44 protein-coding genes, 2 tRNA genes and 1 pseudogene (1 of these 47 running past the window's edge) are annotated in these 57671 nt (G+C 69.9%); 40 read left to right on the forward strand and 7 right to left on the reverse strand.

Annotated elements, in window-relative coordinates; translation table 11 throughout:
- Positions 1-233: pseudogene (locus ABT063_RS41720) on the reverse strand (hypothetical protein); the annotation flags it as partial.
- 7 nt (positions 234-240) lie between these two features.
- Between ABT063_RS41720 and ABT063_RS41725 the strand changes: the two are divergent.
- The 16 genes from ABT063_RS41725 (at position 241) to ABT063_RS41800 (ending at position 18524) form a co-directional block, all read left to right on the forward strand.
- Positions 241-1869: a hypothetical protein gene (locus ABT063_RS41725; protein ID WP_351066171.1), complete on the forward strand. Its 1629-nt coding sequence runs from the start codon at positions 241-243 to the stop codon at positions 1867-1869.
- Between the two features lie 10 nt (positions 1870-1879).
- Positions 1880-2524 (forward strand): hypothetical protein, encoded by a 645-nt coding sequence (locus ABT063_RS41730; RefSeq protein ID WP_351066172.1) that lies wholly within the window; start codon positions 1880-1882, stop codon positions 2522-2524.
- Positions 2525-2614: 90 nt separating this feature from the next.
- Positions 2615-2902 (forward strand): toxin-antitoxin system YwqK family antitoxin, encoded by a 288-nt coding sequence (locus ABT063_RS41735; RefSeq protein ID WP_351066173.1) that lies wholly within the window; start codon positions 2615-2617, stop codon positions 2900-2902.
- A 263-nt stretch (positions 2903-3165) separates the two neighbouring features.
- A complete protein-coding gene (locus tag ABT063_RS41740) occupies positions 3166-3498 on the forward strand; it encodes a hypothetical protein (protein ID WP_351066174.1) in 333 nt (110 codons plus the stop codon).
- Positions 3499-3582: 84 nt separating this feature from the next.
- Entirely contained in the window at positions 3583-3897 is a 315-nt protein-coding gene (locus ABT063_RS41745) for a pore-forming ESAT-6 family protein (RefSeq protein WP_095753053.1), read from the forward strand.
- A gap of 43 nt (positions 3898-3940) precedes the next feature.
- The gene (locus ABT063_RS41750) at positions 3941-4330 is read left to right on the forward strand and encodes a DUF6507 family protein (protein WP_351066175.1); all 390 of its coding nucleotides are present in this window, start codon (positions 3941-3943) and stop codon (positions 4328-4330) included.
- Entirely contained in the window at positions 4327-7062 is a 2736-nt protein-coding gene (locus tag ABT063_RS41755; protein WP_351066176.1) for an ADP-ribosyltransferase, read from the forward strand. Before ABT063_RS41750 ends, ABT063_RS41755 begins: the two co-directional genes overlap by 4 nt.
- A gap of 42 nt (positions 7063-7104) precedes the next feature.
- Positions 7105-7506 (forward strand): hypothetical protein, encoded by a 402-nt coding sequence (locus tag ABT063_RS41760; protein WP_351066177.1) that lies wholly within the window; start codon positions 7105-7107, stop codon positions 7504-7506.
- On the forward strand, positions 7499-7900 hold the full coding sequence (locus ABT063_RS41765; protein ID WP_351066178.1) for a hypothetical protein: 402 nt from the start codon (positions 7499-7501) through the stop codon (positions 7898-7900). The genes ABT063_RS41760 and ABT063_RS41765 overlap by 8 nt, the downstream gene beginning before the upstream one ends.
- Before the next feature lie 56 nt (positions 7901-7956).
- Positions 7957-9150 carry a DUF6508 domain-containing protein gene (locus ABT063_RS41770; RefSeq protein WP_351066179.1) on the forward strand — a complete coding sequence of 398 codons (1194 nt, stop codon included), beginning with the start codon at positions 7957-7959 and terminating at the stop codon, positions 9148-9150.
- 85 nt (positions 9151-9235) lie between these two features.
- Positions 9236-9703, forward strand: a complete 468-nt coding sequence (locus tag ABT063_RS41775; RefSeq protein WP_502990995.1) for an HD domain-containing protein — start codon at positions 9236-9238, stop codon at positions 9701-9703.
- A gap of 52 nt (positions 9704-9755) precedes the next feature.
- On the forward strand, positions 9756-10043 hold the full coding sequence (locus ABT063_RS41780; protein ID WP_351066180.1) for a hypothetical protein: 288 nt from the start codon (positions 9756-9758) through the stop codon (positions 10041-10043).
- A 94-nt stretch (positions 10044-10137) separates the two neighbouring features.
- The gene (gene eccD, locus ABT063_RS41785) at positions 10138-11475 is read left to right on the forward strand and encodes a type VII secretion integral membrane protein EccD (RefSeq protein WP_351066181.1); all 1338 of its coding nucleotides are present in this window, start codon (positions 10138-10140) and stop codon (positions 11473-11475) included.
- Positions 11476-11533: 58 nt separating this feature from the next.
- Positions 11534-13024, forward strand: coding sequence for a nucleotide-binding protein (locus ABT063_RS41790; RefSeq protein ID WP_502990996.1), 1491 nt, complete (start codon positions 11534-11536; stop codon positions 13022-13024).
- Between the two features lie 89 nt (positions 13025-13113).
- A complete protein-coding gene (gene eccCa, locus ABT063_RS41795) occupies positions 13114-17097 on the forward strand; it encodes a type VII secretion protein EccCa (protein WP_351066182.1) in 3984 nt (1327 codons plus the stop codon).
- Complete coding sequence (locus ABT063_RS41800; RefSeq protein ID WP_351066183.1) at positions 17094-18524, forward strand: DUF6177 family protein; 1431 nt, start codon at positions 17094-17096, stop codon at positions 18522-18524. Before eccCa ends, ABT063_RS41800 begins: the two co-directional genes overlap by 4 nt.
- Before the next feature lie 347 nt (positions 18525-18871).
- On the opposite strand, the gene ABT063_RS41805 is transcribed toward ABT063_RS41800, so the two are convergent.
- Positions 18872-20017, reverse strand: coding sequence for an acyltransferase family protein (locus ABT063_RS41805; RefSeq protein ID WP_502990997.1), 1146 nt, complete (start codon positions 20015-20017; stop codon positions 18872-18874).
- 626 nt (positions 20018-20643) lie between these two features.
- On the opposite strand from ABT063_RS41805, the gene ABT063_RS41810 reads away from it, so the two are divergent.
- The gene (locus tag ABT063_RS41810) at positions 20644-20838 is read left to right on the forward strand and encodes a hypothetical protein (RefSeq protein ID WP_030044846.1); all 195 of its coding nucleotides are present in this window, start codon (positions 20644-20646) and stop codon (positions 20836-20838) included.
- A gap of 133 nt (positions 20839-20971) precedes the next feature.
- On the opposite strand, the gene ABT063_RS41815 is transcribed toward ABT063_RS41810, so the two are convergent.
- A tRNA-Gly gene (locus tag ABT063_RS41815) sits at positions 20972-21045 on the reverse strand.
- 165 nt (positions 21046-21210) lie between these two features.
- Between ABT063_RS41815 and ABT063_RS41820 the strand changes: the two genes are divergently transcribed.
- From ABT063_RS41820 to clpX, 5 genes are all read left to right on the forward strand, one after another.
- Positions 21211-21287: transfer RNA gene (locus ABT063_RS41820), tRNA-Pro, on the forward strand.
- 233 nt (positions 21288-21520) lie between these two features.
- The gene (gene tig / locus ABT063_RS41825; RefSeq protein ID WP_351066185.1) at positions 21521-22939 is read left to right on the forward strand and encodes a trigger factor; all 1419 of its coding nucleotides are present in this window, start codon (positions 21521-21523) and stop codon (positions 22937-22939) included.
- A 339-nt stretch (positions 22940-23278) separates the two neighbouring features.
- Positions 23279-23884: an ATP-dependent Clp protease proteolytic subunit gene (locus tag ABT063_RS41830; RefSeq protein ID WP_351066212.1), complete on the forward strand. Its 606-nt coding sequence runs from the start codon at positions 23279-23281 to the stop codon at positions 23882-23884.
- Between the two features lie 50 nt (positions 23885-23934).
- Positions 23935-24615 (forward strand): ATP-dependent Clp protease proteolytic subunit, encoded by a 681-nt coding sequence (locus tag ABT063_RS41835; protein WP_095753066.1) that lies wholly within the window; start codon positions 23935-23937, stop codon positions 24613-24615.
- A gap of 182 nt (positions 24616-24797) precedes the next feature.
- Positions 24798-26084, forward strand: coding sequence for an ATP-dependent Clp protease ATP-binding subunit ClpX (gene clpX, locus ABT063_RS41840; RefSeq protein WP_351066186.1), 1287 nt, complete (start codon positions 24798-24800; stop codon positions 26082-26084).
- Positions 26085-26154: 70 nt separating this feature from the next.
- Here clpX and ABT063_RS41845 read toward each other — a convergent pair whose 3' ends face one another.
- The gene (locus ABT063_RS41845) at positions 26155-27123 is read right to left on the reverse strand and encodes a hypothetical protein (RefSeq protein ID WP_351066187.1); all 969 of its coding nucleotides are present in this window, start codon (positions 27121-27123) and stop codon (positions 26155-26157) included.
- A gap of 136 nt (positions 27124-27259) precedes the next feature.
- On the opposite strand from ABT063_RS41845, the gene ABT063_RS41850 reads away from it, so the two are divergent.
- From ABT063_RS41850 to ABT063_RS41905, 12 genes are all read left to right on the forward strand, one after another.
- Positions 27260-29884 (forward strand): valine--tRNA ligase, encoded by a 2625-nt coding sequence (locus tag ABT063_RS41850; RefSeq protein ID WP_351066188.1) that lies wholly within the window; start codon positions 27260-27262, stop codon positions 29882-29884.
- A gap of 401 nt (positions 29885-30285) precedes the next feature.
- Positions 30286-31806, forward strand: a complete 1521-nt coding sequence (gene folC, locus ABT063_RS41855) for a bifunctional tetrahydrofolate synthase/dihydrofolate synthase (protein ID WP_351066189.1) — start codon at positions 30286-30288, stop codon at positions 31804-31806.
- Between the two features lie 9 nt (positions 31807-31815).
- Positions 31816-32172 carry a DUF4233 domain-containing protein gene (locus tag ABT063_RS41860; RefSeq protein ID WP_351066190.1) on the forward strand — a complete coding sequence of 119 codons (357 nt, stop codon included), beginning with the start codon at positions 31816-31818 and terminating at the stop codon, positions 32170-32172.
- An 89-nt stretch (positions 32173-32261) separates the two neighbouring features.
- Positions 32262-32675 carry a nucleoside-diphosphate kinase gene (gene ndk / locus ABT063_RS41865; RefSeq protein WP_351066191.1) on the forward strand — a complete coding sequence of 138 codons (414 nt, stop codon included), beginning with the start codon at positions 32262-32264 and terminating at the stop codon, positions 32673-32675.
- 354 nt (positions 32676-33029) lie between these two features.
- On the forward strand, positions 33030-34049 hold the full coding sequence (locus tag ABT063_RS41870; RefSeq protein ID WP_004931372.1) for a rod shape-determining protein: 1020 nt from the start codon (positions 33030-33032) through the stop codon (positions 34047-34049).
- Between the two features lie 131 nt (positions 34050-34180).
- A complete protein-coding gene (gene mreC / locus ABT063_RS41875) occupies positions 34181-35140 on the forward strand; it encodes a rod shape-determining protein MreC (protein ID WP_351066192.1) in 960 nt (319 codons plus the stop codon).
- 12 nt (positions 35141-35152) lie between these two features.
- Positions 35153-35833 (forward strand): rod shape-determining protein MreD, encoded by a 681-nt coding sequence (mreD, locus tag ABT063_RS41880; protein ID WP_351066193.1) that lies wholly within the window; start codon positions 35153-35155, stop codon positions 35831-35833.
- Positions 35834-35924: 91 nt separating this feature from the next.
- A complete protein-coding gene (gene mrdA, locus ABT063_RS41885) occupies positions 35925-38174 on the forward strand; it encodes a penicillin-binding protein 2 (protein WP_351066194.1) in 2250 nt (749 codons plus the stop codon).
- Positions 38171-39370 (forward strand): rod shape-determining protein RodA, encoded by a 1200-nt coding sequence (gene rodA / locus ABT063_RS41890; RefSeq protein WP_351066195.1) that lies wholly within the window; start codon positions 38171-38173, stop codon positions 39368-39370. Before mrdA ends, rodA begins: the two co-directional genes overlap by 4 nt.
- A gap of 100 nt (positions 39371-39470) precedes the next feature.
- Positions 39471-40976: a CYTH and CHAD domain-containing protein gene (locus tag ABT063_RS41895; protein ID WP_351066196.1), complete on the forward strand. Its 1506-nt coding sequence runs from the start codon at positions 39471-39473 to the stop codon at positions 40974-40976.
- Positions 40977-41052: 76 nt separating this feature from the next.
- Positions 41053-43014 (forward strand): TIGR03960 family B12-binding radical SAM protein, encoded by a 1962-nt coding sequence (locus tag ABT063_RS41900; RefSeq protein ID WP_351066197.1) that lies wholly within the window; start codon positions 41053-41055, stop codon positions 43012-43014.
- Positions 43015-43215: 201 nt separating this feature from the next.
- Complete coding sequence (locus tag ABT063_RS41905; RefSeq protein ID WP_351066198.1) at positions 43216-45276, forward strand: restriction endonuclease; 2061 nt, start codon at positions 43216-43218, stop codon at positions 45274-45276.
- A 183-nt stretch (positions 45277-45459) separates the two neighbouring features.
- On the opposite strand, the gene ABT063_RS41910 is transcribed toward ABT063_RS41905, so the two are convergent.
- The 3 genes from ABT063_RS41910 to ABT063_RS41920 form a co-directional block, all read right to left on the reverse strand.
- On the reverse strand, positions 45460-46125 hold the full coding sequence (locus ABT063_RS41910; RefSeq protein WP_351066199.1) for a hypothetical protein: 666 nt from the start codon (positions 46123-46125) through the stop codon (positions 45460-45462).
- Positions 46126-46275: 150 nt separating this feature from the next.
- Positions 46276-47673, reverse strand: a complete 1398-nt coding sequence (locus ABT063_RS41915; RefSeq protein WP_351066200.1) for a M20 family metallopeptidase — start codon at positions 47671-47673, stop codon at positions 46276-46278.
- Positions 47670-48758, reverse strand: a complete 1089-nt coding sequence (locus tag ABT063_RS41920) for an Lrp/AsnC family transcriptional regulator (protein WP_351066201.1) — start codon at positions 48756-48758, stop codon at positions 47670-47672. Before ABT063_RS41920 ends, ABT063_RS41915 begins: the two co-directional genes overlap by 4 nt.
- Positions 48759-48872: 114 nt before the next feature.
- Here ABT063_RS41920 and ABT063_RS41925 point away from each other — a divergent pair, with 114 nt between their 5' ends.
- The 6 genes from ABT063_RS41925 to ABT063_RS41950 all read left to right on the forward strand — a co-directional run.
- A complete protein-coding gene (locus tag ABT063_RS41925; RefSeq protein ID WP_351066202.1) occupies positions 48873-50474 on the forward strand; it encodes an AbgT family transporter in 1602 nt (533 codons plus the stop codon).
- Between the two features lie 57 nt (positions 50475-50531).
- Complete coding sequence (locus ABT063_RS41930; RefSeq protein WP_351066203.1) at positions 50532-51686, forward strand: M20 family metallopeptidase; 1155 nt, start codon at positions 50532-50534, stop codon at positions 51684-51686.
- A gap of 74 nt (positions 51687-51760) precedes the next feature.
- Positions 51761-52294: a GNAT family N-acetyltransferase gene (locus ABT063_RS41935; RefSeq protein ID WP_351066204.1), complete on the forward strand. Its 534-nt coding sequence runs from the start codon at positions 51761-51763 to the stop codon at positions 52292-52294.
- Between the two features lie 15 nt (positions 52295-52309).
- Positions 52310-53458: a hypothetical protein gene (locus ABT063_RS41940; protein WP_351066205.1), complete on the forward strand. Its 1149-nt coding sequence runs from the start codon at positions 52310-52312 to the stop codon at positions 53456-53458.
- A gap of 48 nt (positions 53459-53506) precedes the next feature.
- The gene (locus ABT063_RS41945) at positions 53507-54286 is read left to right on the forward strand and encodes a TIGR03936 family radical SAM-associated protein (RefSeq protein ID WP_351066206.1); all 780 of its coding nucleotides are present in this window, start codon (positions 53507-53509) and stop codon (positions 54284-54286) included.
- 247 nt (positions 54287-54533) lie between these two features.
- On the forward strand, positions 54534-57671 hold the 5' portion of the coding sequence (locus tag ABT063_RS41950; RefSeq protein WP_351066207.1) for an Rne/Rng family ribonuclease. Its footprint extends 1089 nt past the window's final position; 3138 of the gene's 4227 nt are visible here — the first part of the coding sequence; the start codon lies at positions 54534-54536; the stop codon falls past the right edge of the window.

The raw sequence follows: 57671 nt of genomic DNA on the forward strand, positions 1-57671 counted from the left end.
GACAAGATGCCCTCCTGGCTGCGCGACTCGCGCACCGCGATGAAGGAGACGGGCAAGGCGCTGGTGGCGTGGGACGAGTGGGGCAAGAACCCCGCGCGTGCGGCCGGTGCGGTCACCTTCAATGTGGTGACGACTGTGTTCACCGGTGGTGCGGGTGCCGGTGTGGCGGGTGCCGGTAAGGCGGGTGCGGTGGCGAAGGCGCTGTCCGTGGCGGGCAAGGCGGGTCGGGTCATCGACCCGATGACGTACATCGCCAAGGGCGCGGGCGCGGGGCTGTCGAAGATCGGGGACATCGCCGCCAGCCTGAAGGGTGTCGGCAACATCGATATCCCGGCTCTTCCCGAGAACGCGATCACGCTGCCTGAGGGGGCGGTCAAGCTCCCCGACGGGACGGTGAACCTGCCCGAGGGCGCGGCGATCCCGGAGGGAGCGACCCGGCTGCCGGACGGCAATATCAAGCTGCCCGACGACGCCCCGGCACTGCCGGAAGGCACTACCAGGCTGCCCACGGACGAGGGAGCCCCGGCCCGCTACTACGACCCGGACGGCAACATCCTCGACGAGCGCGGCAACGTCCTCCAGAAGGCCGAGGACGGCCCCGGCGACATCGTCGACCAGCCCGACGCGGGCACCCCGGCCACCGGCGCGGACGTGCCGCGCGTGGACTCCCCGGTCCGTGAACCGGCTCTGGTGGGCGCGGGCGCTCATACCGCCGACCAGGCCGGCCAGCACATCCGCCTCGGCGACAGCGTGGACAACAACCTCGGCGACGTCGGCCGGGTGGGCGCGGACGTCCCCACCACCCCGGCGGTCCACGCAGGCGGCGACGTACCCACCGTCCACGCGGGGGGAGGCGACCTGCCCGGCGGAGTTTCGGGAAGCCATCTCCCCAGTGGCACCGCCGACCACCTGCCTGGCGGCCGAGCCGACGACCTGGCGAGGGGACCGTCCGCCAGTCACGAACCGCCGTCCAGTCACACGGGCGGAGGTTCGGACGGCCCTGGCGGCAATGGCCACGATCACGGGGGTACGGGCGGGCACGGTGAGAGCCCGGCGGCCGGAGGCCACCACGAGGCACAGAGCCCCGGCAACGAGGGAGTCGGCAGCTCGTCCGATGCTGGTCACGCTCCGCCCGGAACCGGGCACACGGACCTGCCTGGCGGTGGGCACTCGGGTGCTCGTCCCATCGACGAGATTTCACCGGATCGGTACGGCACGGGTGACCACGCTTCTCGCCCCCCGTCCGAACCCATGCGCCCTGAGCAGGAGGCGGCGCTGACGGAGGCGCTGACCCGGGAGAAGATGAGTGCTGCGGACCAGGCCAAGGTTCTGCGTACTCTGGGAAAGGAGCCTTATGGCGCAGAGGTGGCCGATCTGCTTTCTCGGGGGCATTTGAGTGGCACGAAGAACTACCAAGAGATCCTCAACATGTGCAAGCAGGCCGGCAAGGGCGACCAGAAGGGCATGGTTCCGGCTGCCTACATGGCGCTGACTCATGCGACGGAGTTGCAGAACAAGGGCTTCACACACCTCGCATTCGAATTGAAGGATGAGGCGACTGGTCTCGATCTGGATGTCACTACGCTCCACCCCGATGGCACGCCGCACTACGGCTACCAGTTGAAGGACGTCGACAACATCCAGGGCATCAGGGGCGCATCAAAGAGTGCTGCCAAACAGCTCCTGCCCGATGTGGCGGGCGCGAAGAAGGTCGCGATTCTCGACGTACATCAGCCGATGGCAGAACTCAATGCCAAAATGTTCAGGGAAGTAGAATTCCAGGCTCGCAGGACAGGGGCCACGTTCCACCTTCGCTTCCACGATGGTTCTGTCACCGTACCGGCCAACGGCCACCCTTTGTTCCCGTGAGGTAGTAGTCATGTCGACCTTGAAGCGTGCCCCGCGTCCGTGCGGCTCCTGGTTCTGGGACCTTGAGGAACTCGCCCCGCCGGGACTGGAGTCCGCACTGACGACGGCGTCGCGTATGGCCGACGTCGTGCGGAAGCACGACCTCTTGCTTCCGCAGCAGTTGGAATATCGTTGGTATGTCTCCGGTTCGGGGGGCATCAACATCATGACGCAGCTGGCGCTCACGGTTCCCCTGGGCGACGCCAGTCTGCCTGATCGGGTTCGTGCCAGTCAGCCTGTCGGCTTCCCGGATGCGGAGGTTGATGACCTGTATGTGATTGGCCCGGGGCAGTGGCTCGATGCTGATGGTGAATCGCACCGTGAGCCACGTCTTGTCGAGTTGTCTGTCTCACCTGCTCCAGTGGGCCTCTCCGCGGAGCTCGCGGTGTACCACGACGTTTGGGCGTGGTTCGATTTCTCGGGTCATCCGCACCCCGATGTGCACCGGCGTAATGCTCCTCGCCTTGCGGCGGTGCTTCAGGATCTCAACGAGCTTCTTGGTGTGGGTGGCGAGCCTGGCGAGCCCACAATCTTCGGTGCCGCGACGGAGCAGGGCCTCGCCACTCCCGAGCCGTACGACGACGGCTTGGGACCCGATGTGACAGGCAGCCTCTGACTGGGGTGGATGCCTGAATTATGCCTACCGGCTCCTGTATCGGGGTGCCCGTTCACTGGTGAAGTCGAGGAGTACCTCGCGAGCCATCGCGTGAGTCTGGCGACGTACACCGGATTCCGGGATGGCCCGTTCCGTGAGTGGTACAAGCGCGGGGAGTTGTTCACGAGTGAGGCCCAGGAGCGGCTCGGTGGCGATCTCGTGAGCCTGGAAACGTACGTGGACGGGCTGCCCCACGGTCCGTCCTGGGAGCGGTATCGCGATGGCACGTTCCGGTCCGAGGGGACGGCGTACCAGTCGCGCGCTGTCGGTGTCTGGCGCAGATGGCATCCGAACGGCGTCCTGGCCGGTGAGAAGGCGATCAGCGAAGACGGACGATGATGCTGTCGGACCGGGAGCGGGACGAGACCGATCAGCTGCGAACGGGACGAGGGCGGTGCGGGGATCGGCCCCAACACCTGGAGTTACAGGGAGTATTTGACCGACCACTCGCCGCGAGTAACGGCCTCCGGTCCGACTTGTGGCGCTTCTGTGAGCGCCGGGGACCTCGATTGCACAGGCAACTGCCGAGTTGATAGAGATGGCTGGGAATAGACGAGGCGGGCCGGGATCGGTCGCCGTAGGAGCCCAACGGGGGAGGCATCGTGAAGTTCGACATGGGTGCGCAGACGCTGTCCACGCTGCAGCGTGATTCGCGGGGGGCGAGTGATGACCTCGGCACGCTGATCCGGCAGTTGGTGCAGGCGGCGCAGCCGCTGGAGGGCAAGTTCAACGGTTCGGGCCGCGTGATGTTCGACCAGTTCAAGGCGCAGGCCGACAGGATCACCTCGGATCTGAACGGGTCGCTGGCGGCGATCCTGGGCGGTCAGTCGGGGATGGACTCCGCGTTCAGCTCGGGTGACCAGGAGCAGGGCGACAACGCGCGACAGCAGATGGGTGCCGCCAACTTCGACGCGGCGCGCTTCGGCGGGCGTTGAGTTGAGTCGTGCCGGCCGGGGTGTTGAGGCCCTGGTTTTGTCGGTTTCTTTCTGTTTGCTTGGTTTCTCGGGGAGTGGTGTGTGATGGCGGGTGCGGGTTCGGATCGTCGGTCGTACGACACGGGTGCGTCGGCGGATGCGCAGTCCAACATCCAGGTGGTGATCGGTCGTCTGGAAGAGGTGATCGGTAACCGTGACCGTCAGGTCAAGGCGGCGATGGCCGACTTCACGGCGGATGGCGTGGCGGATGAGTACCACGGCAAGGAACAGCGGTGGAACAACGCCTCGCAGGAAGTGAAGAACATCATCGGGCTGCTGAAGTCGACGCTGGAGAAGAACGACGGTACGGCGCAGTCGACGATCCAGCGGGCGAAGGCCGCGGTCGACAACATCGGCTGACTGTCGGTTTGTTCGGTTCGGAAGTTAGGTAACGGGGGTTTCGGTGCCCGGCTGGGATTTGAATCCGCAGGGTATTTCGCATGTTCTGAAGACGACGGGTGAGACGGCGTCGAACATGGAGAAGTACGCGAAGGCGTTCGGGAAGCACTTGACGTCGGCGGCGACGAGCGCGGGCACGGTTTCCGCCGAGGGTGGTGGCGGCGAGGGTGGCGAGAAGGCCGCGGGTGGTCTGGTGGCCCTTGCCTTGTCGCAGTATGCGGAGCGGGCGTCGAAGGATCTGCAGTTCGTGGCGGCTCGGGCGGGTAAGTCGTTGCAGGGTGCGGCGGATGCCACGACGGCCTATCTCAATGGCGATCAGGAGATGGCGGCGGAGGCGCAGCGCAATACGCTGAGCGCGCCGAAGCTTGATATGCCGGGGAAGGGCAAGGCGTGATCAAGCCGGAGCAGATTCCGCAGTTCACGGGTAACCTGCCGCAGCTGGAGGTTGATTACGCGGATCTGAAGAAGGACGCCGGTCATGTCCGTAAGACCGGCGAGGATGTGCATTCGCAGTTCCAGGGGTTGTCGGCGTATTACACGGCTCCGGAGGCGGAGCAGTTGTTCGCGACGACGAAGCCGGTGAAGGAGCGGGCGGACGATTTCGCCACGGACCTGGAGACGGTGTCGTCGGCCCTGGAGTCGTACGCGACGGAGATCCGGCCGCTGGACGCCAAGCTGAAGGAACTCAAGGCCAAGGCCGTGGCGTTCGTCGACTCCGTCAAGGACGACGACGAGTGGGAGTACGACGGCGACAAGGTCGACGAGCACAACCAGCTGCGAGACGAGATCACCGCGACGGTGGCGGCGTTCTGGGCTGCGGAGCGGACCTGCCACAACAAGATCACCGCCTTGTGGGGCGGGACGCAGATGGTGGCGGGGGATGGTTCGGAGCGTAAGGACCAGTACGGGTTCAGCGCCGAGGACATGAAGAACGCGAAGCTTCCCTGGGGTGACCCGGTGGAGGAGAAGCACAAGTGGTACGAGGTCGGCCACTGGGTGAAGTCCTTTGTCTGGGACGGCCTGATCGTGGACGGCATCTGGGGCACCATCAAGGGGCTGGGCACGCTGGTCGGGTTCGGCGGCTGGGAGGCGATGGGGCAGGCCTGGAAGGGCCTGGCCCAGCTCGCCACCGGTCTGGCGATTTCCTCCATCCCCGGGGTGGGGGCGATGTTCTGGGCGATGCCCGCCGACAAGATGCCCTCCTGGCTGCGCGACTCGCGCACCGCGATGAAGGAGACGGGCAAGGCGCTGGTGGCGTGGGACGAGTGGGGCAAGAACCCCGCCCGTGCGGCCGGTGCGGTCACCTTCAATGTGGTGACGACTGTGTTCACCGGTGGTGCGGGTGCCGGTGTGGCGGGTGCCGGTAAGGCGGGCGCGGTGGCGAAGGCGCTGTCCGTGGCGGGCAAGGCGGGTCGGGTCATCGACCCGATGACCTACATCGCCAAGGGCGCGGGCGCCGGTCTGTCGAAGATCGGCGACATCGCCACGAGCCTGAAGGGTGTCGGCAACATCGACATCCCCACCCTCCCCGACGGTGCCGTCAGCCTGCCCGACGGTCGCCTGATGGACCCGAACGGCAACCTCGTCGCGCCCAACGGCACCATTGAAACGACGCCGGTTCCCCACGATGCCGGCCCGACGGTCCCGCACGGAGCCGGGACCACGCCGACGCTGCCGGCCCACTGGACGACGCAGGGCGCCCCGACCCCGTCGTATGCGGCCGCCCAGGCGGGCACCGACGGGGCCGCGCACACGGTTGACAACGCCGCTGGTGCCGGGCACTACAACACGCCCACCACCGCTGCGCCGACCACGGCCGCGGGGCATGCGCCGGGGGGCGGCTTCGATACGACGCCCACGTCGTCGGCGTACGACCACGCGCCGTCGCCGTCCGGGTACGGCCAGGCGCCGAGCGCCTCCGGGTACGGCCACGCGCCGAGCCCGTCCGGCTATGGCCCCGCGCCGTCCGCGTACGATCACGCCCCGTCGCCGTCGTCGTACGACCAGACTCCGGCCGCTGCCCCGCATGACGCTCCGGCGCCGACGCCGCACACCGGTGGTCCGAATGTTCCCGGTGGCGCCGTCCACCCTGGGGGCGCGACCCCGTGGTACCACCAGACTCCGGCGGCCAACGCTGCGTACGACCAGGTCCCGACCACAGCGCCGCACCCCGGCGGTCACGACGTTCCCGGCACCGGCGGCCACACCCCGGATGCCCCGCACGGACCGGGCCACGGCGCTCCCGGCGTCGGTCACGCCGACGACGCCTCGCACGGGGCCGGACACGGTGACGACGGTGTCGGTCATCACGCGGACGATGCCGGGCATGCCGGTGATCACGCGGGCGTTGGGGACGCCACTGTGGATGCCGCCGTGCACCACGGCACCGATGCCCCGGTCGCTCCGGGCCATCAGGGTGCGGACGTGCCGGGCAGTGGGGCCGGGGAGCCGTTCGACTACAAGCCGCACATGTCGGCGGACGACTTCGACAACCTGGCCACCGACGCGGAGAAGCACGCGGTGGCCGAGGCCGAACTGGCGCGCGGCACGAATCCCGGGCCCAGCGTCAGCAACGAGGCGGGCCTGGCCTATGGCAACGCGTACTGGGACGAGTTCATGAGGGGGCTCGACCCCGAGACGAGGAGTGGGGTCGTCACCTACACCGGTTCTGCCTACGACCCGATCAACAACCACCTCCGCTTCGACACGGACGCGCCCCAGCACATCCTCGACACCATCAAGAACATGGACGAGATCATGGACGCCCGTCCCGTGCCTGAGGACGTCATGGTCGTGCGCGGCACCGGGGTCGACCACATCAAGATCGACGGCCAGCCACTGAGGTCACCGGAGGAGATGCAGGGCGGTGTGTTCGACGACAAGGCGTTCACCTCCACGGCACTCGGCAAGACGCCGCCGCCCCCGTTCGACAAGAAGCCTGTGTGGATGCACCTGCGGGTGCCGAAGGACACCCCCGCCCTCTGGCTGGAGTCCATCACCCAGGTCAAGGGAGAACGCGAGCTGCTCCTCGCCAAGGGCTCCGAGTACAAGGTGACGCGCGTCTTCCAGGACACGATGGGCAAGTGGCACGTATACGGGGAGATTCTGCCGAGGCCGAAGCCGTAGCCTTCGTTGCAGATCATCCCGAGCCAGAGGAATGTGGATGCCATGAGCGATGAACGACCGATCAACCCGCGCTTCAATGATGACGTGCACTTCAACCTCGTGTCGGGTCCGCCGCGATACCGAAATTACACCGACAAGCCGGTGGGTTACTTCACAGTGGTCGACAAGCAAGATGGCGCGGTCCTCGGTTACGTATGGGCCAGCGACGAGGGCGAGGCCGCCGCGTGGGAACCGCGGCAGGCTGGCGGCCCCCGTGCAGCGAACGAAGGCGGCTTCTGGAGCCGTCGCCTGCGCGATGCCAAGCAGCGGGGCCTTCTGCCGTCCCAGGCCCTCGCCGAGTTGTACGGCAACCCGGAGACTGCCGGCAAGGGTCGCCCCCTCCCGGGCTCCCTCGCCGACGGCCCGAACGCCGCCGCGGTCGAGGCCCTCGCCAAAGGTGACTAGCGGACGGCCGGTCAACCCACGCTTTGACGAGGACATGTGGTTCCTGGAGCGACCGGGTGGTCCGCCGCGCTACCGGGACTGGACCGACAAGCCGGTGCAGTACTTCACGGTGGTCGACAAGGATGGCGGTGGGGTCCTCGGGTACGTGTGGGCTGGTGACGAGGACGATGCCGCCGCGTGGGTACCCCGGGAGGCCGTCGGCCCCCGGGCTTTGATGGAGGGGCTCGGCTGGTTCAACCGGCTGGAGGACGCCAAGGGGCGGGGGTTTCCACCGTCCCAGGCACTCAGGGAGCTCCTGGCCAACCCGGAGAGCAAGTACGGCCGGGCTCTGCCAGGCTCCCTCACCGACGCCCCGAACGCCGCAGCCGTCGAGGCCCTCGCCAAGGCCGATTAGCGAGCGCTGATCAACCGAGCACCCGTGGAGGAACTGGCCCCCGAGGCCTGAGCAGCATGTCCAGTCCCGTGCACTACATCACCGTCACCGCCCCCGACGGCGAAGTCATCGGATACGCCTGGGGCGATGCCACCGACGTAGAGTGGATCAACCGGAAGGCGAGCAGCAGCAGCGCCTACGACGCGGGGATGGAGTGGTACGGCAGGGTCCGTGAGGCCCACGAACGCGGCCTGACGCCCCTCGGCGTCCTCAACCTCCTCAGCCACGAACCGGGCGTCGGCCCCGTCACCGAGGCCCCCGATGCCGCAGCGATCGAGGAACTCGCCAGCACCGTCACCCCGGCCGACGACCGGCGCCTGCTCGCCCAGCTCGACCGCGACAACGCGCAGGCATGGCAGGAACTCGCCGACGCCTTCGACGCGCTCACGGACGAGGACCGGGACGTGAAGTGGGGCGGGGGGCAGAAGCTGCCGAGCGGTGCCATTCACGTGCCGTTCCCCATCTACAGCCAACCGCTGAATCGGGCTGTCAGCGCCCTGATCGGCGTCGGCGCCGTAACCCCCGAGCACCGGTGGGTGGACGGTCCGCTGCTCCAAGTGCCGCCGGACGGACGGCTGCGGCCCGCCGACGCCGTACGCGCCGCGACCACAGTCGTGCGCGGGGAGAAATTCTCCGACGGGACGATCGACAAGGCCCTGAAGAGCGGCCTCCTGGATGCCATAGCCAACTCGCTCCGCGCCTGGTACGCCGATCCTGACGTCGACGAGCCCTCGCCCGACGCCGATCCTCCCGCCGAGCAGCCCTCCACCGACCCCACCTTCCAGCCGAAGGCCCTCCGGGACACCCCCGACCCCACCTCCTCCATGTGCAAGTTCTGTGGAGGTTCCCCCGCCGCCGACGTCACCTTCCGAGCCCACCGAGGACTGATCATCTTCTTCGGGTTCAAGAGGATGGACGGCCCCATGTGCATGACCTGCGGACTGGCCGTGCACCGCGCCCTGACCACCCACACGCTCTGCGTGGGCTGGTGGAGCCCGTTCTCCCTCTTCGTCTTCGCGCCGTTGACGCTGGTACGGAACCTCCTCGCCGTGCGGAAGGTGAAGCAGCTCGCCGCCCCCGGGCCGGGCATGCTCGGCCCGCGCTACGACCCCGGCGTACCCATCCACCGGCGGCCCCGCGCCTACGTCGCGCTCATCCCGGTGCTGTGGGTGCTTTTCATGATCGTGACGGGGTTGTCGGGAGGCGTGTGATGAAGAGGAGGGGCTGTCGCAACCCGGCTGTACGGGTGGCGCGTCCATGACTTATGTTGCGGAAGCGAAGTCAGGGGGATTCCGCATGCCGCAGGACATGCCACAGGAGATGAGTCCGGCCGAGGTCGAGGCCGTCGCGCGTGCCGCGCACGCCGGGCAGACGGACAAGGCCGGACGGCCGTACGCCGAGCATCTGTCGGCCGTCGCCGAAGGCGTGCGCGCCCGGGGCGGGGGAGACGAACTCATCGCCGCCGCGTGGCTGCACGACGCCATCGAGGACGGGGTGCTGAGCGAGGAGTGGCTGGAAACGGCCGCCCTCCCGCAGCGCACCAAGGACGTCGTACGGGCCATGACCAAGCGGCCGGACGAGGAGCAGCAGGCGTACGCGCGCCGGATCCTGGCCACCCCCGGCGCCCGGCTGGTCAAGGCGGCCGACCTCGCGCACAACGCCGACCCCGGCCGTCTCGCCGTACTCGACGAGCACACCGCCCGCCGGCTGAAGCAGAAGTACGCCGCCATGCGGCAGCATCTCGGCCTCGCCCCGGGCGACTGACCCCGACGGACCGACTGATCCCAACTGACCCCACATGCACAGGACGACTTGAATGGCACGGGACTACGACAGCCAGCTGCTGGAGTCGGTGGCGGTGCGCCGGCGCCGGATGCGCGACGCGCTGCTGTTCGGCGCGCAGCGCGGTCGGCGGACGGCGGACGAGCGGTTCGGCAAGATGTTCGCGGGCATCGCGATCGCGGCCGTACTGTGCGCCGGATGCATCGGGTGGTCCTTCCTCCAGTCCACCTTGGACAAGCAGAAGGCCGAGGAGAAGAAGCAGCAACAGCAGCAGGAGCAGCTGTACAACCCGACGGCGAGTCCCTCCGCGGAGAAGCAGTGAATACGGTGTGCATGGTCGGCGTGATCACGTCAGCGCACACCCGTGGCCGAAATGACGCGATGATAGGTTCCGGTGAGTGGTGAGCACCCCAACGATGTCTCGGACCCAGCTGAGCCGGGTCACCCTGATCGGCGAGCGGCGACGCGCCGACCTCGTGCTGCCGTCGGACACTCCGATCGGCCAACTGCTCCCCGACATACTGCGGTTGCTGGACGACCGGGCCGCCACCCGGCCGACCACCCGCCAGCTGATCACCTCCGACGGTTCGGCGCTGCCGCATGACGCCACGCTGTCGTCGTCGGAGGTCCCCGACGGCGCCGTGCTGCGTCTCGTCCGCGCCCACGCCGCTCCGCCGGCGCCGGTCGTGCACGACGTCACCGACCAGGTCGCCGACGACCTCGACCTGCGGACCTGGCGCTGGCGTCCGGCCGCACGCCGGGTCAGCGCCGGTGTGGCCACCGTCGTGTTCGCCGTGGCCGCGGCCGTGCTGGCCCGGCAGGAGTTCTCGCTGGAGTCCGTCACCACCGGACTCGCCGCCGTCACCGTCCTGTTCATGATCGCCGGTGCGCTCATGGCGAAGATCGGCGAGGGCAACCAGGGCCTGGCCACCGCGCTGCTGCTCGCCTCCGGCGTGCTCGGCCTGCTCACCGCCTGGACCGCCGCCGACGCCTACGACTGGGGCGGCACGGCCCGGTTGGCCTCAATCGCCGCCGCGCTGGTGCTCACACTCGTGCTGCTCGCCTACTGTTCGCCGCTCGGCCGCGGCGGACTCATCGGGGCCGGGGCTATCGTCGGCGTCGCTCTCGTGTGGGAGGTCGTCGCCGCCGTACAGGACCGGGCGGACCGGATCGGCGCCGTGATGGCCGTGGTCTCCGTCATCCTGCTCGGGCTGCTGCCCCGGTTCGCGCTGATGGCCTCGGGACTCACCGCGCTCGACGACAAGCGTTCCACCGGCACGTCGGTGAGCCGGCATCAGGTCGCCAACGCCCTCGCCGCCACCCACCGCGGACTCGCCCTCGCCACCGTGGTCACCGCCGCGTCGGCCGCCGCCGGCGGCTGGCTGCTGACCACCGCGAAGGAACCGACCGCCTGGACGGTGACCCTCGCCTCGCTCACCGCCGTCGTACTGCTGTCCCGGGCGCGGGCCTTCCCGCTGGTCGCCGAGGTCGTGGCGCTGTTCGGGGCGGCGGCACTGCTCGTCGTACGCCTCGCGGTGCTGTGGCTGGACCACACCGGGGGCGCCGGAGCTCTCGTCCTGCTGGGCGCCGCGGCACTGCTGCCGCTGCTGGTTCTCGGGATCGAGCCGCCGGAGCACGTCCGGGTGCGGCTGCGGCGGTTCGCCGATCTGATCGAGTCCCTCGGAGTGATCGGGCTCTTCCCGCTCGCCATCGGGGTGTTCGGCATCTACGGGCAGCTGCTCAACAAGTTCTGAGGCTTCGAAGACCAGACGCCGACGTGCTGTCGCTCCCACGGGACGACGAGACGGGGGCGTGGCAGGAGAGAAGGGCGACATGCCGAGCGGGGACAACTGGCAGAACGACGTGCTGCGCGACCTGAGGGGCGGCACGCCCCAGCAGCGTGCCGCACAACAGGGCGGCCAGCCACCACAGGCGCCTCAGCAGCGGGAACAGCGGGCGCCCCAACAGCAGGCAGAGCAGCAGGGGACGCAGGGCCAGGGCCAGGCGCAGGGCCAGGCGCAGGGCCAGGCACCTGGGTACGGCTACCCGCAGCAGTACCAGCAGCAGGCGTACGGCGACCAGTCCGCGGCCCACCAACAGCAGGCCTACGGCGGCCAGTACGCCGCCCAGCCACAGCAGCCCCAGCCACAGCAGCCCCAGCCACAGCAGCCCCACCCGCAGCAGCCCCACCCCGCGCAGGGCCAGCCGCCGTATGCCGACCCGGCCTACGCACAGCAGGCCTACGCCCAGCAACAGGCCAACCACGCCCAGCCGCAGCCCTACGCCGGCCAGCCCCACCCCCAGCCCCAGCAGAACCCCGGCCCGCAGCCCCAGCAGTACGCCGACCAGACCCCCGCCCCGCGCGCCCGGTCGTCCCGCGCCAACCGCGAGAGCCGCCCCGTGGTCGACAAGAAGCTCGTCTCCTCCGCCCGGGCGCCCCGGCGCGGGGAGCCGTTCACCGCCCGCGCCCTGCGTGCCGTACGCCGTACCGTCTCCTCCTCGGCCGCGCGTGAGGTCGCCGAGACCACCGCGACCGCCGAGATACTGCAGCAGCCGGTCACCACCGGCCGGCAGATCGCGGTGACCTCCATCCGCGGCGGCTCGGGCAAGACGACGGTCGCCGCCCTGCTCGGCACCACCTACGCCCACTACCGCCAGGACCCGGTCCTCGTCGTCGAGGCCGATCCGGCGCTCGGCTCGCTGCCGGTGCGGCTCGGCGCGGAGAGCACACGCTGGACCACCGGCGACCTCGCCGAGGTCGTCGAACCGCAGATGACGCTGCTCGACGTCACCGGCTACCTGGTCCAACTGCCCGACAACGCCTGGCTGTTGCCCGGCAGCCAGGGCCAGGTCGGGGCCATGCTCGACACCAAGGGCTACGAGCGGATCATGGTGTCGTCGCGCCGCTACTTCGGCGTGACCGTCGTCGACTGCGAGACGCTGCCCGCCGAGGTCGCCCGCACCGCCCTGTCCGCCGCCCAGGCCCGCATCCTCACCGTGCCCGCCACGCTGGAGGGCATCGCCAGCACGCACGCCGTCCTGGAGTGGATGCGCGGTCTGCCCCGGGACATCACCACCACGACCGTCGTCGTGCTCACCGAGACCGTGCCGCACACCGGCATCGACCTCGACAAGGCCGCCGAGCAGCTGAAGGCGACCGGGGCGAGCGTGCGCGTCCTGCCCTACGACCGCCATCTAGCGGCCGGCGGGATCATCCGCACCGACCTGCTCGCGCGGGACACCCGGGAGGCCGCCACCCGCCTGGCCGCGGAGGCCTTCCAGCTCTCCCAGAAGCGCCGCTGAACCCTCCCGAGCACGAAGGGATCTCGAAGGGCTCTCGAAGAGATCTCGAAGGGACTCGAAGGACCTCGAGGACAAAGGCTAGAAGGACGATGAGCACCCGACTGATCCACCGGCCGGCCCGGACCACCCGGCCTCCGGCCTCTCCCGAGCCGCGCACCATCGAGGCGCCGCCCAACCTGCCCGACGGCAAGACGGGCTCCATAGCGACCTCGCTGCTGCCCGTCGCCGGTGTCATGTCGTCCGTCGTGATGATGACGGTCGTCCGCAACAGCCAGTTCGCGGCGCTGGGCGCGATCATCCTCGTCGTCACCATCATCGGCTCGCTCGTCATGGTCTTCTCCCAGCGCGGCAAGGCGCAGCGCACCCGCCGCACCCAGCGCGAGGCCTACCTCGCCTACCTGGAGGACCTGCGCGAGGAACTGTCCAAGGAGGAGCGGGAGCGGCGCGAGAGCACCCAGGTGCTCAACCCGCCGCCGGACGCGCTGTACGACATCGTGCGCGACCCCGCCCGGCTGTGGGAGCGGCGCCGGCTCGACGCCGACTTCCTGCGGGTCCGCGTCGGCACCGGTGAGATGCCGGTGCGCGACCTGAAGGTGGCCCCGCCCGGATCCTCCGTGCTCACCCCGCCCGACGAGTTCATGCTGAACGAGGCCTCCGCGCTGGTGTCCCGCTTCAGCAGCGGCACCGAACTCCCGCTCACCGTCCCGCTCGACCGCGTCGGCAACATCACCGTCATCGGCGAGCGTGAGGACACCCTCCGGGTCGCCCGCGCACTGATCGCGCAGGCCGCCGCCACCCACGCGCCCGACGACGTGGCCATGGCGCTGGCCGCGCCCGGCGACCGGATCGCCGACTGGGAATGGGCCAAGTGGCTGCCGCACCTGCTCGACACCGAGCAGTTCGACGGCCCCGTCGCCGCCCGCCGGATCGCGCCCTCCCTGCCCCAACTGGCCCGGCAGATCGGCCCCGAGCTGCGCCGCCGCGCCTCCTACGCCGCCGAAGTGCGCCGCGGTCTGTCCGGCAAGGACGCCCTCGCCATGACCTCCCGGCTGCTCGTCGTCGCCGACGGACACGGCGACGACGCCGTCGACCTGCCGCGCCCCGACGACGCGGTCGGCCTGCGCGACATGGGTGTCACCGTCCTGCACCTGCTCGACCAGCGGGTCCAGGAGCCCGGCAGCGTCGGCGTGCGCATCACCGTCGACGGCGAGCGCGTCGTCATCGAGGACCTGCGCATGCCGGAGCCGATCAGCGCCCACGGCACCGTCGACGAGATCGGCATCCCCTTCGCCGAGGGCTTCGCCCGGATGCTCGCTCCGCTCAGGCTGTCCGCGGAGTCGATGGTCGACGCGCCGCTCACCGGCCCGGTCGACTTCGCCGAACTGCTCGGCATCGACGACGTGGCCGGCCTCGACCTGAACCGGCTGTGGGCGCCGCGCGGCGAACGGGCCTTCCTGCGCGTGCCCATCGGCGTCAGCGACTCCAAGGAACCCGTGCTGCTCGACCTGAAGGAGTCCTCCGAACTGGGCATGGGCCCGCACGGCCTGTGCGTCGGCGCCACCGGCTCCGGCAAGTCCGAGCTGCTGCGCACCCTGGTCCTCGCCCTGGTCGCCACGCACCCGCCGGAGGACCTGGCCCTCGTCCTCGTCGACTACAAGGGCGGCGCCACCTTCGCCCCCTTCGCCGACCTGCCGCACGTCGCCGGCGTCATCACCAACCTGGAGAACCAGGCCGGCCTCGTCGAGCGCGTCCACGCCTCGCTCGCCGGCGAGGTCAAGCGCCGGCAGCAGGTCCTCAAGGACGCGGGCAACGTCGCCGACATCGGCCACTACGCCGCGCTGCGCGCCGAGCGGCGCCCCGACCTGGAGCCGCTGCCGCACCTGTTCGTCGTGATCGACGAGTTCGGCGAACTCCTCACCGCCAAGCCGGACTTCATCGACCTGTTCCTGTCCATCGGCCGGATCGGCCGCTCCATCGGCGTCCACCTGCTGCTGTCCAGCCAGCGCATCGAGGGCGGCAAGCTCAAGGGCCTGGACACCTACCTGTCGTACCGGCTCGGCCTGCGCACCTTCTCCGCCGACGAGTCCCGTACGGTCCTGGACACCACGGACGCCTTCCACCTGCCCCCGCTGCCCGGCTTCGGCTACCTCAAGGTCGACACCAGCCACTACGAGCGGTTCAAGGCCAGCTACGTCTCCGGCGCCTACCGGGGCCCCGTGCAGCGCGACACCGAGGACACCGGGCCGCTGGCCCTGGAGTACGAGGCCTACAACACCCTCGGCGACGACGGGAGTTCGGCGCCCGAGGAGCCACAGATGCGGCGCCGGGAGACCGGACCCACCGAGCTGGGCGTGATCATCGACCAGCTCCAGGGGGCCGGCGCCCGGTCGGTACGCCAGATCTGGCTGCCCCCGCTGCCCGCCGGGGTCCCCCTCGACAAGGTCGCCGGCCCCGTGGAGATCGGCCCGCGCGGCATGCAGCTCGCCAAGCGGCGCGGCCCGCTCCAGGCGCCGCTGGGTCTTCTCGACGACCCGACCAAGCAGTGGCAGGGCCAGTGGTACCTGGACCTCACGCTCGCCGGCGGCCACGCGGCGATCATCGGCGGCCCGCAGTCCGGCAAGACCACCCTGCTGCGCTCCCTGGCCCTCTCCCTGGCCCTGACGCACACCCCGCAGGAGGTCGGCGTCTACGGCCTCGACCTGGTCGGCGGCGGCCTGCAGGCCCTCTCCGGCCTGCCGCACGTCGGCGGGGTCGCCGGCCGCGCCGACCGCGAGCGCGCCGCCCGCACCATCGACTCCGTGCGCGCCATGCTCGACCAGCGCGAGGAACTCTTCCGCATCCACAACATCGACTCGCTGGAGCAGCTGCGCACCCTGCGCGCCGCGGGCCGCGTGCCCGAGCTGGCCTCCACCGAGATCGTGCTGCTCATCGACGGATTCGGCGCCCTGCGCGACGACTTCGAGGACCTCGACGACTCGGTCGTCGACATCCTCAAGCGCGGCAGCGGCTACGGCATCCACGTCGTCGCCGGCATGCTCCGCTGGAACGACGTGCGCATCGCCACCCAGTCCCAGTTCGGCACCCGGGTCGAGCTGCGCCTGAACGACCCGAGCGAGTCCAGCATCGACCGCAAGCTCGCCGAGACCCTCTCGCCCGAGGAGAAGGGCCGCATCCTCACCGACGGCAAGCTCTTCGCGCAGGTCGCCCTGCCCCGCACCGACGGCCTCGCCGACACCTCCGACCTCGGCGCGGTCCTGGAGCACGCCGCCCGCTCGATCCGCGCCACCTGGACCGGCGACGTCGCCCAGCCGGTCCGCGTGCTGCCGCACGTCCTGGAGGCGCGGCAGCTGCCCGGCCCGGCGTCCGAGCCGCGCCGGGTGCCGATCGGCCTGGACCAGACGCAGCTGGCCCCCGTCCTGATCGACCTGTTCGAACACGACCAGCACCTGCTGATCATGGGCGACAGCGAGTGCGGCAAGACCAACCTGCTCAAGGTGGTCGCCCAGGGCCTGATCGAGCGCTACGGCGACAACGAACTGGTCTTCGGGGTCTTCGACCCGCGCCGCGGCCTGCGCGGCGTCATCCCGGAGGAGTACCGGGGCGGCTACGCCTACAACGCCAAGCTGTGCGCCGGGCTCGCCGCCGGCATCGCCACCGAGCTTGAGAAGCGGCTGCCCGACGAGAGCGCGGGTGGCGAGGACCTGGAGCCGGGCAGCTTCTCGGGCCCGCGGATCGTGATCCTCGTCGACGACTACGACGTCCTGACCACCGCCGGCCAGCAGCCGCTCGCGCCCTTCGTGCCGTACATCCCCTCGGCCGTCGACATCGGCCTGCACTTCGTCCTCACCCGCCGTGTCGCGGGCGCCTCCCGTGGCCTGTACGAGCCGCTGATGCAGGGGCTGCGCGAGTCCGGCGCCTCGGCGCTGGTGATGGCGGGCGACCGGAGTGAGGGCCAGCTCTTCCCCGGCGTGTACGCGAGCCAGCAGCCGCCCGGCCGTGGGGTGCTGGTCCGCAGGGGCCAACCGAACCGGCTGATCCAGACCGTCTACACGGGGACACAGGTGAATCCATGACGAAGGACGTCATCGCCCTCACGAAGCAGATGCCCGACCCGTTGAGCGTGCTCGCGGGTCTGCTCGCCGGCGGCCCGGACAGGATGGTGGGCGTCGAGGGAGAGGGTGCGGTGGTGCAGCTCTGCGACGAGCAGGGCCGCCCGCTCGTCTCGGTGGAGGCGCCGCTGCTCGTGCAGGTCCGGGGCGAGGCCGAGCGGCTGCTCGGGGCGCGTGAGCCCGAGGTGCCGTACTGGTGGACCGAGGCCCGCGCCACCACCGGCGTCAAGGAGGCCGAGGAGCTCGCCGGGACCTTCGCCGCGCGCATCGCCACGCTGGTCGGCGGGACCGCCTGGCCGCCCGGGGCCGCGTGGTCGCTGGCCGTGGTCAAGACGGACGGGATGAGCGTGGCGCCGGTGCCGGCCGCCGCCCAACCGGCCGTGGACGTGCTCACCGACAAGGTCGCCGTCATCATCCAGGACCGCCCGGTGGTCGCGATGACCGCCTGGCTCTCGGACGCCTTCCGCGCGGCCGCGAACGCCGGGCTCGGCCTGCAGATCGTCACCCCCGCGGGCACCCGCCTCTCCCCGGCGGTCCGCAACAGCCTGCCCGGCTGGCCCTCGCGCTGGGTCGTGCAGGACGAACGGGACGGCTACTACGACGGCCTGTCCGGAGCCGTCCTGCAGTGGAGCAACGGCCTGTTCGTGACCGTCGAGTCGCCGGAGGCCACCCAGGAGGACCCGCGCACACCGGTCGCGGCCTCCTTCGGGGAGGGCCTCGCCGAAAAGGGCGACACGGGCGAACGCCAGCTGGCGATCTCCTTCCGCACCATCCACCCGGCCGACGAGCGGCTCGTCCTCGGCGGCGCCCTGGAAGCCGTATGGCAGGAGATCACCGGTGAGCCGCCGGCCGGCTGGGGCACCGAGGAACCCGCCAACCTCCCCTGGTCCCTGCGGCAGTTGACCGACGTGGCGTACGAGCGGGCGCCCGAGCCGACCTGGCTGGTGGCCGTCGGCAGCCCGGAGCGCCCGGGCCTCGCGACCGTCCGCATCACCCGCACCAAGGGCGGCGTCGAGGAGGACGTGACACTGGCCTTCGGCTACGGCCCGGGCGAGCAGATGCCGACGGACGCCGTCATCGCCGCGGCGGAGGCCCTCGCCACGCAGCACGACCTGCAGTCCATGCTGGTCCAGATCCGCCGCGCCCGCCGGGACCTGTCCGTGCCGCCGCGCTTCGAAGGCCCCGGCGTGCCGTACGCGTTCGTCCTGGGCGCCGAGGAGGTCCGCGAGATGCCCGGCGACCGGGCCCGCAACACCCCGCTCGCCGAGGCTCCGCGGGAACTGGGCCCGAAGACCCGCCCGGCGCTGTACTACCCCCTGCCGGGCGACCCGTCGGACCTGTCGGGCTGGCAGGACTTCGAGCGCCTGATGAGGCATCTGAAGGGCAGCTGAGTCCGAGACTGCCCTGACCTGCGCCGACGAGCCGGGGTGGGGCTTTCCCCAGGTCTTTCGGGCGGCCGTCCTCAGGGTCCGCCCCACCTCCGGTCCGTACGTTCGAGGCATCACCACAAGCGATGCCCGACGAACGACGGACCGGAGGAACACGCATGGCAGCCGACTGGGCCGTAGAACTGCACGGTGTCCGCTGCTGTACGGCGCCTTCGCCGGCGCGATCGTCGTCCTGGGCCTGACGGCCGCCACCCTCCCGGCTCGCGCGGCGCTGCGCGGCGACACGCTGGACGAATGAGAGCGCCCCCGCCCGGACTGGCCGGTGCGGGGGCGGTCGATCATCGCGACGGTTAGGCGTTGACCTTCTCGCGTACGGCGGTCTGCTCGCGCTTCTCGCGCCCGCGGGCCAGGTCGGCCGCGTCCCGTTTGAAGGCCCAGTCCATCTTCGGCTCCATCGCGAACCGGAAGAGCCGCCGCACCGGCGAGGTGCACAGCAGGGTGACGGCGACGGCCGCGAGGACACTGACGAAGATCTCGCCGAGCGGCCGGTGCAGCCAGGCGTGGTCGAACCAGCCCCAGTAGTCGCCGCCCTTCACCAGGAAGCCGTGCAGCAGGTAGCCGTACAGCGTGCCCGCGCCGAGCGCCGTGAACCACATCGTCCGGCCCGGCACCCAGGCGAAGAAGCAGGCGGTCAGCAGCAGCGAGCAGCCGAAGAGGGCGAGCACCATGACCGGTCCGGTCCACCACGGCGTGCCCAACTGCTGCGCGGCGTCACGGTGGTAGAACCACGCCGTGTTCATGCGCGGCACCGCCCACCAGCCGACGGCCAGCGCGGCCGCGAACACCGGCACCGCCAGGATCCGCACCGAACGGCGGCGCACCAGCCGGAAGTGTTCCGGCTTCATGCACAGGCCGAGCACGAAGAACGGCAGGAACTGCAGCACCCGCTGGAGGTCCAGGTCGTCGCCGATGTTCGGCGTGACGGACGCCAGCATGGCGATGGCCAGCGCGAGCGGCAGCGGCCACCGCACCAGCTTCCAGATCGGGGTGGTCAGCCGCCAGATGAACAACGCGCACAGGAACCAGGTCAGATACCAGGGATCCAGCAGGCTGATGTCCTGCTCCGGCGCGTCGTCGGCGAACCGCTTGAAGACCGGGTAGGCGGTCTCGAAGAGGATGTACGGCACGGCGACGCCGGTGATCAGGCGCTGCAGCCGGTCGGCGCGCATGTCGAAACTGCGCGAGAAGAAGCCGGAGATGATGATGAACGCCGGCATGTGGAACGCGTACACCATCATGTACGCGCCCTCGAGGATCCGGCTGTCGCCCTTGATCGGCTCCCAGAAGTGGGCGACCGCCACCAGTACGATCGCCAGATACTTGGCGTTGTCGAAGAACGCGTCGCGCTGTTTGCCCTCGGCGGCTCGCGGAGCCGTCCGTTCGTTGCTCGGGCTCTGCTGATTCTGCTGTTTCTGCGGCGAGCGCGGACTCGGCACTCCGTCCGCCGGGGACTGTGCCGGGGGGAGTGGCGCTCGGTTCTGGCCGTGCGGTCGCAGCGAGTTCGTCACAGACCCTCCCGCCAGGAACGGGGAGAGACGATCAGGGGCCTCGCTGCGCTTGTGGGGGACGAGGCAGCGTGGAACATCTGAGGCACCCTAGCCCCGGCTGTGGGTTTTCGTAAAACCCTCCACGTCATTCCTGATTAATAGCTTCGACTACCCGTGTTTTCCCGGGAGTTGATGTCACGATCCTCGAGGCATATGCGTTCCTCTTGTCGCGATTCATCCTGACTAAATGGTGCATAAGGCCAGTCATCGGTGTGTCTGTGGCCGCAATTCGAATTAGCTGCGAACAGGTTGTGTGGACACGGAAACGATCCGGTCGAATTCCCTGTGTATCTCCGGTGCTTCCCTGTGCGGGTGTCTTGTCGAATTGCTGTGCGGGTGCTGTAGCGGAGGCCCCGCGCGCGCGGGTGCGCGCGCAGGCTCGGGTCTGGCTCAGGCCAACGTTGGGTCACGCGCCGCATATGCGGGCCCTGTTGGTGGCACGATGGTTCTGGCGGGGGTGCGCGGGGTTGCATCCCCGGGCCGGGAGAGCGGACCGACCGAGGGTGTGATCAGTTGTGGCCATTTCGCTGTCAGTGGTGTTGCTGTTGGCGATCATCTTGGTGGTGTTGATCAGAGGAGGCTCCCTCAAGGCCGGCCCCGCCGTGGTCGCCGTGCTCTTCGGCTTCTTCCTCGCCTCGACCGGCATGGCGGACGACATCCAACGGTTCCTGAACTCCATAGCGGAGACCATCAACTCGATCCAGTTCTAGGCGCGCGCCCATGGTCCGCCGCCACAGAACCCCGCACGTCACGTACGTCTTGTACATCCCGTACGCCACGGATGGCACGGGATGTCACAAAGGCCTCCGGCCCGATCCCTGAAGGACCGGGCCGGAGGCCTGTTGGAGCGGGCGACGGGAATCGAACCCGCGTAGCTAGTTTGGAAGACTAGGGCTCTACCATTGAGCTACGCCCGCACAGCGCGCGCCGCAGGTCAGGTGACCGCGGCACTGAAGGCATCGTAGCGGGTCGTGCCCCCTTGCCGCACACCCCGTTTGCGCCCGGGCTGCCGCCCGCACGTGCGCTCGCGAAATGCGGCGGCCCCGCTGCCTGCGGGCATGTACCCTACGTGTCGCACCAGACGGGGTGTGGCGCAGCTTGGTAGCGCGTCCGCTTTGGGAGCGGAAGGCCGTGGGTTCAAATCCCGCCACCCCGACCACCGACCGGTCGGCGACCGGTCGCCGACCGGCCATCACCGGTCGTTACCGGCCGCCCGCGCGGTCACCTCGGGTGATCGCGTCCCGTGATCGCCTTTGGGGCGTGTCGTCGCTGCCGTTACTATGCAAGCTGCACGCCCGTGTGTCTCTCGTGTGAAGTCTCCGGGCGGCGAATCCGCCGGGACCATTCTGGCTCCGGCAGAACCCAAGAAGTCAGCCCCAAGGAGACCGAACCGTGAAGAGCGCCGTGGAGACCCTGAACCCGACTCGGGTTCGGCTCACTGTCGAGGTGCCCTTCGAGGAGCTCAAGGACAGCCTCGACGCGGCGTACAAGAAGATCAACCAGCAGGTCACGGTGAAGGGCTTCCGCAAGGGCAAGATCCCGGCCCGGATCATCGACCAGCGGTTCGGCCGCGGTGCGGTTCTGGAGGAGGCGGTCAACGACGCGCTTCCGAAGTTCTACACCGAAGCGGTCAACGAGGCCGAGATCGACGTCCTGGGCCAGCCCGAGGTCGACATCACCGAGCTGAAGGACGGCGAGACGCTGAACTTCACCGCCGAGGTCGACGTCCGCCCGTCCCTCGAGATCCCGGACTACTCCGGCATCGAGGTCGAGGTCGACGCCGTCGAGGTGACCGAGGAGGACATCGAGAAGTCGGTCGAGGAGCTCCGCGAGCGCTTCGCCTCCACCTCCCCGGTGGAGCGTGCCGCCGAGGACGGCGACGTCGTGACGATCGACCTGGAGGCCAAGGTCGGCGGCGAGGTCCTGGAGGACGGCGTCGCCAGCGGCGTCTCCTACACCATCGGCTCCGGTGAGCTGCTGGAAGGCATCGACGACGCCGTGAAGGGCCTGGAGGCCGGTGGCGAGGCCACCTTCACCTCCGAGCTCAAGGGCGGCTCGGCGGCCGGCCAGGAGGCCGAGGTCACCGTCAAGGTCACCCAGGTCGCCGCGCGCGAGCTGCCCGAGCTGGACGACGACTTCGCGCAGCTCGCCTCCGAGTTCGACACCCTCGAGGAGCTCAAGGCCGACAGCCGCAAGCGCCTGGAGAACATGAAGCAGTACGACCAGGCCACGCAGGCCCAGGAGCGCGTCCTGGAGAAGCTGCTCGAGCTGGTCGAGGTGCCCGTCCCCGAGAAGCTGCTCGAGGACGAGGTCAACACCCGCAAGCACAACCTCGAGCACCACCAGCTCGGCCAGATGGGCCTCGACCTCGAGAAGTACCTGGAGATCCAGGGCAAGACCGTCGAGGAGTTCGAGAACGAGACCCGCGAGGCCGCGGTCAAGGGCATCAAGACCCAGTTCGTGCTCGACGAGCTCGTCAAGCAGGAGAAGCTCAACGTCAACCAGGAGGAGCTCACCGAGCACCTCATGCGGCGCGCGGCCTCCTCCGGCATGTCCCCCGACCAGTTCGCCCAGGCGGTCGTCGAGGGCGGTCAGGTCCCGCTCCTGGTCGGCGAGGTCGCCCGCGGCAAGGCCCTGGCCGTCGTGGTCGAGAAGGCCACGGTCAAGGACACCAACGGCGAGATCATCGACCTGGACGACGAGGACGAGACGGAGACGGCCGCGGAGATCGCCGCCGAGGCGACGGAGGCCGACGCCACCGACGCCACCGACGCCGAGGCCGACGAGAAGACCGAGAAGACCGAGGGCTGACGCCCACGGCGCCTTGAACGCCGTATGACGGGCCCTGGGGACATCGCGTCCCAGGGCCCGTTGTCTTACCCAACGGGCGCGGGGAACTGCGCGAGCGGCCACTGCGGACCGCAGACGCCCCCGACCAGTGGACCCACGGCGAGAACCAGGGCCCACCCGGCGGAGCGACCTGCGCTGACAGCGAACAGCATCCTTCGCGGGATTCCCCGAAGGGGCCCGCGCGTTAGGGTCCATGAATACGAGGGCAGTGGAGTCCCCGAACGGCTCCAGCCCCGCAGGGAAACGTAAGACGGCCCGGACGCCGTCGTAAGACGAGCAGGTGGATACGTGACGAATCTGATGCCCTCCGCCGCCGGCGAGCCTTCCATCGGTGGTGGCCTCGGCGACCAGGTCTACAACCGGCTGCTCAACGAGCGGATCATCTTCCTCGGCCAGCCGGTCGACGACGACATTGCCAACAAGATCACCGCGCAGCTGCTGCTCCTTGCCGCCGACCCGGACAAGGACATCTTCCTGTACATCAACAGCCCCGGCGGCTCGATCACGGCCGGCATGGCGATCTACGACACCATGCAGTACATCAAGAACGACGTGGTGACCATCGCCATGGGCCTCGCCGCCTCGATGGGACAGTTCCTGCTCAGCGCGGGTACGCCGGGCAAGCGCTTCGCGCTGCCGAACGCCGAGATCCTGATCCACCAGCCCTCCGCGGGCCTGGCCGGCTCGGCCTCCGACATCAAGATCCACGCCGAGCGGCTGCTGCACACCAAGAGGCGCATGGCCGAGCTCACGTCCCAGCACACCGGTCAGACGATCGAGCAGATCACCCGTGACTCGGACCGCGACCGCTGGTTCGACGCCCTCGAGGCCAAGGAGTACGGCCTCATCGACGAGGTCATGCCCACGGCCGCCGGCATGCCGGGCGGCGGCGGCACCGGGGCCTGAGGCCCCCGCACAGCCCCCAGCCGACCGCCTCAGCCCCTAGGAGACAGACAGTGAACGACTTCCCCGGCAGCGGCCTGTACGACCGCACGAGCGCCGAGTACACGGGTCCCGTCGCGGAGTCCCGTTATGTGATCCCCCGCTTCGTCGAGCGCACCTCGCAGGGCATCCGCGAGTACGACCCGTACGCGAAGCTCTTCGAAGAGCGCGTGATCTTCCTCGGCGTCCAGATCGATGACGCCTCCGCCAATGACGTCATGGCGCAGCTGCTGTGCCTGGAGTCGATGGACCCCGACCGGGACATCTCGGTCTACATCAACAGTCCGGGCGGCTCCTTCACCGCGCTCACGGCCATCTATGACACGATGCAGTTCGTGAAGCCGGACATCCAGACGGTCTGCATGGGCCAGGCGGCCTCCGCCGCCGCCGTCCTGCTCGCGGCCGGTTCGCCCGGCAAGCGCATGGCGCTGCCCAACGCCCGCATCCTGATCCACCAGCCGTACAGCGAGACCGGCCGCGGCCAGGTCTCCGACCTGGAGATCGCCGCGAACGAGATCCTTCGCATGCGTGCGCAGCTGGAGGAGATGCTGGCCAAGCACTCCACCACGCCGATCGAGAAGATCCGCGAGGACATCGAGCGCGACAAGATCCTCACGGCCGAGGACGCGCTGTCGTACGGCCTGATCGACCAGATCATCTCCACGCGGAAGATGAACAACGCTGAGGTCCGCTGACGCGGACCTGTATCGTCTGCCGCTCCTTGGCACGGTTCGGCACTGTGCACGACAAAGTGCACGACAAAGTGAACCGTGCCAAGGGGGGCCCGAACGGGGGGCTCGGCAAGGTACCGTCGGACATAAGGCAGCACCAGGAGCCGCTGGACCTAGGCGTCTCCCAGGCGAAGGGGAAGCACACCGTGGCACGCATCGGTGACGGCGGCGATCTGCTCAAGTGCTCGTTCTGCGGCAAGAGCCAGAAGCAGGTCAAGAAGCTCATCGCAGGGCCCGGTGTGTACATCTGCGACGAGTGCATCGATCTCTGCAACGAGATCATCGAGGAAGAGCTCGCGGAGACCAGCGAGGTCCGCTGGGAGGAGCTCCCGAAGCCCCGCGAGATCTACGAGTTCCTCGAGGGATACGTAGTCGGGCAGGAAGCGGCCAAGAAGGCCCTCTCCGTCGCGGTGTACAACCACTACAAGCGAGTCCAGGCCGGTGAGAACGGCGGCGGGCAAAGCCGCGAGGACGCCATCGAGTTGGCGAAGTCCAACATCCTCCTGCTGGGCCCCACGGGCTCCGGCAAGACCCTCCTCGCCCAGACCCTCGCGCGCATGCTCAACGTCCCGTTCGCCATCGCCGACGCGACGGCGCTGACGGAGGCGGGGTACGTCGGCGAGGACGTCGAGAACATCCTGCTGAAGCTGATCCAGGCGGCGGACTACGACGTCAAGAAGGCCGAGACGGGCATCATCTACATCGACGAGATCGACAAGGTCGCCCGTAAGAGCGAAAACCCGTCGATCACCCGCGATGTGAGCGGCGAGGGCGTGCAGCAGGCCCTGCTGAAGATCCTGGAAGGCACGACCGCCTCGGTCCCGCCGCAGGGCGGCCGCAAGCACCCCCACCAGGAGTTCATCCAGATCGACACGACGAACGTCCTGTTCATCGTGGGCGGCGCCTTCGCGGGCCTGGAGAAGATCATTGAGTCCCGGGCCGGCGCGAAGGGCATCGGCTTCGGCGCGACGATCCGCTCCAAGCGCGAGCTGGAGGCCAAGGACCAGTTCGAGGACGTCATGCCCGAGGACCTGGTCAAGTTCGGCATGATCCCCGAGTTCATCGGCCGCCTCCCGGTCATCACGAGCGTGCACAACCTGGACCGGGAAGCCCTCCTCCAGATTTTGGTCGAGCCGCGCAACGCGCTCGTCAAGCAGTACGAGCGCCTCTTCGAACTCGACGGCGTGGAGCTGGACTTCGAGCGCGAGGCCCTGGAGGCCATCGCCGACCAGGCCATCCTCCGCCAGACCGGCGCGCGCGGCCTGCGCGCCATCATGGAGGAAGTCCTCATGTCCGTGATGTACGAGGTCCCGTCCCGCAAGGACGTGGCCCGGGTGGTCATCACGGCGGACGTCGTCCACTCGAACGTGAACCCGACGCTGATTCCGCGGGAGGCGCGCGGACGCGGGCCGGGCGAGCAGAAGACGGCGTAGGCAGCCACAGGCGTAAGCGAAGGGCCCCGGTCAACCGACCGGGGCCCCTTCGCCGTTGAGGCGTCCGGCGTCAGGCCTTGACGCGGACCTCCGTACGGAACTTCGTGGTGAGGTCCGCGGCCACGTCCTTGGTGACGCCCTTCGTCCCGTCACCCGGCGACACCATCGCCAAGGTGCTGTAGTCGGCCCACGCGCAGAACCAGTCGGTCTTCTCCTGCTTGGTCCTCTGGTCCGTGCCCTTGGCCGCCTGGCACTTCATGAGCGCGCCGTCGACGTCGACCTCCTCGGGCTCGCCGACCAGCTTGGCCTGGCCGCCGCTGCCGGAAGAGTCCTCCTCGGTGGACTTCTTGAAGTTGGCGAAGAAGATGTCCAGAGCCTTCTCCGGGTCGGCGATCTCACCGGAGACGCCCACGAACGAGATGCTCTTGGAGGCCGCTGCCTCGGCCGCGCTGGGCGCGGTGCTCGGGTCGCTGGGGTCGTAGCCCTCGATGGTCGAGTAGAAGCCGAACACGCTCTTGCCGTTCTTGACGCCGCTCTGCTCCAGCTCCGCGGCCGACTCGTCACCGACGCTCGCGCCGTCCTTGGTGGCCCGGTGGTACTCGCCGAGCGCTTCCGCCGGCGTCGACAGCGTGTGCGCCCCGTCGTCCTCCAGGCCGCCCCCGCCGGCGCCGATCACGAAGTACGCCCCCACGCCTATCGCGGCCACGACGGCGACGGCGCCGATGATGATGCCCGCCTTCTTCTTGCCGCCCCCCGAGGCCGGCGGCTGCGGCACGCCGTACGGGGCCTGGCCGTAGGGCGGCTGCTGGCCGTACGGGGCCTGCTGACCGTACGGCTGCTGCGGAGGGACACCCTGCGGGGGCTGCTGCGGGTAGCCGTAGCCGGGCTGCGGCTGGGGCGGGGGAGCCTGCTGGGGGAAGCCGTAGCCGGGCTGGGCGGGCGGAGCCTGCGGCGGCTGGCCGTAGGGACCCGGCTGCTGACCGTACGGTCCAGGCTGCTGAGGCTGCCCGCCGTACGGGCCCGGCTGGTTGTGGCTCATCTCTGGGTTCCCCTCCAGATGCTTATGTGTTCCTGACATCCTGGCGTAGTCCCTGCGCAGGCAGGGCGTTGGGGGGCCCACCGTTACAGAACAAACGCGTTTCGGGACTGCCCGGTGACACCCCTAAACTGAGCCCGTGACCGAGAACGCTCAGCAGCAGCCACCAGCGCCCAACACCGAACTGCCGACCCAGTACGCGCCGGCCGACGTAGAGGGGCCGCTGTACGAGCGCTGGGTGGAGCGGGGTTACTTCGAGGCCGACGCCAAGAGCGACAAGCCGCCGTACACCATCGTCATCCCGCCGCCGAACGTCACCGGCAGCCTGCACCTCGGGCACGCCTTCGAGCACACGCTCATCGACGCCCTCACCCGCCGCAAGCGGATGCAGGGCTACGAGACGCTGTGGCAGCCCGGCATGGACCACGCCGGCATCGCCACGCAGAACGTCGTCGAGCGGGAGCTGGGCAAGGAGGGCAAGTCCCGGCACGACCTCGGCCGTGAGGCGTTCGTCGAGCGGGTCTGGCAGTGGAAGGCCGAGTCGGGCGGGCAGATCAGCGGTCAGATGCGGCGCCTCGGCGACGGCGTCGCCTGGTCGCGTGAGCGCTTCACGATGGACGAGGGACTGTCCCAGGCCGTCCAGACCATCTTCAAGCGGCTCTACGACGAAGAGCTGATCTACCGCGCCGAGCGCATCATCAACTGGTGCCCGCGCTGTCTGACGGCCATCTCGGACATCGAGGTCGAGTACCAGGACGACGACGGCGAGCTCGTCTCCATGAAGTACGGCGACGGGGACGAGACGATCGTCGTCGCCACGACCCGTGCCGAGACCATGCTCGGTGACACGGCCGTCGCCGTTCACCCCGAGGACGAGCGGTACAAGCACCTGGTCGGCAAGCTGATCAGGCTGCCGCTGACCGACCGCTCCATCCCCGTCGTCGCCGACGAGCACGTCGACCCCGAGTTCGGCACGGGCGCCGTCAAGGTCACCCCGGCCCACGACCCGAACGACTTCGAGATCGGCCAGCGGCACGACCTGCCCGCCGTCGCGATCATGGACGAGCACGCCGTCATCACCGCCCACGGCCCCTTCCAGGGCCTGGACCGGCTGGAGGCCCGCTCGGCCATCGTCGCCGCGCTGCGCGCCGAGGGGCGGATCGTCGCGGAGAAGCGGCCGTACGTCCACAGCGTGGGCCACTGCTCGCGGTGCAAGACCACGATCGAGCCCCGGCTCTCCATGCAGTGGTGGGTCAAGGTCGGCCCGCTCGCGAAGGCGGCCGGCGACGCCGTCCGCGACGGCCGCGTCAAGATCCACCCGCAGGAGATGGAGAAGCGGTACTTCGACTGGGTCGACAACCTCCACGACTGGTGCATCTCGCGGCAGTTGTGGTGGGGGCACCGGATTCCGGTCTGGTACGGCCCGGAGGGTGAGGTCGTCTGCGTCGGCCCCGACGAGGAGCCGCCGAGCGGTGAGGGCTGGCGTCAGGACACGGACGTCCTCGACACCTGGTTCTCCTCCGGCCTGTGGCCGTTCTCGACCCTCGGCTGGCCCGAACAGACCGAATCGCTCGCGAAGTTCTACCCGAACTCCGTCCTCGTCACCGGTTACGACATCCTGTTCTTCTGGGTCGCCCGGATGATGATGTTCGGCCTGTACGCGATGGACGGCACGCCGCCGTTCCACACCATCGCCCTGCACGGCATGGTCCGTGACCAGTTCGGCAAGAAGATGTCGAAGTCCTTCGGCAACGCGGTCAACCCGCTGGACTGGATGGACAAGTACGGCAGCGATGCCCTGCGCTTCACCCTCGCCCGCGGTGCCAACCCCGGTGTCGACGTCCCGATCGGCGAGGACTGGGTCCAGGGTTCCCGCAACTTCGCCAACAAGATCTGGAACGCGACCCGCTTCGCGCTGATGAACGGCGCGACGGTGCAGGGGCCGCTGCCGGAGCCGTCGGCGATGTCGGCGACCGATCGGTGGATCCTGTCCCGGCTCAACTCCGTTGTCGCCGAGGTCGACGCGTACTACGAGGACTACCAGTTCGCGAAGCTCTCCGACGCGCTGTTCCACTTCGCGTGGGACGAGGTGTTCGACTGGTACGTCGAGCTGTCGAAGACGACATTCGCTGCCGGCGGTGCGGCCGCCGAGGTCTCGAAGCGCGTCCTGGGTGAAGTCCTGGACGTCACGCTGCGGCTGCTCCACCCGGTCGTTCCGTTCGTCACGGAGACGCTGTGGACGACGCTGACGGGTGGGGAGTCGCTCGTCATCGCCGAGTGGCCGTCGGACAGCGGGTTCCGGGACACGGGCGCGGAGCAGGAGATCGAGACGCTTCAGTCCGTGATCACGGAGGTTCGCCGTTTCCGTGCGGACCAGGGGCTGCAGCCGGGGCAGCGGGTTCCGGCGCGGCTGTCTCTCGACGGTACGGCGCTTGCCCCGCACGAGGCCGCGATCCGGCAGTTGCTGCGGCTGCAGCCGGAGGGGGAGTCCTTCGCGGCGACGGCGACTCTGCCGGTGGCCGGGGTTGAGGTCGCGCTGGACCTCTCGGGCGTGATCGACGTCGCTGCGGAGCGGAAGCGGTTGGCCAAGGACCTTGCCGCTGCGGAGAAGGAGAAGGCGCAGGCGAACGCGAAGCTCGGGAACGAGGCGTTCCTGGCGAAGGCTCCGGATCATGTGGTGGAGAAGATTCGGACGCGGTTGGCCAAGGCGGACGAGGACATCGCGCGGATTGCCGCGCAGCTGGATCGGTTGCCGTCGGCGTAGGTGTTCGTACGTTGGTGAAGGCGCCCGGAGCTGTTCGGTTCCGGGCGCCTTCGGTTGCTGTGGGACGGGTCGCGCGGCCCGGCGCTGACGGGGTGCCGCCTGCGCCCACCCGTGCCGCCCCAGCGGCACGACTGCCCGCAACTGCGCGGGGCGGCTGCCCGCGGCTGGGTGGGGCGGCTGCCCGCGGCTGCGTGGGGCGGCTGCCCGCAGCTAGGCGGGGCGGCTGGCCGCAGCTGCGTCGGCAACATGGCAGGGCCAGGGCGAGGGGTGCTTCTTGGGTACTTCTTGGCCGACCGAGTCGGGTGGTGGGTGGGCAGAGGCCGGGGTCTGGGGGCGGAGCCCCCAGGGACGGTGACCCCCACCGAGCCGCACCCGGACCCCGGCCTCCGTAGACTGGCCCCGTGAGTGAGCAGCCCCCGCACGATGACAGCGAGCAGCCCGATCCCGTCGACTCCTTCGAGGAGATCATCGCGGCCGAGACCGACCGTGATCCCGACCTCGCGGTGATCGAGGCCGGCAGCCGCACCCTGCGTACGCAGGGCGGTCCGCCGCAGGCCGACGTCCCCGGGCGTCCGGAGGACCCCGAGGTCGACAAGGCGCTCCGGGAGGTCGAGGCGGAGCTCGCCACCCGCTGGGGTGAGACCAAGCTGGAGCCGTCGGTCAGCCGTATCGCCGCGCTGATGGACGTACTGGGGGATCCGCAGCGGTCGTACCCCTCCATCCACATCACCGGGACGAACGGCAAGACCTCCACCGCCCGGATGATCGAGGCCCTGCTGGGTGCCTTCGAGCTGCGGACCGGCCGGTACACGTCCCCGCACGTCCAGTCGATCACCGAGCGCATCAGCCTCGACGGGGCCCCGATCTCCGCCGAGCGGTTCATCGAGACGTACCAGGACATCAAGCCGTACATCGAGATGGTCGACGCCCAGCAGGAGTACCGGCTGTCCTTCTTCGAGGTGCTCACGGGGATGGCCTACGCCGCCTTCGCCGACGCGCCTGTCGACGTCGCCGTCGTCGAGGTCGGCATGGGCGGCTCCTGGGACGCCACCAACGTCATCGACGGGGACGTCGCCGTCGTCACCCCCATCGACCTCGACCACACCGACCGGCTCGGTGACAACCCCGCCGCCATCGCCTCCGAGAAGGCCGGGGTCATCAAGCAGGACGCCACCGTCATCCTGGCCCAACAGCCGGTCGACGCGGCCCAGGTGCTGCTGAAGAAGGCCGTGGAGGTCGACGCCACCGTGGCCCGGGAGGGGCTCGAGTTCGGGGTCGTGGCCCGGAAGGTCGCCGTCGGCGGGCAGCTGCTCACCCTGCGCGGGCTCGGCGGGGAGTACGGCGAGGTGTATCTCCCGCTGCACGGCGCCTACCAGGCGCACAACGCCGCCGTCGCCCTCGCCGCCGTGGAGGCCTTCTTCGGCGTCGGCTCCCAGCGGCCCGAGCGGCTCGACATCGACACGGTCCGCAAGGCCTTCGCCGCCGTGTCCTCGCCGGGGCGGCTCGAAGTCGTACGGCGGTCCCCGACCGTCGTCCTGGACGCCGCCCACAACCCGGCCGGCGCCCGCGCCACCGCCGACGCCATCGGGGAGGCCTTCGACTTCAGCCGGTTGATCGGCGTGGTCGGGGCCAGCGGGGACAAGAACGTACGGGGCCTGCTCGAAGCCTTCGAGCCGATCTTCGCCGAGATCGTCGTCACCCAGAACTCCAGTCACCGCGCCATGGACGCCGACGAGCTCGCCGCCATCGCCGTCGAGGTGTTCGGCGAGGAGCGCGTGCAGGTCGAGCCGCGGCTGCCGGACGCCCTGGAGGAGGCGATCACGCTGGCCGAGGAGGAGGGCGAGTTCGCGGGCGGCGGTGTGCTGGTCACCGGTTCCGTCATCACCGTCGGCGAGGCCCGGCTGCTGCTGGGGAAGGGCTGAGACTCGACCATGCGTACGCTCTGTGCTTCGACCCTGATCGGCGAGTTCTTCATCATCGGGTTCGCCGGGCTGGTCGCGATGAAGGACCCCGACCTGTCCATGTCGACGGTGTGGACGGTCAGCGGCATCGCCATGTTCCTGTGTCTGCTGCTGTGCGGCATGGTGACCCGCCCCGGCGGCGTCGCCCTCGGCTGGGCCCTCCAGGCCGCCCTGATCGCCTCGGGCCTCATCGTCCCGTCGATGTTCTTCCTGGGGGCGATCTTCGCGGCCCTGTGGTGGGCGTCGGTGCACTACGGACGGAAGATCGACGAGGCGAAGGCGAGGTTCGCGGCCCAGGCCGACTCCTCGACGCCCGACCCCGCGTGACCCCCTCCATCTGACGCTGTGTAACAGGGGCCCGGACACGCCCGGTAACCTCATCACCCCGCACACACTTTGATTACAAGGAGCCCGTCGTGAGCCAGCGCACCCTCGTCCTCCTCAAGCCCGACACCGTCCGTCGTGGCCTGACCGGCGAGATCATCAGCCGTATCGAGCGCAAGGCCGGCTGGCAGATCACCGCGCTGGAGCTGCGCACCCTGGACCAGGAGACCCTGGAGCAGCACTACGGCGAGCACAAGGGCAAGGCCTTCTACGAGCCGCTGGTGGAGTTCATGGCCTCCGGTCCGGTCGTCGCGATGATCGTCGAGGGTGAGCGGGTCATCGAGGGCCTGCGCGCGCTCGCCGGCCCGACCGACCCGATCGCCGCCGCGCCCGGCTCCATCCGGGGTGATTACGGCGTGATCGTCCGCGAGAACCTGATCCACGCCTCCGACTCCGAGGAGTCCGCCGAGCGCGAGGTGAAGATCTTCTTCCCCGGCCGCGCGTAACCCCCGGGCTTCGGCGACTCGGTGCCCAGGCACGGACGACTCGCCGTGGGGAGCGAAGTTTTCAGGAATTTTCCTGACGGGATGTCAAACCGCTCGCCTGTCTGACCAGGGACGGCCGTACGTTGTCGGCCGTCCCTCGGCATATGCGTGCCGATCGGGGGAACGAGTGCCCCCGATGGCACGTCTCCACAAGCGAGGCGGTACATCACATGCTGACAATGGCGAAGACCCTCGCGCAGTGTTCGTGCAGGCGCGTCTACGATGGAAGCCTTCACGTCACCGCACCCACTTCGCCGACCTGAAATGCCCTCAAAAGCTCCCAGGAAGGCCAGACGAATCCTGATGGGGAACTCAATGTCGTTCATCGGCCGTGACATGGCTGTCGACCTCGGGACCGCCAACACGCTGGTGTACGTCAGGGGTCGCGGGATCGTACTCAACGAGCCGTCCGTCGTCGCGATCAACACCAACACCGGTGGCATTCTCGCGGTCGGCGCCGAAGCCAAGAAGATGATCGGGCGCACGCCCGGCAACATCGTTGCCGTACGTCCGCTGAAGGACGGCGTGATCGCCGACTTCGAGATCACCGAGCGGATGCTCCGCTACTTCATCCTGAAGATCCACAAGCGGCGGTATCTGGCTCGTCCGCGGGTCGTCGTCTGTGTGCCCTCCGGCATCACGGGCGTCGAGCGCCGCGCCGTCATCGAGGCGTCGTCCCAGGCCGGCGCCCGTCAGGTGCACATCATCGAGGAGCCCATGGCCGCGGCCATCGGCTCCGGCCTGCCGGTCCACGAGGCCACGGGCAACATGGTGGTGGACATCGGCGGCGGCACCACGGAGGTCGCGGTCATCTCCCTCGGCGGCATCGTCACCGCCCAGTCCATCCGCGTCGCGGGCGACGAGCTGGACAACGCGATCATCCAGCACATCAAGAAGGAGTACTCCCTCCTGCTGGGTGAGCGGACGGCCGAACAGATCAAGATCACGATCGGTTCGGCGTACGACCTCGACGCTGACGAGCACACCGAAATCCGCGGCCGGGACCTCGTCTCCGGGCTGCCCAAGACCGTCGTCATCTCGGCCGCCGAAGTCCGCAAGGCGATCGAGGAACCCGTCAACGCCATCGTCGACGCCGTCAAGACCACCCTCGACAAGTGTCCGCCGGAGCTGTCCGGCGACATCATGGACCGAGGAATCGTTCTGACCGGCGGCGGAGCGCTGCTGCGCGGCCTCGACGAGCGGCTGCGCCGCGAGACCGGCATGCCGATCCACATCGCCGAGGACCCGCTGGACAGCGTGGCGCTCGGCTCCGGAAAGTGCGTCGAGGAGTTCGAGGCGCTCCAGCAGGTGCTGGACGCCCAGCCGCGCAGATGACGTAACTCTTCGATTCCGCCGTACGAGATGATCCCCTCTCGTACGGCGGATCGTTGATATGGAGTCATAAGCTCCCACAAAACAAGCTCCCACAAAACAAGCTCCTACGAGGAAGGGCACGGCCGCCGCACGTGAGGGACACACGAGAGAGCCGGCTGCTCCTGGTGCTGCTGGTCGCCGTCGCGTTCGCGCTGATCACGGTGGACATCCGCGGCGGGCAGGACTCACCGGTCGACGGTGCCCGCCAGGCCGCGGCCACCGTCTTCGGCCCGATCGAGGACGGAATGTCGGCCGCGGTCGACCCGGTCGGCAACGCCGTATCCGCCATCCGTGACTCCGGCGAACGCCACGACCGGCTCGCGGAGCTGGAGAAGGAGAACGCGGCCCTCGAGGCGAAGCTCGGCAGCGACGACCGCAACCGTTCCCGCCTCGCCCAGCTCGACAAGATGCTGAAGATCGCGGGCAGAGGCCAGTACGGCATCAAGGGCGCCCAGGTCATCGCGATAGGAGCGGCCCAGGGCTTCTCCTGGACCGTCACCATCGACGTCGGCGCCAACGACGGCATCAAGCGCGACATGACCGTCCTCAACGGCGACGGGCTCGTCGGGCGCGTGACGACCGTCGGACCCAACACCGCGACCGTGCTGCTCGCCAGCGACCCCGACTTCACCGTCGGCACCCGCATGGAGGCCAGCGACGAACTCGGCTTCGCCTCCGGGCAGGGCGACCGCCCACTGCGCGTCGAACTCCTCAACGGCAAGGCCGAGATCAAGAAGGGCGACCGCTTGGTCACCTTCGGCTCGCAGGCCGACAAGCCCTTCGTGCCCGGCGTGCCCGTCGGCGTGGTCTCCCGCGTCGACCCCTCCGGCGGCGACCTCACCCGCACCCTCTACGTCACGCCGTACGTCAGCTTCACCAAGCTCGACATCGTCGGTGTCGTCGTCGAGACCCCGAAGCAGGACCCGCGCGACACGGTCCTGCCCGACAAGCCCAGGCCGACCCCCACCCCGACCGTGACGGTGACCGTGACCCCGTCCGCCGAGGCACCGGTCGACGGCCAGATCCCGCCAGAGCAAGAGCAAGAGCAGTAGGAGCTGTAGCCCATGCGCGTCAACCGGATCCTGCTGTCCTCCTCCCTGGTCGTCGTCGCCCTGGTCCTCCAGGTGAGCGTCCTCGCCCGTCTGCACCTCCCCGGCGCCGTCCCCGACCTGCTGCTGCTCACCGTCCTCGGCCTCGCCATGGTCTACGGCCATGTCGGCGGCGCCCTCGTCGGCTTCGGCGCCGGTCTGCTGGCCGACCTCGCCCCGCCCGCCGACCACGCGGCCGGCCGCTACGCCCTCGTGCTCAGCGTCATCGGCTACGCCGCCGGGCTGATCAAACCGGAGAACGGGCGCCTGAAGTCCGCCACCGGCCCCATGCTCGTCGTGGTTGCCGCGGCCATCGGTTCCACCCTGCTGTACGCCGGTGTCGGCGCCCTCGTCGGCGACACCGCCGCCCGCCATGTCGGCCTGCCCAGCCTGCTGTTCACGGCCGCGCTGTACGACCTGCTGCTCGCCCCGTTCGTCGTCCCCGGGATCATGGCCCTGGCCCGGCGCGCGGAGAACGACCCGCTGGCCGAGACCAACTCCTCGGCGAAGAAGCCCGACATCTCCTCCGGCTGGCTCTCCGGCGGCACCGGTCTGCGGATCGGCGGCCAGCGCGGCGGCCTCGGCGGGCTGAAGGTGAAGGCCGCCCGGGCCCGCACGGCCCGCGCCGGCCGCATCAAGGGGGTCAAGCGGCTGTGAGAGCGGGGGAATTGACCGTCGTACGGCATCAAGGCCTCACAGGATCGTCGTATATGACACATACACACACCGAGAGGGGGAGGCAGCCGCAGTGACCAACATCCCCGAGACCGGCCGGACCCCACGGGTCCAGATCCGGCTCATCGTCATCCAGATCCTCGTCCTCTCCCTGCTCGGCACCCTCGGCGGGCGCCTGTGGTATCTCCAGATCCGCGAGGGCGACGAGTACGCCAAGGAGGCCTCCGGCAACCACGTCCAGCAGGTCGTGCAGCCCGCCGTACGCGGCTCGATCCTGGACGCGCGCGGAGTGCCCCTCGCCGACAACGAGACCCGCCTCGTCGTCTCCGCCTCCCGCACCGACCTGCTGAAGATGAAGGACGACGGCAAGGCCGTCCTCGCCAAGCTGGCCGACGTGCTGGGCATGACGCCCAAGGAAGTCCAGGAGAAGGTCCGGCTGTGCGACTCCAAGACGCCGCAGCCCTGCTGGAACGGCTCGCCGTACCAGCCCATCCCCATCACCGACGAGGCCACCCCCAAGCAGGCCCTGCAGATCCGCGAGCGCGCCGAGGACTTCCCCGGCATCACCGCCGAGCCCCAGGCCGTGCGCCGCTACCCGAGCCCCGGCGAGGCCAACACCGCCCAGGTCCTCGGCTACCTCTCGCCGGTCACCGACGAGGAGATCACCAAGGCGCAGAACACCGACTCGCCCTACCTGCGCTCCGACCAGGTCGGCCGCTCCGGCCTTGAACGCCAGTACGACAAGGAGCTGCGCGGCAAGGCCGGCGTCACCCGCTACGAGGTCGACAACCTCGGCCGCGTCATCGGCCAGGCCGAGGCCGACCCCGCTCAGCCCGGCTCCACCCTCGTCACCAGCATCGACGCGCGCGTGCAGCGTGTCGCCGAGTACGAGCTGAACGAGGCCATGAAGGAAGCCCGCAAGCAGAACGACCGCAACACCGGCACCAACTACAAGGCCGACTCCGGCGCGGTCGTGGTGATGGAGGCCAAGACCGGCCGCGTCGTCGCCATGGCGTCCAACCCGGCGTACGACCCCAACGCCTGGGTCGGCGGCATCTCCGCCAAGGACTACGCCAAGCTCACCGGCAAGGACTCCAACTACCCGCTGCTGAACCGCGCGATCCAGGGCCAGTCGGCGCCCGGCTCCATCTTCAAGGTGGTCCCGACGGCCGCCGCGATCAACGCCGGCTACTCCTTCGACGGCCCCTACGAATGCTCCAGCTCCTACTCGATCGGCGGCCAGGTCTTCAAGAACTTCGAGTCCAAGGGGTACGGCCCGATCAGCCTCGGCCGCGCCCTGGAGGTCTCCTGCGACACCGTCTTCTACCGGCTCTCCCACGAGGAGTGGAAGCGGGACGGCGGCAACAAGCCGAAGAACCCCAACGACTGGTTCTACAAGACCGCCCACCAGTTCGGCCTCGGCGCCGAGACCGGCATCGACCTGCCCAACGAGGTCACCGGCCGCGTCCCCGACCGCAAGTGGAAGCAGGACTACTGGAAGGCCAACAAGGACGCCTGGTGCAAGACCGGCAAGAAGGGCGGCAGCTACGCCGAGCGCATCGCCTACGAGAACTGCCTCGAAGGCAACCGGATGCGCGCCGGTGACTCCGTCAACTACTCCATCGGCCAGGGCGACACCCTCGTCACACCCATCCAGATGGCCACCATCTACGCGGCCATCTCCAACGGCGGCACCCTCTACGACCCCTCCGTCGGCAAGGCGGTCATCAGCAACGACGGCAAGAACGTCACGGAGATCAAGCCCAAGGCGCACGGCAAGCTGCCCATAAGCAGGCAGACGCTGGCCGAGATGGACGACGCCCTCGCCGGCGTGGCCACCCGCGGTACCGCCGCCTGGCGGTTCGCACAGGTCGGCTGGCCGCAGGACAAGATCCCGATGCACGCCAAGACCGGTACCGCGGAGGTCTACGGCAAGCAGACGACGTCGTGGTTCGCCACGTACACCAAGGACTACACGGTCGTGATGACGATCTCGCAGGGTGGCACGGGCTCCGGTGCCTCGGGTCCCGCCGTGCGCAACATCTACGACGCGCTGTACGGCGTGTCCGACGACGGCGCGATCAACCCGAAGAACGCGCTGCTGCCGACCCCGGAGGAGGCCCTGCCGAAGGTCCAGACGGACGGGACGATCAAGTCCCCGAAGGTGCCCAAGGACCCGGCGAAGGACCAGCGGGCCACCCAGAAGGACGTGGCCGAGCAGAACGAACAGCAGCAGGCGGCAACCGTGACGACGCCCGCGACCGGGAACCGGAACACACGGCGACGGCCGCGCAAGAGGGGTAGCCGGAGGATGCTCACATGACAGGCGTCAACAGCTTCCAGGTCCCCGGATACGGGCCCCGACCCGCGGGCTGGACCCGCCTGTTCGCCCGTGACTCGGTCGCCCGCCGACTGGACTGGCCGATACTGCTCGCGGCGCTGGCCCTCTCGGCGATCGGCTCGCTGCTCGTCTTCTCCGCGACCCGCAACCGCACCGAGCTCAACCAGGGCGATCCGTACTACTTCCTGGTCCGGCACATCCTGAACACCGGCATCGGGCTCGCCCTGATGATCGGCACGGTCTGGCTCGGCCACCGCGCCCTGCGCACGGCCGTGCCGATCCTGTACGGCATCTCGGTCTTCCTGATCCTGCTGGTGCTCACCCCGCTCGGCTCCACCGTCAACGGCGCCCACTCGTGGATCCAGATCGGTGGCGGCTTCTCGCTCCAGCCCTCGGAGTTCGTGAAGGTCACGATCATCCTGGGCATGGCGATGCTGCTGGCGGCGCGGGTGGACGCGGGCGACAAGCCGTACCCGGACCACCGAACGGTGATGCAGGCGCTGGGACTTGCCGCCGTCCCGATGCTGATCGTGATGCTCATGCCCGACCTGGGGTCGGTCATGGTCATGGTCATCATCGTGCTGGGCGTGCTGCTCGCCTCCGGCGCGTCCAACCGCTGGGTGTTCGGACTGCTGGGCGCCGGCGCGCTCGGCGCGATCGCCGGGTGGCAGCTGCACATCCTGGACGACTACCAGATCGCCCGCTTCGCGGCCTTCGCCAACCCCAGCCTCGACCCCGCGGGCGTCGGCTACAACACCAACCAGGCGCGCATCGCGATCGGCTCGGGCGGGCTGACGGGGTCCGGGCTGTTCCACGGTTCGCAGACGACCGGCCAGTTCGTGCCGGAACAGCAGACCGACTTCGTGTTCACGGTCGCGGGAGAGGAGCTGGGCTTCGTCGGAGCGGGCCTGATCATCCTTCTGCTGGGCGTGGTGCTGTGGCGCGCCTGCCGCATCGCCCGCGAGACGACCGAGCTGTACGGCACGATCGTCGCCGCCGGGATCGTGGCGTGGTTCGCCTTCCAGACCTTCGAGAACATCGGCATGACGCTGGGCATCATGCCGGTAACGGGGCTTCCGCTGCCGTTCGTGTCGTACGGCGGGTCCTCGATGTTCGCGGTGTGGGTGGCGGTGGGGTTGCTGCAGTCGATCAGGGTGCAACGGCCCATGTCGGCGTAGCGGTACTTCTGGTCACCTCCGGTGGTTACCTCCGGGTTTCCCTGGGATTCATGCACAGTTGCCCCTGCCATCCCGCCGTGACTCCCACTAGATTCAGGTCATGGCGGACACGAAGCGTGAGATCGAGCGGAAGTACGAGTCCGAGGAGAGCGGGCTGCCCGACCTGACCGGCGTCGCCGGGGTCGCGACCGTGGTCGACAAGGGTGTCGCGCATCTGGACGCCACCTACTACGACACCGCGGACGAACGCCTCGCCGCGTCCTCGATCACCCTGCGCCGCCGCACCGGCGGATCGGACGCCGGCTGGCATCTGAAGTTCCCCGTGGCCCCGGGCGTGCGGGACGAGATCCAGGCGCCCCTCTCCGACACCGTGCCGCGCGCCCTGGCCGGCCTGATCCGCTCCCGCGTCCGGGACGCCGAGCTGGCGCCCGTGGTCCGGCTCCGCTCCGACCGCGATGTGCGCGACCTGGTGGACGCGGAGGGCCGGCTGCTCGCCGAGGTCAGCGTGGACGCCGTACAGGCGGAGCGGCTGAACGGGGAGGGCGGCTCGGCCCAGTGGACCGAGATCGAGGTGGAGTTGGCCGACGGCGGCGACCCGGCCTTTCTCGACAAGGTGGAGAAACGGTTCCGTAAGGCGGGTGTACGGCCGTCCGCGTCGGCGTCGAAGCTGGCGCGGGCGCTGGCGGAGACGGCACCGAAGAAAAAGAAGCGCAAGGTCAGGTCCCCCCAGCCGCCTGTGACCGCCGGCGACCACGTCCTCGCGTACCTCCGCGCCCAGCGCGACGCCATCGTCGAGCTCGACCCCGCCGTACGGCGGGACGTGTACGACTCCGTGCACCGCATGCGCGTCGCCACCCGCCGGATGCGCAGCGCCTTCCGCTCGTACCGGAAGGTCCTCGACCGGGCCGTCACCGATCCGATCGGCGAGGAGCTGAAGTGGCTCGCGGGGGAGCTGGGCGTGGACCGCGACCAGGAGGTGCTCACCGAGCGCCTGACCGCCGCCCTCGACGAACTGCCCCGCACCCTCCTGTCCGGCCCGGTCCGCACCCGGCTGCGCACCTGGTCGCATGCCCGGCGCGGGGGATCACGCCGGCGCCTGATCGCCGTACTGGACGGAAACAGGTATCTGGAGCTGCTGGTGGCGTTGGACGGGCTGGTCGACGATCCGCCGCTGCTGGAGGCGGCCGGGGGGAAGCCGGCGAAGGTGATCGGCAAGGCCGTACGGAAGGACTTCGCGGCCCTGGCCGGCCTGGTCGAGCAGGCGGTGGAGCTGCCGCCCAGCCAGGATCGCGACCTCGCGCTGCACGAGGCCCGGAAGAAGGCCAAGCGGACGCGGTACGCGGCGGAGGCGGCCACCCGGGCCCTGGGGGAGCCCGCCGTCGATCTGGTGCGGTCGATGAAGTCCCTGCAAGGCCTGCTCGGCGACCACCAGGACAGCGTGATGACCCGCGAGTCTCTGCGCGACCTCGCAGCTCAGGCGCATGCGGCCGGGGAGAGCGCGTTCACGTACGGGGTGCTGTACGGGCACGAGGAGCGGCGGGCCGAGCTGGTGGAGGCGGCGCTGCCCGAGGCGTGGCGGTCGATCAAGGGCGGGATGGAGATCTGAGGGGCGGACGGGGGAGGTCCGCAGCCGCGTTACGCTAGATGGTCACCCCTGTCAGCTCACGAAGGTAAATCCCGCGATGTCTGTCGAGTCGGTCTTCCCACAGCTCGAAGCTCTGCTCCCGCATGTGCAGAAGCCGATCCAGTACGTGGGCGGCGAGCTCAACTCCACCGTCAAGGACTGGGACGACTGCGACGTCCGCTGGGCGCTGATGTACCCGGACGCCTACGAGGTCGGCCTGCCCAACCAGGGCGTCATGATCCTCTACGAGGTCCTGAACGAGCAGGAGGGCGTCCTCGCCGAGCGCACCTACAGCGTGTGGCCGGACCTGGAGGCGCTGATGCGGGAGCACGGCGTCCCGCAGTTCACGGTGGACAGCCACCGGCCGGTGAAGGCCTTCGACGTGCTGGGCCTGTCGTTCTCGACGGAGCTCGGCTACACGAACATGCTCACGGCGCTGGACCTGGCGGGCATCCCGCTGGAGTCGAAGGACCGTGGGCTGGACGACCCGATCGTCCTGGCCGGCGGCCACGCCGCCTTCAACCCCGAGCCGATCGCCGACTTCGTCGACGCGGTGATCATCGGCGACGGCGAGCAGGCCGTGCTCGACATGACGCGGATCATCCGCGAGTGGAAGGCGGAGGGCAGCCCGGGCGGCCGCGAGGAGGTCCTCTTCCGCCTGGCGAAGACGGGCGGGGTGTACATCCCGGCGTTCTACGACGTCGAGTACCTGCCCGACGGCCGTATCGCCCGCGTGGTCCCCAACAAGTCGGGTGTCCCGTGGCGCGTGTCCAAGCACACGGTGATGGACCTGGACGAGTGGCCGTACCCGAAGCAGCCCCTGGTCCCCCTGGCCGAGACGGTCCACGAGCGCATGTCGGTCGAGATCTTCCGCGGCTGCACGCGAGGCTGCCGCTTCTGCCAGGCGGGCATGATCACGCGCCCGGTGCGCGAGCGCTCGATCACGGGCATCGGCGACATGGTGGAGAAGGGCCTGAACGCGACGGGCTTCGAGGAGGTCGGCCTGCTGTCGCTGTCGTCGGCGGACCACTCGGAGATCGGTGACATCGCGAAGGGTCTGGCGGACCGGTACGAGGACGACAAGATCGGCCTGTCGCTGCCGTCGACGCGGGTGGACGCGTTCAACGTGGATCTGGCGAACGAACTGACGCGTAACGGCCGCCGCTCCGGCCTCACCTTCGCGCCCGAGGGCGGCTCCGAGCGCATGCGCAAGGTCATCAACAAGATGGTCTCGGAAGAGGATCTGATCCGGACGGTGGCGACGGCGTACGGCAACGGCTGGCGCCAGGTGAAGCTGTACTTCATGTGCGGCCTGCCGACGGAGACGGACGAGGACGTCCTCCAGATCGCCGACATGGCGACGCGCGTGATCCAGAAGGGCCGGGAGGTCTCCGGCTCCAACGACATCCGCTGCACGGTCTCGATCGGCGGCTTCGTCCCCAAGCCCCACACCCCCTTCCAGTGGGCCCCGCAGTTGTCGGCGGAGGAGACGGACGCCCGCCTCGAAAAGCTCCGCGACAAGATCCGCGGCGACAAGAAGTACGGCCGCTCGATCGGCTTCCGCTACCACGACGGCAAGCCGGGCATCGTCGAGGGCCTGCTGTCACGAGGCGACAGGCGGATGGGCGCCGTCATCCGTGCCGTCTACGAGGACGGCGGCCGCTTCGACGGCTGGCGCGAGCACTTCTCGTACGACCGGTGGATGGCCTGCGCGGACAAGGCGCTGGCCGATTTCGGGGTGGACGTCGACTGGTACACGACGCGCGAGCGCACGTACGAGGAGGTCCTGCCGTGGGACCACCTGGACTCGGGGTTGGACAAGGACTGGCTGTGGGAGGACTGGCAGGACGCTCTCGACGAGACGGAGGTCGAGGACTGCCGGTGGACGCCTTGCTTTGATTGTGGGGTTTGTCCGCAGATGGATACCAGTATTCAGATCGGGCCTACGGGGAAGAAGTTGCTGCCTCTTACGGTCAAGAATGCTGCCCCGGCCCCGGCATCGAGCGGTCACGCTCACTGAGAGCCAGGCTCATACGCCTTTGCTGGGCCCTGCCCTGCTGTGCGACCGGTGGTGACCTGCGCGGACTGCTGATTTCAGTAGCTCTTGGCAAGTTGATATCCAGGGCCGTGATTGCTGGATAAAGTCGGTTTGTCACGACTGGTTGCGGGGGCAATCAGCGTTTGGTCGGCGCTGCCGACGTCCTGGGGAGGGCCTGAGCGCATGAGTCGTCGCTCTGCTGGTTTCGTCAACACTTGGGCGGAGGCGCAGCGCCAGTACCAGCGCCAGATCGAGGCCGAGCAGAGGCGGCGTCGCGAGGAAGCCCGATTGGCGCGTGACTACCAACGACGTGCCGCTCAGGGGCACCGGGAATACCGGCAGGCGGAGGCCAGGCGACGGACGGCAGAGCTGGACGCGCAGGTCGCGATCTTGCAGGGACTGCTGACCGAAGGGTGTCAGGCGCCGGCTTTCAGGGCGTCGTCCTTGATGCGTGTGGAAGACCTTCCACCGTTCGATCCGGGCCGGCTCGCGTGGCCTGTACCCATGCCGGACCCGCGTCAGTACCAGGCGCAGGGCGGCTGGACGGCCAACCGGCGTGCGCAAGCAGAGGCTGAGGCGCGGACCCGCTTCGAGCACGACTGGCACAGGGCACAGGCTGCCGAGGCGCAGCGGCAGCAACAGTTAGCCGCTTTCCAGCGGGACTACGAGCAAAGGGCTGAGGCGCAACGAGCCGAGGTGCGACGGCACAACGCCGGCATCACCGAGGCGACCGCAGGCGTCAGGCGGGGCGACCCCGAACTCGTGGTCGAGTACTTCTCGGCCGCCCTCTACTCGTCGACCGCCTGGCCCGAAGCCTTCCCCCGGCAAGTAGCGGCGGCCTTCGACTCGGCGGCGCGGCAGTTGGTGCTGGACTGGGAGCTGCCTGGGTACGACGTCGTCCCGGAAGCGAAGTCGGTGAGGTACGTACCGGCTCAGGACCAGGACAAGGAGACGGCGCGTCCCGTGACGCAGCGCCGCGCGCTGTACCGAGAGGTGCTGGCGCAGAGCGTGCTGCTGGTCCTGCACCAGCTCTTCGCGGCGGACGAGTACGGCATCCTCGACTCGGTGGCGCTGAACGGCTTCGTCGACGCTCCCGACCCCGCGACGGGCAGACAGCCCCACATCTACCTGGCCACCGTCATGGCTCAGCGAGCAACCTTCACCGACCTGCATCTGGAACAGGTGGACGCGACCAGCTGCCTGACGGAAGCGCTTCGGGGCCAGCTCGTGCCCCGGCCCGACCAACTCACCTCCGTACGGTCGAGCCGGCGGCCCCAGGACGTCGGAAACCATGTCGTCACCCATGGCGGCGGCCACGAGGAGCCGGACCTGTACGACATGGACCCGATCGCCTTCGAGTCCCTCGTCGCCGATCTGTTCCGCGCCATGGGGATGCGGGCGGTGACGACACAGCGCTCGAACGACGGTGGCGTGGATGTCGACGCGCTGGACCCGACTCCCATCCGAGGCGGCAAGATCGTCGTCCAGGTGAAGCGCTACCGGAACACCGTGCCGCCCACCGCGGTGCGCGACCTGTACGGCACGGTCCAGGACGTCGGTGCCAACAAGGGCGTTCTGGTGACGACGTCCGGCTTCGGCCCCGGCTCGCACACCTTCGCCCGTGGCAAGCCGCTGGAGCTGATCTCGGGCGGCGAGCTGGTCGACCTGCTGCACCGGCACGGGCTCCGTGGACGCTTGGGAGAGGGCGGGCGACCCGCCTCCGCGCAGCCGGCGCCGTCCGGTCCCGCGACTCCGCCCGATGACTACAGCGTGCTCGGCATGGCGTGGTCCGGGAACGTCGCCTTGGACGTCTGCGCGCTCGTCTGCCGAGGCAATCGAGTCCTCAGCGAGGACCACTTCGTCTTCTTCAACAACCCGCAGACTCCGGACGGTTCGGTACGCGCACTGTCGGCTGCTGCGCTGGGCAGAGCAGCGATCCGTGTCTCCTTCGACGCGCTGCCCGGGGAGGCTGATCGGTTGGTGCTGGTGGCTGCCGTTGATCCGGAGGTGAACCCGGATGCGGATCTGTCCGGCTTCACTGATGCCTGTATCCGGTTGCTGGACCCGGCGATGACCGAAGTCGGTCGGCTTGAGGTCTCCGACGGCCGCTCCGGCGAGACGGCGTTGGTGCTCGGCTCCTTCCGGCGCAGGCCGAATGACGACTGGGACTTTGTGCTCGGCGGGAAGGGTTATACGGGTGGTCTGGAGCAGCTCGTCCAGGATTACGGGATCGAAGTGGAGTAACGCACTGGGGTCATGCGTAATGCCGGGCATGCCCGCAGTCACTCCCAGACCGCGGCTGTCCGCACCGGCGGATTCGGTATGCCGCTGCTCTCTCCGATTGCGCAGGGTCGCACCCACACGCCCGTCCCGCCGGAGGACCACAAGCCTCCGGCGGGACGGGTTCCAGCTTCTGCGCAGGCGGCGTCAGTGATGCAGGGCCGGTGAGCCGGCGGGCGCGCGGCGTGTGGCGCTGCGGTAGGTGGAGATGCCCAGGGCGAGCAGCCAGTAGCTGAGGATCGCGCCCATCAGGGCGGTGGTGCCCCAGCCGTTGGCCGCGTAGAAGTTGGCGGGGGTGTTGCCGAAGAACAGGGACGGTACGAAGGCCAGGTTGACCCCTGCCAGGACGTAGGCGGAGCGAGCGGTCCAGCGCGGCAGCAGGTTCGTACGGGAGATGCCGTAGCCCACCGCGGTCAGGAAGAGCGCGAGCATGAGGCGGCTGATCGACCCGTAGAGGATGTAGGTGCCGCTGACCGTGATGGTCGGGTCGATCGGGTGGTCGGCGGCGATGACCGCGCCGGCTTCCAGCCCGCTGGAGACCAGGGTGATCGTCGCGTAGACCAGTCCGGTGGCGAAGGCCATCGTGCCGACCCATTCGTAGGTTGGATTCACCCGCTTGACCAGCTCCCGGAAGGCCGTCACGAACACGATCAGGAACGCCAGCGCGACGATGGCGATCAGCAGCCTGGTCAGGACGTTCGCGTCCGGCGGCGGGCCGGAGTAGATGAAGTACAGGGGTACTTCGACGATGAGGGCGACCGCTGCGGCGATGCCTGCGAGGCCGGTCAGGCGCCTGGCGATGGTTTCGTTCATGGGTGTCCCCCGGGTCCGTGTGGTGGGTTCCTTGTCGGTGTGTTCCCGATGACGTGAATGCTGCCGCTGTCGGCGCTCCTCGTCGCTGGGCCTGGACACCGGATGAGGGGGTGGTCTTACCGACACCCAGTCACGCGGTCACGACCGACGTCAGGTCCGGCAGGCCTCGGGAAGCCGCTCCCCCAGGTCCCAGAACAGCCCCGCCATGATCCCCAGCCCCTCCCGAGCCACCGACCCCAACAGGTGCTCGTTGGGAGCGTGCTGGCGGCAGGACGGGTGGGAGTGGGGGATCCAGACCGTGGGGAGGGCGAGGATGTCGGCGAAGGCGTCGTTGGGGAGAGTGCCGCCGAGGTTGGGGAGGATGGCCGGGGGCTTGCCCGTGGTGCGGTGGAGGGAGGTCGTGGCCCAGTGGACCCAGGGGGAGTCGGGGTCGAGGCGGGTCGCGGGGACGGCCTGGAGGAGTTCGACCTCGACCATGGGGAGGGCGTGGGCGTCGAGGTGAGTGCGGATTGTCCGTTCCAGGGGCTGCCAGTCCGTGCCTACCACGAAGCGGAGCTGGATGTCGGCTTGGGCCGTGCCCGGGATCGCGCCGACCGGGCGGGCGGGATCTCCCGCCGACAGGGTGAGGATCTCCAGGGTGTTCCAGGCGAAGACCCGTTCGGCGGGGGTGAGGTCCGGTTCGCCCCAGTCCGTGTCGACGCGGGGGTCTGCCTCGCCGCCGCCGACCGTGAGATCGGTGAGGGCCGCCCTGACCGCGTCGGGGATCGTCGGCGGTCGTAGGCCCTCCACCAGGATGCGGCCCCGGGCGTCGACCATGGTGGCCAGGGCGGCCGCCAGTACCGTCGCGGGGTTGCGCAGTGCGCCGCCCCAGTTGCCCGAGTGGTGGGCGCCGTCGCGCAGGGGGACGCGGAGGCGGAGGTTGGCGGCGCCGCGGGAGCCGAGGAACAGGGTCGGGCGGTCCGCGGCGAGGCGGGGGCCGTCGGAGGCGATGAGGAGGTCGGCGGTGAGGTCGTGCTTGAAGCGGCGGCAGAACTCGTGCAGGCCGGGGGAGCCGGACTCCTCGCCGGTCTCGATGAGGAGTTTCAGGTTGAAGCCGAGGGTGCCGCCTCGGGCGGTCAGGACCTGTTCCAGGGCTGCCAGGTTGACCGTGTGCTGGCCCTTGTTGTCCGCCGTGCCGCGGCCGTAGAGGCGGTCCCCCTCGACGACCAGGTGCCAGGGGGAGAGGCCCGTGCGCCAGCGGTCGTCCTGGCCGGGGACGACGTCCGCGTGGCCGTAGACGAGGACGGTGGGGAGGTCGTCGGCTTCGTGGCGGTGGGCGAGGAGGAAGGGGCCCGCCTCGGGGGTGGGGTTGTCGATGATGCGGACCGTTGCTCCCAGGCGGCTTACGGCCGGGGCGAGCTCGTCCACCAGATATGCGCCCAGTGCCGCCGTGTCGGTGGGCGGTTGGCTCACCGTCGGGAAGGCGACCCGGCGGCGCAGGTCGGCCAGGAACGCGCCGGAGTCGTAGTAGGCGGTCGCCCGGGCGATGGCTGTGTCCCGTGTCGTCATGCGTCTCCGTTCACGGTGTCGGTCTTGGCGGACGTGGCCAGGCGGCCGTCCTCGCGGTCCAGCCAGTGCCGTCGTAGCGCGTCCAGTACGACCAGGACGTCGAAGGACGTCACCCCGGGCAGCTCGGCCAGGTCCCGGGTGAGGAACTCGGCGAGGCCGTCCTCGTCGCGGAAGACGCCGTGGTGGACGACGCAGGACGTGCCGGCGGTGGTCGTTACGTAGCGTGCGGAGCGGTGGCGGGCGAGGGAGCGGGCCACCTCGGCCATCGCGCTCGGGGAGACCGTCAGCGTGATCGCGACCTCCAGGGCGTAGCCGAGCAGGCCGGGTTCGATCTCCACCCGGGGGCGGACCAGGCCGCGTTGGAGGAGTGACTGGGTGGTGCGGTAGGCGGTGGACTGGGCGATGCCGAGTTCCCGGGAGATCTGGGCGGCGGTCATGCGGCCGTCGGCGGTGAGCAGGCGGAGGGTGCGTAGTTCGTCGTCGGTGAGCCGGGCCTGGCGGGGCGGGCCGGACACGGGTTCGTCCTGGGCCGCGTGCCGGGTGAGCTGTTCCACCTGGTCGGGAACCAGGCGGGGCAGGCGCCAGGAGTCCGACTTGGTGGTGGCCGACAGGACCAGTTCGGAGCGGGCGGAGCGTACGCCGGGCGTGGCGGGGATGGTCCGGGCCAGCAGTTCGGTGGTGTGGTCGCGGCGGGCCGGCTGGACCGAGCAGTAGACGTCCGCCTGGCCCGCGGTGACGGCGACGTGGCTCGTCTCGGGCAGGTCGGCGAGGCGTCGGGCCACCTCCGTGGCCCGGCCGGGTTCCGCGGTCACCCAGACGTGCCAGGGGTGGCCCTCGCCGGACACCGACCAGTCGAGCTGGCCGATCACCCGCAGCAGCCGGTCGGACTCCAGCCGGGCCAGCCGGCGTCCCGCGGTGCTCGCCGAGACGCCCAGCACCTCGGCCAGCAGGCTCAGTGGCGCCCGCGGGGCGTGCTGGAGCGCGGCGACGAGGTCCAGGTCGTCGTCGTCCAGCGCCTTCCTGCCGTATATCTCGCCCATCTCGCCCATCTCGCCCATCTTGTCCATCTTGTCCATCTCGTTCATCCACCCATAAGCATTCAGGGAATGAATCCGTCAAGCAGCGACTTCACGCGAACGATACAAGCGGCATCAGCTTTTTACTTGCATGATGCCGTCACGTTGGTCGTCAATGGGGAGGTGACCGCCACCACTCCCCGCTCCCCGAAACCGCCCTCGAATCCGCCCCCGAAGCCACTCTCCGGACTGCTCGCCGTGCTCGTGCGCATCGAGCGCATGGGCAACAAACTGCCCCACCCGTTCTGGCTGTTCGGTGTGCTCAGCGTCGTCCTCGCCCTCGCCAGCTGGGCGCTGTCCGCCGCCGGGGCCTCCGCGCTGAACCCGGCCACCGACAAGACCGTGACCGTCCACAGCCTCGTCTCGGGCGAGGGGCTGCGGATGATGATCGACGACGCGGTCACCAACTACGCCACGTTCCCGCCGCTCGGCACGATCCTCGTCGTCATGCTGGGTGTGTCCGTCGCCGACCGGTCCGGTCTGCTGCCGGCGATGCTGCGGGCCGCCGTCGCGCGCGTTCCGGCGAAGTGGCTGACGTTCACGCTGGCCTTCTCCGCGATGGTCGCGCACGTCGCCTCCGACGCCGCGTACGTGGTGCTGGTCCCGCTCGGCGCGATGGCGTTCAGGGCAGTGGGGCGCAGTCCGATGCTGGGCGCCGTGGTGGCGTTCGTTTCGGTGTCCGCCGGGTACGACGCGAGCCCCCTGGTCACCCCGACGGACGCGGTGCTCGCCGGGCTCACCACCGCCGCCGCGCAGACCATCGACCCGGACTACGTCGTCACCCCGCTGTCCAACTACTTCTTCTCCATCGGTTCCTCGGTGGTCCTGGCACTCGTCGTCACCGTCGTCACCGAGAAGGTCATCGCCCGGCGGGTGGCGGCGATGCCGGAGGAGGACGAGAGCGTGGAGCACGAGACCGCGGAGCACGAGACCGCGGAGGACGAGGGAACCGTCGACGAGCTGACCCTGCGCGACGAGGAGCGGCGCGGGCTGCGCCGCGCGGGCCTCGCGCTGCTCGTCTACGCCGCGCTGATCGTGGCGGTGATGATCCCCTCTGGATCGCCGCTGCGCGGGGAGGGCGGCAGCATCGTGCAGTCGCCCGTGCTCACCGGCATCGCGGTCGTCCTGGCGGTGGCGTTCCTGATCGTCGGCGCCGTGTACGGGCGTCTCGTCGGCACCGTGCGCACCGCCCGGGACATCCCCGACCACATGGCGAAGGGGCTGCGCGAGATGGCGCCGATCCTGGTGCTGTTCTTCGCCATCTCCCAGTTCCTGGCGTACTTCAAGTGGACCGGCGTCGGCGAGGTCATGGCGATCCGGGGTGCCGACCTGCTCGAATCGGCCGGTATCACCGGGCCGGTGGCCTTCCTCGGTGTCCTGGCCGTGTGCACGGTGATCAATCTGCTGGTCACCAGCGGCTCCGCCCAATGGGCCCTGGTCGGCCCGGTGTTCGTGCCGATGTTCATGCTCCTCGACATCCCGCCGGAGGTGACGCAGGCGGTCTACCGGATCGCCGACTCGTGCACCAACGCGGCGACCCCGATGAGTGCCTACTTCGTCATGACCCTGGGCGTCATCCAGCGCTACCGCCGCTCGGCCGGCATCGGCACGCTGCTGTCCCTGACCCTGCCGCTCTGCCTGGCCATGCTGGTGACCTGGACGCTGCTGTTCTACGCCTGGTGGGCGTTGGGCATCCCGCTCGGGCCGGGGGTGCCCGTTCGCTGACCGCCGCCGCCGCCGTCGACGACGACGCCGCCGACGTACGTAGGAGGAGAACTGCCCGTGTCCCTGCACCGCATCGAGTCCCTGGCCCGCACCGCCCTGCCCGAGATGACCGACGACCTGCGGATGCTGGTCGAACACGAAACACCCAGCGACGACAAGGAGTTGCTGAACGCCGGTCTCGCCGCCCTCGAAGCGTGGGCGTACGAACGGCTCGGCCCGCCCGACGAGTCGCGGCGCCACGACGGCGGCCCGCACGGCGACATGCTGGAACTGCTGTACCGCGGCACCTCGCCCGCCACGGTCCTGATGCTGTGCCACTACGACACGGTGTGGCCGGCCGGCACTCTCGCCCAGTGGCCGTTCCACGTCGCCGAGGACGGCCGGGCGAGCGGGCCGGGCGTGTTCGACATGAAGTGCGGCCTGATGCAGGCCGTGTGGGCGCTGCGCCTGTTGCGCGAACTGGATCTGCCGCGTCCGGCGGTCCGGCTGTTCCTCAACGGCGACGAGGAGATCGGCAGCCCGGTGTCCCAGGCGCACGTCGAGCGGCTGAGCGAGGACGCGGCGGCCACGCTGGTGTGCGAGGCGGCGGCCGGACCCGAGGGGGCGCTGAAGACGTCCCGCAAGGGCGGCGGCATCTTCGAGCTGACGGTGGACGGGGTGGAGGCGCACGCCGGCCTCGACCCGGAGCGGGGCGCGAGCGCCGTGCACGCCCTCGCCGAACTCGTCACACAGATCGTCGTGTTGGGCTCACCGGAGCTGGGCACCACGGTCAACGTCGGAGTGATCAGCGGCGGTACGGGACGCAACGTCGTGGCCGGTCGGGCCCGTTGCGGCATCGACGTACGGATCGCCGTACCCGCCGAGGCGGACCGCATCGACACCGCCCTCGCCGCACTGCGCCCCTCCGACTCCCGGGTGACGGCAACGGTCACCGGCGGCTGGGCCCGCCCCCCTATGGTGCCCAACCCCGCATCCAGGATCCTGTTCAAGCAGGCGCAGTCGATCGCCGCCGACCTCGGCTTCACGGCCCGGGAGACCGCCGTCGGCGGAGCGAGCGACGGCAACTTCGTCGCCGCCCTCGGCCGGCCCGTCCTCGACGGCCTGGGCGGGGTGGGCGAGGGCGCGCATGCCCGGCACGAGCATGTGCGGCTGGAGCATGTGCCTTCGCGTACGGCGCTGATCGCGGGGCTGCTGGCGGCGTGCGCGACCTAGGAGAACAGGAGAACACGTGGCCCGGGCCTCGGAAAACACGTGGCCCGGCCTCGCACCGCACGCGAAACTGGGGCATGCCTCGACTCGTCGCACCGGATGCCCGGTTCCGGACCTCCTTCCTGGACGCCGTGGGGGAGGAGGTCGCCGCCGGGGAGTACTTCGGCGACACCCTCGCGCGGGAGCTGCGGGTGTACGGCGACGACTGGCACGCGCCCGAGGGATTCGCGCGGTACGTGGCCGCCGTACGGGAGGAAGAGCTGGAGGAGGGGCGGCGGCCCGCCGGGTTCGTGCCCGCCACCTGGTACTGGTACGTGGACGGGGACACGTATCTCGGGCGTATCCAGATCCGGCACCGGTTGACGGACCAGCTGCGCGACTACGGCGGTCACATCGGGTACGGCGTACGGCCGACCGCGCGTCGCCGCGGGCACGCCACCGCGATGCTCCGGGAGGTGCTGCCCCACGCGCGGGCGCTGGGACTGGAGCGGGTGCTCGTCACCTGTGACACCACCAACATCGGATCCCGCAAGGTGATCGAGGCCGGCGGTGGAGAATTCGAGGACGAGCGGGGCGGGAAACTGCGGTACTGGATCCGGACGGGCGGCTGAGGCGTCTACGCCGGTATGGATCTGGAGAAGCCGGCGTCGCCGTCGCCACCGCAGCAGCACGACCAGCCACGGGGGCCCGAGGGGTGTCTCGTGGTGGCTGTGCGTCTGCCCGTGCGGATCGTGGTGCTCGTGCTGGTCGTGCCGGTGCGGATGGTGTGGGACGCGCTCGTCGTCGGGGGGCGGTTCCTCAACGATGCCGTGCTGCGGCCGGTGGGCCGGGCGCTGGCGTGGACGCTGGTGTGGCTCGGGCGGGTGCTGTTCGTCTGGCCGTTCGTGGGGCTGTGGCGGTATGTCATCGTGCCCCTCGGCAAGGCGCTCGCGTGGCTCGGGCATGTGTTCGTCGTCGTGCCGTCCGTCTGGCTGTACCGGTATGTACTGACGCCCGTCGGGCACGCCCTCGCGTGGTGTGCCCGGGGGATCGGGGCCACCCTGGCGTGGATCTACGCGCGCGTGCTGACGCCCGTGGGGCACGCCTTCATGTGGGTGCTCAGGGGGCTGGGTGCGGTGCTCGCCGCCCTGGGGGTCGGTATCTACGCCGTCGTGGCCTGGCTGGTGCGGTATCTCGTCGTCGTCCCCGCCGTGTGGGTGTACGAGTGGATCCTCACGCCCGTCGGGCACGCGATCGCCTGGTGCGCGAAGGGCCTCGTGTGGGTCCTGAGCGGGATCGTCACCGGGTTCGGGATCGCCCTGTACTGGATCGCCCGGATCCTGCTCGTCCTGCCCGCCCTCGCCCTGTGGCGCTGGGTCCTCGTGCCCGTCGGGCGCCTCCTCGCCGTCGTCGGGCGGGAGATCGGGGAGGCGCTGGGGCACGCCTGGCGGATCGCCGGGCACATCTCGCTCGCCGTCGGACGGTTCCTCGGGACCCTCTTCCGGTGGATCTTCGTGGAGCCGGTGCGATGGGCCTACCGAAGCGTGCTGACACCGGTCGGGCATGCCGTGCGCGACGCGGTGCTGCGGCCCGCCGCCGAGGCCGCGCGCAGCGTGGGCCGGGCCACCCGGCAGGCCCTGGCCTCCGCCCGCGAGTCCGCACGGCAGGCGCGCGCCGACTTCCGGCGGATGGTCTTCGGGGAGCCGAGGCAGGCGCGGGCGGTGGAGCGGCGGGAACCCACGGGCCGCGACACACGTACTCTTGGTACCAGTACGACCGCTCTCACGAAGGACTGAACGACACTGGGCAAGCGACAGCCCGAAGGCCCGCCGCCCGCACCCGCGGTGCAGCGCATCCGACTGCGCTACACCAAGCGCGGCCGCCTCCGGTTCACCAGCCACCGTGACTTCCAGCGCGCCTTCGAGCGTGCGCTGCGCCGCGCCGAGGTGCCGATGGCGTACTCGGCGGGGTTCACGCCGCATCCGAAGGTGTCGTACGCCAATGCCGCACCCACCGGCACGGGCAGTGAGGCGGAGTACCTGGAGATCGCACTCACCGAGACGCGCGACCCGGAGAAGCTCAGGGTGCTGCTCGACGAGTCGCTGCCCGCCGGGCTCGACGTCATCGACGCGGTCGAGGCCCGCACCTCGGGTCTCGCCGACCGGCTGACGGCTTCCGTGTGGGAGCTCAGGCTCGACGGCGTGGACCCGGCGGAGGCCGAGCGCGCGGTCGCGGTGTTCAAGGCCGCCGAGTCGGTCGAGGTCCGGCGCAAGACAAAGAACGGCGTCCGGACCTTCGACGCCCGCCCGGCGGTCTCGCAGCTTGAAACGCATGGTTCGCAGGCTGATAGGCCGACCGACCAGCCCTGTGCGATACTGCGGCTGGTGGTTCGGCACGTGACGCCTGCCGTACGACCCGACGACGTCCTGTCCGGTCTCCGCGCCGTGGCCGACCTGGCGCCGCCGGTCCCCGCTGCGGTGACCAGGCTGGCGCAGGGGCTGTTCGATGAAGAGACCGGCACGGTGACCGACCCGCTCGCGCCCGACCGCGAGGCAGCGGTGGCCCTCTCGACGGCCGCTCACGCTGCCGCCGCGACGGCGCTGGTGCCGGAAGGTTCCGCGTAGGGACGGACGTCGTAAGCGCCGCCCTGGGACTCGGGAGCCACCTGGGTCGGGCAGCGCACCTACCAGAAGACTTTCGCCAGGCCGTGCGCATTCGGCGTACGGAACCGGCGAGACAGGACACAGAGAGCTCCCGTGCGGCGCCCGCGCCCCGGACGGCGGCACCGCGCACAGCGCGAGCCGCGGACGTCACCGGCACCATCGCCGGACCAGGTGCGGCGCCCGGGAGCCTGACGGGAGAAACGCCCGCATGCTCGAACCGACCGAACCCACAGAGTCCGCCATGGGCTCCGAAGTGAACACACCCAGCGACACCCTGCCGCCGCGTCGTCGGCGCCGTGCCGCTTCCCGGCCGGCGGGTCCGCCGACCGAGTCCTCCGAGACGCCGGCGGAGACCGTCGCTACTGCCGTAGCGGCCGCGGAGCCCGAGGAGCTTGTCACCGAACCTGTCGCAGACGAGGAAGACAAGGCCGCCGAGGGCATCGAGAGTGCCGAGGCCGAAGGGGCCGACGAGGCCCCGGCCGCTTCGGAGGCCGCGCCTGTCGGTCGTACGCGTCGCCGCGCGACCCGTCGGGTGTCCGCGCCTGCCGCTGCTCCTGTTGCCGCAGAGGCCGCTGAGACTGTTGTGGCTGTGAGTGCCCCGGCTGCCCCCGCTGCCGCTGTTGCGCAGGAGACCGCGCCTGTCGCGGAGACGGAGACGGCATCCGAGGACGCCGCGCCGCCTCGTACGCGTCGGCGTGCCACGCGTCGGGTGTCCGCGCCTGCCGCTGCGCCTGTTGCCACTGAGGCTGCCGAGACAGTCGTGCCCGCGACCGCCGACACCGAAGCACCTGCCGCCGAGGCCCCGGCCGAGGCCCCTGAGGCCCCCGCCGCCCGTACGCGTCGGCGTGCCTCCCGTCGCGCCTCCGCGCCCGCCGGTGCGCCGCAGACGGCCGACGCCACCGAGACGGTCGAGGCGGCGCAGGCCGCCGAGACGGCCGAGAGCGCCGGTGAGCCGGTGGACCTCACGACCGGTACCGCCGCCGTGGCCGCCGAGCAGCCCGCCACCGAGCAGCCCGCATCCGCTGAGGTTGCGGACGACGCCGCTCCGCGTCGTACCCGTCGACGCGCCTCCCGCCGCGTGTCCGCGCCCGTCGCGGCGCCTGCCGAGGCCGGCACCGAGGCCGAGTCGGTCGAGGCGGCCGCGGTGACGGGCGCGCTCGAGCCCGAGGCGCACCCCGCCGCCCTCGCGGGCGAGACCGCCCAGGAGCCGCAGGAGCCGCAGGAGCCGCAGGAGCCGCAGGTTCCCGCTTCCGTGGAGAGCAAGCCCAGCGCCGAGGCGCCGCAGGCTCCCGTCGAGGAAGCCGCCCCGCGTCGGCGTCGTCGGGCCGCGCGCAAGGCAGCCACCGGGTTCGCCGAGCCCGCGCGGTCGGCCGTGGCCGAGGGCGCCGAGGCTGCCGAGGACGAGGCTCCGCGTCGGCCGGCGCCGCCCGCCGTCGCCGTGTTCCAGGCGCCCGTCTTCACCGAGCCGCAGTTCCAGACGCCGGAGCGGGCCGCAGCCCAGGCCGCCGCCGAGGCGGAGGTCGAGGTGGTCGAGGTGGTCGAGGAGACCGAGGAGTACCCCGAGGAGCAGGCCGGGGCGCGGCGTCGCCGCCGTCGGCGCGGCTCCGACCAGGCGCAGGAGCCCGAGGCCCGGGCCGCCGAGACCGCCGTCGCGGAGGAGGAGCCGGAGGAGGCCGAGGAGTCCGCCGAGGACACCGTCGAGGGTGACGAGAGCGAGGAGACCGGCTCGCGCCGTCGCCGCCGTCGGGGCGGCCGTCGCCGTCGCCGGGGCGAGTCCGCCGAGGGTGACTCGGGCGAGGCCCAGGAGTCCGACAGCGAGGACCTCGCCGCCGCGCAGGTCGCTCAGGCCGCGCAGGACGCCGAGGACACCGCCGAGCAGGTCGAGGAAGACACCGAGGACGCCGAGGACACCGCGGAGGACCGCGAGGAGTCCGGTGGCGGCTCCACCAACAGCCGTCGCCGTCGGCGCCGTCGTCGGCGGGCCGGTGACACGTCCGTCGACGCCGAGCCCGGTGACGGCGACCCCGAGCGCACCGTCGTCAAGGTCCGCGAGCCCCGCCCGAAGGCCGAGCCGTCCGACGAGGTGCAGTCCATCAAGGGCTCGACCCGCCTGGAGGCCAAGAAGCAGCGCCGCCGGGAAGGCCGTGAGCAGGGCCGTCGGCGCGTGCCGATCATCACCGAGGCCGAGTTCCTGGCCCGGCGCGAGGCCGTCGAGCGGGTGATGGTCGTCCGCCAGCACGGCGACCGTACGCAGATCGGCGTCCTGGAGGACGGCGTGCTCGTCGAGCACTACGTCAACAAGGAGCAGTCGACTTCGTACGTCGGCAACGTCTACCTCGGCAAGGTGCAGAACGTGCTGCCGTCGATGGAGGCCGCCTTCATCGACATCGGCAAGGGCCGCAACGCCGTGCTGTACGCCGGTGAGGTCAACTTCGAGGCGCTGGGGATGGCCAACGGGCCGCGGCGCATCGAGTCCGCCCTGAAGTCCGGCCAGTCCGTGCTCGTCCAGGTGACGAAGGACCCGATCGGCCACAAGGGCGCCCGCCTCACCAGCCAGGTGTCCCTCCCCGGCCGCTACCTGGTCTACGTGCCCGAGGGCTCGATGACCGGCATCAGCCGCAAGCTGCCCGACACCGAGCGGGCCCGGCTGAAGACCATCCTCAAGAAGATCGTCCCCGAGGACGCGGGTGTCATCGTGCGCACCGCCGCCGAGGGCGCGAGCGAGGACGAGCTGCGCCGGGACGTCGAGCGGCTGCAGGCGCAGTGGGAGGACATCCAGAAGAAGGCCAAGAACGGCAACGCGCCGACGCTGCTGTACGGCGAGCCGGACATGACCGTCCGGGTCGTGCGCGACATCTTCAACGAGGACTTCTCCAAGGTCATCGTCAGCGGCGGTGACGCCTGGGAGACCGTCCACGGGTACGTCGCGCACGTCGCGCCGGACCTCGACGAGCGGCTGCAGAAGTGGACCAGTGAGGTCGACGTCTTCGCCACGTACCGGATCGACGAGCAGCTCGCCAAGGCGCTGGACCGCAAGGTCTGGCTGCCCAGTGGCGGTTCGCTGGTGATCGACCGGACCGAGGCGATGGTCGTCATCGACGTCAACACCGGCAAGTTCACCGGTCAGGGCGGCAACCTCGAGGAGACCGTCACCAGGAACAACCTGGAGGCGGCCGAGGAGATCGTGCGCCAGCTGCGGCTGCGCGACCTGGGCGGCATCATCGTCATCGACTTCATCGACATGGTGCTGGAGTCCAACCGGGATCTTGTCCTGCGGCGCCTCCTCGAGTGCCTGGGCCGGGACCGTACGAAGCACCAGGTGGCGGAAGTGACCTCGCTGGGCCTC

The organism is Streptomyces sp. NPDC002838, from assembly GCF_040295365.1.
Lineage (GTDB): Bacteria > Actinomycetota > Actinomycetes > Streptomycetales > Streptomycetaceae > Streptomyces.

Bases quoted from the DNA above. Each gene is read 5' to 3' on its own strand.
- ABT063_RS41725 (WP_351066171.1), top strand. From the start codon at position 241: ATGACGTACATCGCCAAGGGCGCGGGCGCGGGGCTGTCGAAGATCGGG.
- ABT063_RS41860 (WP_351066190.1), top strand. From the start codon at position 31,816: ATGCGTACGCTCTGTGCTTCGACCCTGATCGGCGAGTTCTTCATCATC.
- ABT063_RS41770 (WP_351066179.1), top strand. From the start codon at position 7,957: ATGTCCAGTCCCGTGCACTACATCACCGTCACCGCCCCCGACGGCGAA.
- ABT063_RS41760 (WP_351066177.1), top strand. From the start codon at position 7,105: ATGAGCGATGAACGACCGATCAACCCGCGCTTCAATGATGACGTGCAC.
- eccCa (WP_351066182.1), top strand. From the start codon at position 13,114: ATGAGCACCCGACTGATCCACCGGCCGGCCCGGACCACCCGGCCTCCG.
- mreD (WP_351066193.1), top strand. From the start codon at position 35,153: ATGCGCGTCAACCGGATCCTGCTGTCCTCCTCCCTGGTCGTCGTCGCC.
- ABT063_RS41870 (WP_004931372.1), top strand. From the start codon at position 33,030: ATGTCGTTCATCGGCCGTGACATGGCTGTCGACCTCGGGACCGCCAAC.
- ABT063_RS41895 (WP_351066196.1), top strand. From the start codon at position 39,471: ATGGCGGACACGAAGCGTGAGATCGAGCGGAAGTACGAGTCCGAGGAG.
- ABT063_RS41920 (WP_351066201.1), bottom strand. From the start codon at position 48,758: ATGAACGAGATGGACAAGATGGACAAGATGGGCGAGATGGGCGAGATG.
- ABT063_RS41935 (WP_351066204.1), top strand. From the start codon at position 51,761: ATGCCTCGACTCGTCGCACCGGATGCCCGGTTCCGGACCTCCTTCCTG.
- eccD (WP_351066181.1), top strand. From the start codon at position 10,138: ATGTCTCGGACCCAGCTGAGCCGGGTCACCCTGATCGGCGAGCGGCGA.
- ABT063_RS41780 (WP_351066180.1), top strand. From the start codon at position 9,756: ATGGCACGGGACTACGACAGCCAGCTGCTGGAGTCGGTGGCGGTGCGC.
- ABT063_RS41915 (WP_351066200.1), bottom strand. From the start codon at position 47,673: ATGACGACACGGGACACAGCCATCGCCCGGGCGACCGCCTACTACGAC.
- rodA (WP_351066195.1), top strand. From the start codon at position 38,171: ATGACAGGCGTCAACAGCTTCCAGGTCCCCGGATACGGGCCCCGACCC.
- ABT063_RS41900 (WP_351066197.1), top strand. From the start codon at position 41,053: ATGTCTGTCGAGTCGGTCTTCCCACAGCTCGAAGCTCTGCTCCCGCAT.
- ABT063_RS41800 (WP_351066183.1), top strand. From the start codon at position 17,094: ATGACGAAGGACGTCATCGCCCTCACGAAGCAGATGCCCGACCCGTTG.
- ABT063_RS41845 (WP_351066187.1), bottom strand. From the start codon at position 27,123: ATGAGCCACAACCAGCCGGGCCCGTACGGCGGGCAGCCTCAGCAGCCT.
- ABT063_RS41730 (WP_351066172.1), top strand. From the start codon at position 1,880: ATGTCGACCTTGAAGCGTGCCCCGCGTCCGTGCGGCTCCTGGTTCTGG.
- ABT063_RS41830 (WP_351066212.1), top strand. From the start codon at position 23,279: ATGCCCTCCGCCGCCGGCGAGCCTTCCATCGGTGGTGGCCTCGGCGAC.
- ABT063_RS41745 (WP_095753053.1), top strand. From the start codon at position 3,583: ATGGCGGGTGCGGGTTCGGATCGTCGGTCGTACGACACGGGTGCGTCG.
- ABT063_RS41910 (WP_351066199.1), bottom strand. From the start codon at position 46,125: ATGAACGAAACCATCGCCAGGCGCCTGACCGGCCTCGCAGGCATCGCC.
- ABT063_RS41940 (WP_351066205.1), top strand. From the start codon at position 52,310: ATGGATCTGGAGAAGCCGGCGTCGCCGTCGCCACCGCAGCAGCACGAC.
- ABT063_RS41775 (WP_502990995.1), top strand. From the start codon at position 9,236: ATGCCGCAGGACATGCCACAGGAGATGAGTCCGGCCGAGGTCGAGGCC.
- ABT063_RS41905 (WP_351066198.1), top strand. From the start codon at position 43,216: ATGAGTCGTCGCTCTGCTGGTTTCGTCAACACTTGGGCGGAGGCGCAG.